Here is a 57,365-nt window from a genome sequence, read left to right on the forward strand (position 1 = left end):
GCCGCTGACGTTCTCGAACCCAACCGCGGAAATAAACGGTGCGGCGTAAGCGTAGTAAGCCGCCAGCGGAATGGAGATAAGCGTGGCGCAGATGATAAACACCATGAAATGGCGCTGTTTAAGCAATGCAAACGCGTCGGCACAAACCAGGTCACGCATCGAAAGCGGCTTACCGCGATCCGGCGCTGGCGTATTGGGCAGCGTAAAGCTGTAAATCCCCAATACCACGGAAGCGACTGCCGCCAGTGTGAAGATGCCGGTGCTGTCTGAAAGGCCGCTGGTGCCGACAATCAGTCCCGCCACGATCCAGCCGATGGTGCCGAACGCTCGGACTATAGGGAACCCTTTTTCGCTGTTTGCCAGACTGTGGAACGCTACGTTGTTGCTCAACGCAATGGTTGGCATGTAGCAAAGCATGTAGCCGAAGATTATCCACAACAGGCCGCTTTGCCCGCTTTCAAACGCGCCCGGCAACCACCACAGCAATGCCGCGCCAATCAGGTGCAGCACGCCGAGCACTTTCTGCGAGGCAAAGAAACGGTCCACCAGCATGCCGAGAACAAATGGCGACAAAATAGAGGCAATCGGCCCGGTGGAATACGCATCACCAATCAACGCGCTCAGGCCGTATTTACCCATCACCACGCCGAGGGTGACATACCAGGCCCCCCAGACGAAAAACTCAAGAAACATCATTAACGACAGGCGTGGGATCACCCATTTATGGGTAACCACTTGTGCCCCAACGGCCGAGTGAGAAGACATAAATCCTCCAGTGCAGGGTATTGTTTTAAGGGTAAGAGGTTATTTTTGTAATCGATTACATTAACACTTCACTAAAAATGTAATCGATTTCATGGAGGTTTCCATCATGCGTGTGAATTATTTGATACTATTGATTCAAATCTGGAATGTGGTTCACAAATCAACCGATCGTGCAAAGGATCAACATGTCGATAGATAAAGTGGCGCGAATAGCTGGTGTTTCTACCGCGACCGTTTCCCGGGTATTAAACAGCAACCCGGCCGTTAAACCGGACACCCGCGACAAAGTGCTGGCGGCGATCGAAGCATGTGAATATCAACCTAACCTGCTGGCCCGCCAGTTGCGCACATCGCGCAGCCGCATGCTGCTGGTGCTGGTGTCGAACATCACCAACCCCTTCTGCGCCCGCGTGGTGCGCGGCATTGAAGAAGAAGCGGAAAAGCATGGCTACCACATTCTGCTATGCAATTCAGAATCGCGCCTGACGCGTGAATCGGCCTACTTGCGCCTGCTAAGCGGTAAAGTGGTCGACGGCGTGATCACTATGGATGCCATCAGTTGTTTACCGGGTTTGACCACACTAATTGGTGATTCACCGTGGGTGCAATGCGGCGAAGGCGATCCGGGTTATAACGCATCATCGGTGACCATTGATAACTTCAAAGCGGCTTCCGCCGCGGTCGATCACCTTATGACATCGGGCTATAAGCGCATTGCGCTGATTAACGGGGATTTGCGCTATCTCTACTCGCAACAGCGTGAAGCCGGTTATCGCGCGGCCTGCGGGAAAAACTGGCAGGCGGTGGTGTATGCCGACAGCCTCGAATACCAGGCTGGCATACAAGCGATGGCCGAACTGTTTACCCTACCGGAACCGCCAGATGCTGTATTCACCATTTCTGACGCACTGGCTGGCGGCGCGCTGCATTACGCCCACGAACAAGGGCTGCGCGTGCCTGAAGATGTGGCAATTATGGGGTTTGATGGCGTGCCATTTGGCTCCGTCACCTTCCCGCCGCTCACCACTATCGAACAACCCATGCATCAGCTCGGCGTGCGCAGCGTACAGTTGCTGCTCGAGCGCATTGATAACCCGCAAGCGGAAATCGTGAATGAAATTCTCGACTGGAAGTTATTGGTTCGGGGATCGGTGTAGGTTTTTTGTAAAAAAATAAACGCTGAATCTGCATTCAGCGCTTTACTTATATTCCGTTATTGATAGTCAATAATACCAACCTGCTTCGCCATGAATAATTCATTTCTCTCGACGATCTCTTCGACTACTTTCCCCTCGGCATTAAAGCGGAAATAAGTCAGTGCGGTCCACGTCACATCTTTGCCATGGACATCAAATCCATGCCAGGTATTAGAACCACGCGCCACATGTTTCAGATGAACCACGACGACATCTTCAGTGATGACTTCTTTGCTGAATGTCGTGACAATGGACTCATAGCGATTAATTACATGTTCAAGCAGTGCATTTTTGAAGTTTTCAACGCCATGAATAGGTGCGTCACAATCAGGGCGATGAATAATAACGTCCTTGTCAAAATACTCTTTAACTCGATCTGCATCTTTTCCATCAACGCAATATTTAAAATATTCTTTCACTGTCTCAAGATTATTTAAACTCATCGTAATAACTCCGGGGCGATTAATTAAAATCGAGTATATGGATGTTTGTGGTATGCGTAAATAACATATATATTGCATGTGGTATGCAAAAAGTGGATATCTTATGAAACTCGATAGACTTGAACGGTGGGCAACAGTCAGGCACTTTCGCCTGGCAATCGCCCTTTTCCAATACGGCAGTGTTCTTCACGCTTCCCGATCGCTGAATGTCTCGCAACCTACAGCCAGTAAGCTACTTCTCGATCTTGAAGATGCGGTCGGGGCAAAACTATTCCTAAGAAATCGCCGTGGGGTTACCCCCACTGAACTGGGGCGCGCATTTGTTGACCGCAGCAAAATGGTGCTGGCACAGCTCGACCATGTCTCGCAGGCCATCAGTGCGTTGGGAACGGGTCATGCCGGAAGAGTCACTATTGGCAGTTTATTAACCGGTTCGAGTTATCTGGTTCCCGCAGCTATTGCTAAGCTGAGTACTTCACGGCCCGAAATACGCATAAAAATTATTGAGGGCGTCACCGGAGAGTTATTACCGCGACTGGTTTCTGGTGAACTGGATTTTTTAATTGGTCGATTATCGGATATTAGTTCCAGTGCTGTAGTTTCTCAGGAAGCCTTATTTAGTGAAAACGCGATAGTTGTCGCCCGTAAAGGCCATCCATTGGAACAAAATCTACACATAGCCCTTGAAGAATTAAAAAAGGAAGCATGGATATTACCGCCAATTGAAACCACTCTACGTAAACAATTTGATAATACATTTTACAATGAAAATATCGATCCGCCCCATGCCACTATAGAGACTGTTTCATTTTTCAATATATTATGGCTTTTAAAAAAGACTGACTTATTAGGTATTCTGCCGCATTCCATCGTTACGGATATTACTTATAGTAATGATCTTGTGCGCTTGCCGTCATTTGAACCGCTGGTTCTTGAGCAGATAGGTATTTCCAGGTTGATGGGAAGTGAACTCTCACCTGCTGCAACGGCGTTGGTGGAGTCCATTCGAAATGTAATGGCAAGTTCATCGGCAGAATAAGTAAAGGGCAACGTAGTCGTTGCCCCTATAAAAACTACTTTAACGCTTCCGGCAGCTTAATAACCCAAAGCTCATTTTGTGACTCGGGTTTTTCCAGCGGTTTTAAGGATATTTTTGTCGCGACTTCTTTTCCTTCGCGAGTTAAATGCCCTTTTCCATCCACTTCATAGTCATCTGCTTTCTTAGCGTCAGCGTCCGGGTTTTCCAGCACCGCTTGCAGGCCAAAATCATTATCGTTAATCACCGCAATGGTTTGATTATCAATTAACGTCATCCCTTCGGCTTTTTCCTGCTGCCAGCCGAGTTTACGCAGATCGACAATTTCTTTTTTCTCCGCCAGCTTAATACCACGCGCTTTCAGTTGCGCCGCATCGTCAAACTCGGGTGCTTTTTCTTTATCAAACGAACTCAGATCGCTGGCCTGGCTGAGATCAACCACATAAACCAGGTTGCGCATGACTTTGTTTTTGTCGCCGCCCTGCTCAATCAGCAGCAGGCGGTTGTTATCCAGTGCAACGATGTCACCAATTTTAGCGTCTTTGGCTTTCTTATAGACATTTACGTCAATCGGGTAACCGTACATTTCCGTTTTGCCGGTTTCTGGGTTAAAGCTCACCAGACGGGTAAACTGCGCGCTGTTTTTGCTTTTCCCGTCGATATCCAACGTACTTTGTACGGCGGCAATAATGCGCCCGTCCGGCATACGTGTAATCCCTTCAAAACCACGGTTGGCCTGACGCCATTTAATAATATTTGGCAAGCCACCCGCCACACCCTGCTCGCCTTGCTCTGCTTGCGGGCCATATTTTTTGAGGATTTTGCCATTAGCGTCGATATTGATGATGAACGGGCCATATTCGTCACACAACCAGTAACCGCCCTTGCCGTCCGGGGTGATCCCCTCGGTATCCAGACCACGTTTGTCACTCGATAACTGCTGCAAGGTATCACTCAAAGCGATCTCATTGGTTGCACCAATCAAGCCTTCCGGCAGCGGTAAACCGCTGATAGGGCCATTCTCATCATGTAACGCGTGTGCATCGGTAGCCTGGGCTTTGCCATCAGCAACGCGGATGGTCATCAGTAATGGGGTAAATTTCGGGTTGGCAAAAATCTTCGAGTCTTTTTTACCGGCTTTCGGGGAATCGGCATTCGGACCGCGATCCGTCACCGTAGCAAACACCAGCGCATCACCATCTTTACGAATAAATTGCAGCCCTGAACCCACGCCAACCGGTAAACCATCCGGGAAGTTGTTGGCGTAAGCCCCTTTATATTCAACATGGTCACTTTGCGGGAATGTGACAACGTAACGATCAACCTGCGGCTCTGCTGCCTGACTTGCCAGAGGAAATAAAGAGGTCAATAACAGCGCAAAAGGTTTTAATTTCATGATGTTCGCATCCTTGGGTTTGGTCACCTGTTTTGTTCAACAATGTATAAAGCAGCTATATGACACAAATATGACTTTACGCAGATGCTCTAAATTTCTGCCTTGTCGTGCGGATAACCCACAAGCACTGGCTGAAACGAGTCAGGTCTATTTCTAACGATAAGGGTATTTCATGTCCGTAAGGCGTTTTTCTATTTTAGTTTTCAGCACATTGCTGCTTATTTTCTTAGCCAGCACAGCCTCCAACATCTGGTCACTCACCCGTAGCAACCACTCTCTGGATAATGTAAATCGCGAAATCCGTGTGGTGTTATCGGTAATCGACCCGATCAACCACAGCCGCACCATGCGCGTTCGTGCAATGGAAGCGTTAGAAGAGCGTGAGCAAGGGTTAAACGATCAGGGGCAACAGGCACTCAACGGCGCACAATCGGTACTTGAGAAGGCAAACGCCGCATTTCAGGCTTATCTTGAGGAACCCAAACAGCCTGGTGAACAGGTGTTGACTGATTCCTATCAAAGCGCGTTTGTGAATTATCGTGAGCAAGGCTTACAGCCCCTGCTGGATGCTGTCCGCGCCAACGACATTCCGCGTGCTCGTGCGCTGGTGACATCCACCCTGCCACAGCTGGATAAGCAATTTGAAGTCGCACTGGATAAATTACTGGCATTCCGCCAACAGTATGCGCAGCAGCTCAACAAAGATGCTCAATCTGGTTTCAAACAGAGTCTGGTGAGTATCGCAATTTTTGCACTGATCTTCGCCGTTATCCTCGGTGCCGTGTTCTGGCTGCTGAAAAAACGGGTACTCAACGAACTGGATAAAGCCAAAGAGCATTGCACTGAAATCGCCAGCGGTATGTTGCATACGCCGATTGTGGCCAGTGCCAATGACGAGATTGGTGCAATGATGCGCGAGCTTGAGCAAATGCGTGTATCACTGGCAAGCATTATTGGCCAGGTGCGTGAGTCCAGCCAAACCGTGGCATACGCCTCTGAAGAAATTGCCGCCGGTAACACCGATCTTTCTGCACGTACCGAAGAACAAGCGTCATCGCTGGGTGAAACAGCGGCCAGCATGGAACAGTTAACCGTGACGGTGAAATCTACTTCCGACAATTCTCACCAGGCAAATAAGCTGGCAAATGGCATGTTGATAGCTGCCAATGACGGCAATGAGATTGTTAGCGAGGTGATTGATTCAATGCGTAATATTGAGTCCAGTTCCAGCAAGATTGACAACATTATCAGCATTATCGAAGACATAGCTTTCCAGACCAATATTCTGGCGCTGAACGCCGCGGTTGAAGCCGCACGCGCAGGCGAGCAAGGCCGTGGGTTTGCAGTTGTAGCAACAGAGGTACGTAACCTGGCGCAGCGTTCATCGGTGGCAGCAAAAGAGATCAAAGAGCTTATTGAGCTTTCTGGCGAGCAGGTCAATATCGGTAGCAATCTGGTGAACCGTGCGGGCGAAAGCATGCAGCGCATTTCCAACGCAATTAAAGAAGTGACCGGGCTGATGGAGGAGATTGCTGTATCTACAGGCGAGCAAAGCCGTGGTATCGAGCAGATTAACCAGGCTGTGGTGCAAATGGATGTGGTGACGCAGCAGAATGCCGCGTTGGTAGAACAGGCTTCAGCGGCGGCAATGTCGCTTAAAGAGCAGTCGCAAGCGTTAAATGAAATGGTAGCGGTATTTAAGCTCGCGTGATGTGTATTAGCTCAGACCTTACCTGAGATTGTCATACCATCGAGTTTAACCTTATGTGACAGTCCGCTCTGTGCCAGGAGCGGACATTAGTGACACATGGTGTACTAATTAACCAGGGTACTCCATAATGAAATTGAATTTTATAGAGTCAAAAATATATAAATAAAAAGAGGTGTCAGCATGGTTATCAGGAAATTACTTCCTAACGAATGGGATGGTGCTTACACATTGATATCTCAGCTGCGAGATATTTCAAAGGAACAATTTATCCAGAGCGTGACTATCCAAACTCTAAACGGTTATGAGATCGTGGGTGCTTTTATTGATGAAGAACCCAAGGGGTTGATGGGGTTCAGACCTGTTCATACACTAGCTAGAGGTCTTCATCTGCATATTGATGATTTGGTTGTTGATAAAAAGTCTAGAAGCTTGGGTATAGGCGAATCACTCTTGAATTTTGCAAAAGCAGAGTCGAAAAGTAGGGGCATGAATTTTATTTTTTTAGATGCCAGAAACGAGGCTATTCCGTTTTATGAGCGAAATCATTTTGTGTTCCATTCATCTCCATCAATGAAAATTCAACTCAAGTAATATTAGTACCTACAATAATGTACACACTGTACCTACCGTTCATATAACTCCAGGCGGCAGGTGTCTCCCGACCTTTCTTTGGTGGACACAAGGTTAGTGAGCGCAATGTCCGTTTCTCGCTCAGAGTGGAAGTTCAGACCCCACAATATAACGGTGGTTTGACGCCGAATTATTCAGAACGTTTATTCTGGAAATACTCTTAAACTGTGGCCAGTTTTTGTTGACCATATATGGACGACCCGGGTGATGCAAGTACTGGTTTGATGCGGTTTGCGACCAAATATCCGGCGTCATTATTGGGTTCATAACCCGCACCATGATGTCATCTGAGCCATGTTTCCTTATCACTACACCGGTATATGATTACCCTGGTCAATTTCAGGCTGTTACAGGGGCGGTAGCCGTTTTCTCATCAGTGCCTGCAAACTCAGTAAAGCGTGTTTCTTCAATTTAAGCTTTGGGTTAATTCATTGCAAAAGCCTTATTCGTATTGAAATCGACTGGAACCCAGCGGTAAAGCATGGTGTGGTCGACTCTGACACCGCGGTCGGTCAGTATTTCCTGCAAAGCAGGATAACTGATACCGTATTTACAGTACCAGCGTACCACCCACATAATAATGTCACGACTGAAATGCCGATCCTTGAATACGTTCATGATTTGCGTCACGGGTGAAAAAGACAGCAAGTTTTATCAGAGTTACGAGCTTTGCAATAGTACCTGTTATTCTTGCCGAGCATGGCTAGGGAAAATTGAGAAATGCCCCCATGAGGGGGACAGGCTGTATTTTTAAAAGGGAGTTCGGACATTCGAACTCCACTTTTTTAAGTACAAGGAATTTTATTTCGCTATATTCAGTTACTATCTTACGCAGAGTAATTCTTTATCGAGGAATATCCAGCCCACTAATTATTCCTCTGGAGAACACAATCTGCCATAACTGAGTTTGTCTGGCTCGAAATGCCCCAGCGCAAGCTGTCAGATAGTAATTAAACATGCGCTGAAAATTGGGTGTATAGGATCCTTCAATATCCTCCCATTGGTCATTAAATTTCTTATGCCATGCCATCAACGTTTTATCATAGTCAGCACCAAAGTTGTGCCAGTCCTCAACAATAAAATGACGCTCACTTGCTTCTGCAATCTGTTTTATGGATGGCAGGCAACCATTCGGGAAAATATATTTATCAATCCATGGGTCAACATTATGCCCACTCTTATTACTGCCAATAGTGTGAAGTAACACTAAACCATCAGGCTTCAGACAGTGATCGACCACATTGAACCAGGTTGCATAGTTTTTTGGTCCAACATGCTCAAACATCCCGACTGAGACTACCCTGTCGTACTTATCTGTTCCGTCAAGATCACGATAGTCCGAGAGAATAATATTCACGTCCAGATCGGTACATCGTGCTATTGCTGCAGACTGTTGTTCAACTGATATAGTGATTCCATCCACTTTAACTCCGTAATGCCTTGAAGCATATTCTGCCAGACCTCCCCAGCCGCAACCAATATCCAGCAGGTGCATGCCCGGCTCTAGGTGGAGTTTCTCGCAAATAAGTCGTAACTTATCCTGCTGTGCCTCCTCCAGTGTTTTGGCTCGCTTCCAGTAACCGCAGGAATATTGCATCCACGAATCCAGCATAATGGCATAAAGATCATTACCCAAATCATAATGGTGCTCTCCAACAATCCATGCTCGTCTACGGGACTGCATATTCCGCAAACGTGAAATGCAGATATGGAACATTTCTCTAAAGTTGAACGGCATCATCTCTGACACGCCTGCGCGTAAAATCTTGGTGAAAAAGATATCTAGCGCAGGGCAATCCCAAAGACCTTCTACATAGGTTTCCCCAAGACCTATCGACCCTTCGTTGATAACCCGGGTATAAAACTGCTCGTCATGCACTGAGAGATCCCACGGTTTATCACCATTAATGCGGATCCCTGCTGGTGACAGCAATTTCTCCACAACCTGACGGGCTCGCGAGACACGTAAATTAGGTCTTTCGATAGCAACATTTGACATCTTTATCTCCTCATTTTGAGAAACCAAACAGGTAGTTCATCCATGGCAATTCAATCACCAGGTACAGGACGAAATAAGTCGCGCCTAACAATGTCCGCAGGCGCCAATAGCTTTTTGCAGATAAATAACCACTCCTGTAATAGATAGGCGCCTGACCATTTGCATAAGGGGTAATAATGCCCATGTTCCACAGCGTGCTACACAGGATGTTGGCGAACGGCTATACGTTCAGTCATTCATTTCCACCACAACGGCTATCATGACGGGAACGGGATGATACAAAATGACGAGCCTATGGAAATCAGTAAATGGGTAAAGATAGTTCGTCACATTTTGTCCATTTATTATTCTGTTATGTTAGTGATGTATTCGAAGATTTATAATTATAATAATAGCGACATTAATGATGCCAAACTTAAATGTGATTCGCTTACTTTACATAACCTTTCCTCCCCAGACAATTAATAGAATACCTTACCAAAAATTTAATTTACCTAGATTGTTAGTTAGTGGTGTTACTGATATTGAATAGGAGTCTTTCAAATTCCTTGAGACATTTAACAAATTTTATATTTAAAGGGGTGATTTTTGGAATTAAGGCATATACGTTATTTTCTGGCCGTAGCCGATGCAAAAAGTTTTACGTATGCCGCTGATGCTCTGGGTATTAGTCAACCACCACTGAGCATGCAAATACGGGATCTTGAAAAAGAAGTCGGGGCAGTCCTTTTTCATCGCCTACCCCGAGGGGTGGAACTCAATGCTGCGGGGGAAGAGTTTTATAAAAATATACATGAGATACCTCATCTGATTGAACGAGCCACGCTCTCGTCGCGAATGGCTTCGCGCGGGGAACTGGGACGACTAAAAGTAGGATTTACCTCTTCATCCACCTTCAATCCGATTGTGACAATGGGTATTAAAAATTTTAAAGATCAATATAAAAATGCCATTCTAAAAATAGATGAGGCACATACTGATAGTTTAATTCAACGCGTCAACAACGGTAGTATCGATATTGCATTTGTCAGGGCAGAAAAATCAGTCATTGAAGAGACATTCGATACTCTTGATATTAATCTGACTATTCAGGAAAAGCTATCATTAGTGACTTCAGTTAATACCGTATTTCCACCTCAAGAAGAATTATGTGTGAAGCAATTGTCAGATCGAGAATTAATATTATGCCCACGTGAATACAGTGTACATATGTACGAGACAATTATGAATATATTTGATAAGGCCGGGTGCTCCCCACTTATGAAACAAACCACCCCACAAATATCCTCAATCATCAATCTTGTTTCAACGGGTCTGGGTTATTCCATTGTGCCTGATTCAATGAGAAGTATTTTCAGTCATATGAAAGGCATTCAATTTTATACTATCAAAGATGATGAGGCTTATGTGCCACTGTCCCTGGTGAGCCGCCGATATGAACGTTCGGTAATGGTAAAGAATTTCATTGAGAGTATAGTGAAGATGCACAAAGAAACGTAAGGTATAGAGATAAATAATCTGGCCCGCTTTTATAATTTATTGAGCGGGCTAGAAGTTATGTTGAAAATATTCACGACGCAAACGTTAGTTGTGAATATGTTTTATTTCAAGCTGGTTATGACCTGTAAAACTATTTATTTTGTAAAACCAAATAAATAACCAATCCATGGAATTTCAATAACCAGATATAGCAAGAAATAAATCACACCGAAAATTGTTCCCATTCGCCAGTAATCCTTTGCTGGTAGGTAGCCGCTTCCATAATAAATGGGGGCGGGACCATTTGCATAGGGCGTTATAATCCCCATAATTCCTTGCGTACCACACAGAAGGATGGCGAATGCATAAACGTTCATACCGTGCATACCGGCTACAATGGCAATCATAACCGGCACCAGTGCTGTGGCATGTGCCGTTCCGCTGGCAAAGAAGTAATGCAGAACAAAAAAGGCAATTAACAGAACGGTTATAGTCGCAAGCAAGGAAAAGCCTACCAGATCGCTTGAAATTCTCACACCCAGCCAGTGAACAAACCCGACACTGGAAAGCCCGGATGCTAAGGCTACAAGCGTAGCGAACCAAAAAAAAGTATTCCAGGCGGCCTTATTGCTGGTGACATCTGCCCAGCTAATCACCCCGGTAATTAACATCAGAGCTATCACAATGAGTGCAGAAATTGCTGGTTCGATAACGCTCCCGAAACCTATCCATAGTATCAACGCCAGCATCACAAAAATGATTAGTAGTTTTTCGTGAAGTGAAAGGGAGCCTTGTTTTTGCAATTCTCCTGCAGCCCACACGGGGACTTGGTTATTACTCTTAATCTCAGGAGGATATAAATAATATGCCATTACCGGCGTAAGAAGCCATAACACAATCCCTACGGGGAGCATAGCAATAAACCAGTCCATCCAACTGATGGTAAGTCCGGTCAGTTCAGTGACCAGCGCACTGGCCAGAAGGTTGGGAGCCAAGGCGGTCAGGAACAGAGTGCTGCTCACACAGGTAGCCGATATAGAGACCCACATCAGATAAGAACCTATCCGCCTGGAACTTTCATCATGCGGTTTTGAATCATAAAGGGGCGGAAGATTACGAATGACCGGATAAATGGTTCCTCCACTTCTTGCTGTGTTCGAAGGGGTAAAGGGCGCGAGGATCAGGTCTGCAAGGGCAATCGCATACCCAAGAGTTAGTGTTCGTTTACCTAGTTTTTTTACCAGCATCAGCGAGATACGACGTCCAAGCCCAGTTTTTTCATATCCCAGCGCGAACATAAATGCGCTGAATATCAGCCAGACAGTACTATTGGAAAAGCCTGAAACCGCCCAGTTAAAGGCCTCATTGGTTGCATTAAACTTCGGACTAGCAAGTTGATGTGCAGAAAACAAAAGCCACGGACTGAATGTACTGATCACCAGTACCGCTATAAGCCCGATTACCGCGCCTGGTAAGGGCTCAAGTATGAGACCGACGATTGATCCTACGAAAATGGCAAAAAAATACCAGGTATAAGACTCCATGCCTGCCGGAGCGGGAATAAGGGCAATGATCAGTGCCACTATTACCGGCAGGAGTAACATGATTTTATTTTTCATGACATACGCTCCTGAACACCCGCATATCTGATGATATGCGGGTCATAACGACGAGAGGCTTAAATCGAAGTTCGTTTATAAATTGGGTATCGTGGCTCCCAGAAGACTTTTTCGAGGTTGTTAATGAGCTCAATATCGTTAATATTTGGCGCAACGTTATCTCTCATCGCCGCGTGTGCAACGGCTAGTGCGATTCGTTTTGACAGTAATGAAATATCATTTAATGCAGGCAGTAATCCCTGATCGCGTCCCGTCTGCATTGGCGAACTTTCAGCAAGGGTTTCACTGGCGACAAGGAACATATTTTCAGTTACACGGGTTGCATTGCTGATGAGAACACCGAGCCCAATTCCAGGGAAGATATAAGAATTATTGCACTGTGCAATAGGTATCCGTTTCCCGTTGTACTGAACTGGATCAAACGGGCTTCCACTGGCAACAATGGCATTCCCCTCTGTCCAGTCGATAATGTCCTGTGGGATAGCTTCGACACACCCAGTAGGATTTGAAAGCGGGAAAACAATCGGTCGTTTACAGTTCGCATACATATTGCGAATAACTTTCTCCGTGAAAATACCACGGCAGCCTGAAACACCAATAAGAGCTGTTGGGCGTATTTGTGTCACTAGTTCATCCAGCGACATGTTCTTCGGCTCAAATTTAAGTAAAGTGCGGTGTTTTGCCAGCTTGAGTTGGAAATCTGTCAGACCTTCGTGCTCGTCAGTAAGCAAACCATCTTTGTCTACCATGAAAATTTTACTTCTGGCTTCTTTTTCGGTAATACCTTCCTGCATCATTTTCGCGACAATAAGTTCTGCAATACCGCATCCGGCAGTTCCCGCCCCGACAAACATAAATCGCTGGTCGCTGAGTGTCATTTCTCCCGCCTTACTGGCAGCGAGAAGGCTACCTAACGTGACAGCAGCGGTACCCTGAATATCGTCATTAAAACAACACAAGCGGTTACGGTATTTCTCAAGTAAAGGTGTGGCATGACGGAGGGCAAAATCTTCAAATTGAAGCAGAACATTAGGCCAGCGATTCAGTACAGCGGTTATAAATTTATCAATAAATGCATAGTAATCTTCATCAGAAATACGTGCATGATGAGAACCCATATAAAGAGGATCGCTTAAAAGCTCCGGATTATTAGTACCGACATCAAGTGTTATTGGCAAGGTTTGCTGTGGAGAAATACCCCCACAAGCGGTATATAGCGACAATTTACCAATAGGGATCCCCATCCCGCCAATGCCCTGATCGCCAAGGCCAAGTATGCGTTCACCATCAGTTACCACAATAACTTTTACATCATCATTACTGACATTCTGTAAAAGGGTATCTATATTTTCATGCTCAGACCAGGAAATAAACAGGCCGCGGGCACGACGATAGATTTCAGAGAAATGCTGACAGGCATAGCCCACTGTGGGAGTATAGATCAGAGGAAGTGAATCCTTAATGTGTGTTGTAATATACTTATAAAAAAGAACTTCATTTGTATCCTGTAAATTTCGCAAAAACACATGTTTGGCTTCATTTGAGATGAAGCGATTAAGTTGCATATGAACACGCTTCACCTGGTCGTCTAATGTTTCAATTTTTGGTGGAATCAGTCCGCTAAGATTAAAAGCATCTCGCTCTTCAGATGTAAATGCACTCCCTTTATTTAATAATGGATTTTTTATTAGAGAATCACCGGAATGATACGTGTAAACGTTTTTCATAATAGCCACCATGTATTTACTAAGATATGTGGGTTTATATCAGTTAAGACATAATATATTGAAGCTTAGGATTAAAATCCTACCGCTGGAATGATATTGTCAGAGTTGAGACATAGCATTGCTATTACTCTCTATAATCCAAATATAATCATTATTAATTCTGAGTTCTTGAAATGAGATTAAAAGTTTTAAGGTGAACAAACAATTCTTATTTATGACGATATGTATATGCAAAACCTATAGGTTACAGCCCCCCGCTTGGGAAACGGAAAACATCCTACGCTACGCCTATTTTGTGTACAGATTACTATTCACTGAGCTTAATGTGCAGTATTTACCCTGTCCCAGTTTGAGGTTTGTTCTCCAAACGTAATCCCCGCTCAGGTTGATATGTTCCCATCCCAGCGGTGACAGATGGGTAATCAGTTGCTCATTCAGCACGTAAAATTCGTAATATTTCGGTCAATGCCGGTATCTGCTAGTACATGTAGTGGATGACGAGGCACGTGAACTTGCACGCCAGATTAACTCGACCGGGTTATGGGAATGGAGAACGAGCTCCCCCTGAACGATGGTAACCATTGCCCGAAGACTTCCTCCTTGAATATGAATTTCAGGGAGATGAAGAACTGGACTGTTTCCAACTGGACTTTCTGGATCGCCTTTAAACTCTTAGTTAGTCGTATTAAGAATCGAGGCGGGATTTATTAATAAAGGAATAAATATGGCTAACTAGTTTATTGCGACTGAAGGTGTAAAGGTGGTGAAGGACAGCGCCAGTCTGTGGCCGCAGATTCTTACTGCTGGCGCTGCATGGATGTTATGGTCAATGTCTATTAAATGCATGCCTGTCAGGCTCAGGCACACATTTAAATTTGGCTACTCATTAAATACTTTTTTTTGGATATGATGTTTTTCTACTTACTCCAAACCAACAATGCAATTCTTACCTGAACTTTTAGCTTGATAAAGTCGAATGTCTGCTTTTTTCAATATCTCATCAGGAGATGAACCTTCATTAGATGATGAAACACCACAGCTAAAGGTTACATTCAAACCCTCTTCACGCCATTGTTTTTGTTCTACTCTTTTTCTCCATAGATCCAGTAATGTATAGAAATCATCATAATTACCTCCTCTATAAATTACGACGAGTTCCTCGCCTCCGAATCTATATATATTCGTCAGGAACTCGCTGCCTGCTTTACTAATGTACGTTAGTACAACATCCCCTGTATGATGCCCAAATGTATCATTTACCTTCTTAAAATTGTCAACGTCAATTATAGCGAAGTAGAACGCTCTTTCAGAGTGGAAAAGATGGTGGAAATCACAGTCAAATTTCTTTCTTGTATGTAAATTGGTAAGGCCATCCGTTTCAGCATCATGTATAGCGGCCTCAAGTTTTTTGCTATTGTCTTTTAAAGACTCGGAAACTTTCTTAATGCTATCGCCTTCGTTGTCAATGGATATACCGTTAATGTTTAAGTAGAGTGCTGTGATGGCCTGTTTAAAATATAATTTAATTATAAATAATATGATTAAATAAGATATTAAACATGCCAGTGACACTAACAAAAATAAATTCTTTTCATAAGTACTGTGTGCTTCAAAATCAGCATCGCTGACTACACTGAACGCAATCCATGCGGGGTTGTCATAAACGCGATAAAAAACATGCTTGTTTCTTTTTTCATCAAAAAAATAACCTTCTGACTCTGTTGCCATGTCTATCCAGGTCTGAGGTATTGCTCTTTTAAATAATTCTTTAGTATTGGAATACATGATTAAGTGGCCATCGTATGAAACAACTTTGAATCGAGCGTTGTAAGGGGCTTGGTTGTATTTTATCAATTCACTCAAGCTATGGAGGTCTAGATCGAAAGCAATATTACCTACGAATTCTGAATGGTCATTAAAAATATTCATGCTGGTAGTGACGGCCATTCCGTTATTATACTTCGGTGTTTTGGTTACGGATTTATATGGTGCAGAGAATCGCACCTCATCTTTCCTTGCTGAGAAGGGATACCAGGGTCTTTCATTTACCTTAAAATTTGCCCCTAGGTTCTCTGGGTAAATTTTGTAGTTACCTTCTTTATCTGACAAAATAACTGTTTCGAAAAAAGTTGTTGAGTTTACGATAGATGGAATTATCGAATTCAGTTCTGTATGTGTAGGTGATATATAACCTTCAATGTCTTTTGACGTCAGTTGACCTAAAAGCGAGTGAAGTAATAACTCCATTTCCTGGACGGGTCTTTCTATAGCATTTCTGGCACTATTTTCATTAAATCGAGACATGATCTCGATAAACTCCCCTTTATTTCTTACATCCATGGATAAAAATGAATATAGAAACATTATAACAAATGGAATAAAGGTGCTGGTCGTTAAAATGTAAATGCTTTTATGTGATATAGTGTTCTTCACGTGACTACAATGCTCCATGCAAGTTGTAAAATAGCTTTTATAAAAATAAGTATTCTAATTTAATTTTTTTATGGTAACTGTCGCATTAAATAAACGACTGGAAGTGGGGGGAACTTAAATGTCCCATGGAAAATATGTGGGCATCATGAAATTGTAAAAGGATTTTAATTTAATTGTGAATGAATTTAACAAACAGCAAGCCATTGATACGTTAATAGAAAAAGCAGCGATTTATCCTTGCCATAGATGTGGAAATGTAAAATTTGCGGTACTAGATGGAGTATCCTTACTTCCATTAATAGAGTGTATAGATAGTCATACCGTTGTTGATAAAATGAACACTCCGATTTTCCATGTGCTATGTGAAAATTGTGGTGTTCTTACTGCCCACTCCCTGGGTATGCTCGATTTAATGTCGAATAAATAAAATGTAGGATATGACTTTCCCGACCTCCTTCCTTGTTAGTGTTATAGCGCAAGTCACATTGGTGAGGCAGAGGAGGATTTCGTTAGCGGTTGCGTGACTATCGTTAGGTTCGATGGTGGGAATATGTGTGAACAACCGAAAGGATCTTCTTGGGATCCTTTCGGTTGCGTAGTAATCTCTTGCTCAGTAAAGGGGTTTGAAGTCCAGAACGGTAAATTGGTCTTACCCAACAATAGTAGACACCCTGCCAGGTGAGTAAACTCTCAACCAGAGGTAGCTCACATGACAAAATCAGCATCAACCATCAAAAAGATCCCCAAAACAACACTCGCCTGAATTCCGTCATGAAGCCCTTAACCTGGCTGAACGCATTGGTGTTGCCGTGATCTTACCTCGCGGCCTGGACTTTCAGGCCAGAGTTATGACGGTTAAACAGCACAAACGCAATGCCGGCCACAGGGATCAGTATCGCCACCCACGGAATACCTGCCGCGCCGAGGGCACTGTCGACGGTCAGACCACCGATAATCCCGCCCAGTGCATTCGCCAGGTTGAAGGCTGAGATATTAGCGGTACCGGCCAGTTCCGGTGCAGTACTGCCATGTTTCAGTACGTTCATCTGTAATGGCGGGACATTACCGAATGAGGCAATGCCGAACAGGAACGTCGCCACCATAAACAACCAGTAATGGCTGCTGACCAGGCCAACAACAATCAGTGACACGACCATCAGGACCGGCCATAAAAGCTGCGCCTGGCGCAGGTTGCGGTCTGCTGTCATACCGCCGATATGGTTACCCACCACGAGGCCCAGCCCGACCACAAACAGCAGTACGGTTAACGCCTGTACGCTGTAACCTGCCACCTGCTCTGCCAGTGGTGCAATGTAACCATACAGCGTCATAAAGCCCGTCCAGCACAGAACGGTGATCGCAAGGCTTGCCAGTAACGGGCCATGACGGAATACCGCCAGCTGCTGACGCACACTCTTACCCGGCTCAGGAGGCTGGCGCTGAATGGTCAGCATAATAGCAACCAGCGCCACCGCACCCAGGGCGGAGACAACATAAAACGTCACGTTCCAGCCGAAGATATTGCCAATCCAGGCACCGAACGGCACACCCAATACGTTGGCCAGCGTCAGCCCGGCAAACATTTGCCCCACAGCGCGACCCGCAAGATTCTCTGCCACCAGTCCCGTTGCGACCACCGCACCGATACCGTAAAACGGCCCCTGTACCAGGCCCGCCAGCACCCGGCTGACCAGCAGCACCGAATAACTGGTGGATAAGGCGCTGACGAGGTTGGCGGCAATAAACATCACCATCAGTCCGGCCAGGACATTACGTTTTTCAAAACGGGCAAGCCACAGCGTCAGCACCGGCCCACCGATAACAATCGCCATCGCGTAAGCGGTGATAACGTTTCCCGCCTGACCGTCGGTGATATTGAGGGAGTGCGCCATAGTGGTGAGTAACCCGGCGACAACAAACTCGGCGGTGCCGATAGCAAAAGCGGATAAGGTCAGTATCCAGACCTCTAAAGGGATACGTTGCGGTTTCATAAGTGACTCTGACAGATGAATGATGAGAGTCATTCTGGGCTAAAGAATCACTTTTGATAATGGCAGTAATATGGAATGGATTATTTTGTTTTTATGAATAAACCTGTTACCGGATCATTCATTATCCAGCCAGTTGATGAAAAACTCGCTGAAAGCCGTCACTTGCAAAGGCTGAAAACGGCGTTGCGGGTAGACAAACTGGAGGCCAACCTGTTTTTTGTCATGGCGACTGAAACCGATAAAGGTGTCGGCAAATAAGACGATGAGCCGCCCCTGTTCGACATCGCGCTTCACATCCCACCATGATTTGCTGGTGATACCCGCACCGGCCAGCACCCACTGGCGTAGCAGGGCACCATCATCACACACCATGGCCGGCGTGACCCGCACCATGGAGGGCACATCATGCTCTTCAAAACGCCACTCGTTCATCGGCGTGCCGCGCTGCTCCATCACCAGGCAACGATGCCCGTGCAGGTCATCCGGATGCACAGGTGCCCCATGTGTTTCAAGGTAGCTTTTTGACGCAACCAGTACACGGCGATTGGGGCGGATAAATTTCGTCACCAGATTGCTGTCCGGGAGGTTGCCGAAGCGCACGCTCATGTCCAGACGGTTGGCAATCAAATCCACCACACTTTCACTCAGATAGACAAAGCTTCTGACTTCAGGATGCAGACGGGAAAAATCGAGCAGTGCGGCCGAAAGATACTGCCGGCCAAAATCTGATGGCGCTGAAATACGCAGGCTGCCGCTGAGCATCCCGTCCTTCTGTGTCAGTTTCGACTCGGCCTGCGCCATTTCCTCCATCACGCGAAGTGCGGCGTGGTAAAAATCCTCACCGGCACGTGTCAGTGCAATTGCCCGGGTGGAACGATTAAACAGCCGGGTCTGATAGCGTTCCTCCAGTGCCTTTAACCGGGCCGTCATGGTGGCAGGAGAAAGATTCATCCGCCGTCCGGCTGCGGCCAGTCCACCCGCCTCCACGACTTCCACCAGTAACGTCATATCTTCAAACTTGCCCATTATTCCGTTTTCCTGAAAATAGAATCAGTTATTCCCGCCATTATCAAAGCGACGCGCAGGACGTAAAGTCAAGCCATAACTGACCGCCCTGGAGAACAGAACATGCAACAACACCCTCTTTTTGAAACCACACAGATTGGCCATCTTGAGCTAAAAAACCGTATTGTGATGGCGCCGATGACCCGTGCACGTACCGCGCAGCCGGGCAATATCCCCACTGCATTGATGGCGGAGTATTACCAGCAACGCGCCAGTGCAGGTCTCATCATCACCGAAGCGACGCAGATTTCTCCGCAGGGTCAGGGTTACTCCTGGACGCCGGGTATTCATTCCGCTGAACAAATCGCAGGCTGGCGTCTGGTGACCGATGCGGTTCATAAAGTGAATGGCAAAATCTTCTCTCAGTTGTGGCATGTGGGGCGTATGTCTCATGAAAGTTTTCACCCGGATGGCAAGCCTGTTGCCCCTTCAGCGTTGTCGCCGGAGGCACAGGTGTGGGTAGTCAACAGCGAAGGTGTGGGTGAAATGGTTGACTGCCCGGTCCCGCGTGAGCTGACCCATGGCGATATTCAGCAGGTGATTGCGGATTACCGCCAGGCGGCCATCAATGCTATGGAAGCCGGATTTGACGGTGTGGAAATCCACGGTGGCAACGGATACCTGATTGACCAGTTCCTGCGTCGCTCCTCAAATAAACGGACCGATGAATACGGCGGCAGCCTGGCAAACCGCGTGCGTTTCGCTCAGGAAGTGCTGGAAGCCATCAGTGACGCCATTGGTGCAGAGCGCACCGGTATTCGCCTGGCGCCCTTTATCACCCAGCGTGGCATGGACGACCCACAGGCCATCGAAGCGATTCTGGCGCTGGCGGCCTGGTGTGAAACAAAGGGCATCGCCTTTATTCATCTGGCTGAAGCTGACTGGGATGATGCACCGCAGGTGCCTTATGAGTTCCGTGAAACCCTGCGGGCAACCTTCAGCGGCGCCATTATTGTAGCGGGGAATTACACGCGTGAAAAAGCCGACAAACTGCTGGCGGCGGGTGTGGTGGACCTGGTGGCCTTCGGTCGCCCGTTTATTGCCAACCCCGACTTCCCGCGCCGTCTGAAACAAAACCTGCCGCTGGCAGAGATGGGCAATCCGGCGACACTGTTTGGCGGTACTGAAGTCGGTTATACCGATTATCCGTTCCTGACGACTGAGGTCTGAATCATGACACAACGCACACTCATTATTGGTGGCGCTACGGGGATTGGTTTCGCCGTGGCACAGCTTCTGGCAACCCGTGGGGAGCATATTATTCTTGCCGGTCGCCATCACGACAAACTTCAACATGCCTGTCAGCAACTTCAGACAACCGGTGCGTCAGCGGAAAGCCTGGTACTGGATATCGCCGATGAAGTGCAACTTGAGCGCCTGGCCCGGACGCTTGAACCGGTGGACAACATTGTGGTGACGGCGGGCTCCCAGGCGCCGGGTGGAGCATTCACCACCCTGGATTTGAAGACCGCAAAACAGGCGTTTGATACCAAATTCTGGGGCAGTCTGGCGGTTGCCCGTCATCTGAGCGGGAAAATTAAACCCGGTGGAACACTGACCCTGACCAGTGGTTTTCTTGCCCGCCGTACCGTTCCCGGTACCCTGGTGAAAACCACGATGAATGCGGCTCTGGAAGCTGCAGTGAAAATGCTGGCGAAAGAGTTATCTCCTCTGCGCGTTAACGCCATCAGTCCGGGACTGACAGATACTGAAGCCTATGCAGGTATGGCACCGGAAGCACGTGAACAGATGCTGGTGCGGGCGGCAGAAAATCTACCGGCCAAAAGGTATGGTCGTGCAGAAGACCTGGCAAAAGGGTATCTGTTTGTCATTGATAACCCCTTTGTCACCGGCTCGATAGTGGATATTGAGGGTGGGGCCCTGGTTAATTAACCCGGAGAAATGAAGATGACTCACCTGGATGTGGTTAAAGCCTATTTTAAATACTGTGTAGACGGAAAAGATGTCGAACGCGTGAATGAATTTTTTGATGAAAACGTGGTGATTCACCGTCCTGACTGCCCCGGGCCACTAGTCGGTCTTGAAGTTTTTAAAAAAGGGCTGCGCGAGAATGTGACCGACCGCTATGAAGCCATTGTGACGACATTTCAAAAAGAAGTTGTTGCTGACGACCAGGTTGTTGTCGCCCTGACTCATGTGGCGACAGGATCTAATACGTGGAACGGTTTTGACGTCAGAGGCAGGGATGTCACCTGGACCAGCCTGACCTATTTCAGGTTCAATACGTCCGGCAAAATTGTTGAGGAAATAGTGGAGCGTAATGAATTAAATATGGCGCGTCAGTTAGAACTCGTTGATTTTTAATCAGTAAGCTATAAGAGAAATACAGGGCTGTTTTATGTGAAATGGTAAAGCAGCTCTTTTTTTGCTACTGCAGATATGTACATTTTTCTTATTGAATACACAGATGCACAAGCATCCGTCCTGAATAACACAACGATTAATCTGGCCCAAGTGCTGCGGGGCCTGTGATCTGCTCCCATAACTCAAGATCCCTCGATATAAGGATGCATTCCGCACTTCCGGTTTTCGCTCATAGCTGACTATAAGATGTGATTGTGTCGAATCTCGCGTCAGCAACATCCGACACAATCACCGTTTTACCAAACCTTATCGGCAAGTTCCGTCACCAGGCGGACTTTGTCCCACTGCTGTTCAGGCGTCAGACTGTTACCCTCTTCTGTTGAGGCAAAGCCGCACTGTGGGCTGAGGCAGATTTGACTGATATCGACATATTGCGCCGCTTCGTTAATTCGCGCCTGAATCAACTCCGGGTTTTCCAGCTCACCATTTTTGGTGGTGATCAAACCTAAAACGACCTGCTGATGACCCGGACGCACAAAGCGCAGCGGTGCAAAATCACCGGAACGGTCGTTATCGTATTCAAGGAAGAATGCATCCACATTGACGCTGCCGAATAACACTTGGGCAACTGGCTCGTAGCCACCCTCTGAAATCCACGTGGAACGGAAGTTACCGCGACAAACATGCAGGCCGATAACCAAATCATCCGGCTTTCCTTCCAGCGCTTTATTCAGTACCTGAGCATAGATTTGCGCCAGTTGGTCTGGGTCATCCCCACGCTCGCGGATCTCTTTACGTTGGGCATCGGAACACAGATAAGCCCAAACGGTGTCATCAAGTTGCAGATAGCGGCAACCGGCAGCGTAAAAAGCCTGAATCGCATCGCGCCATGTCGTCGCCAGGTCGTCAAAATACTCTTTTAAATCAGGGTATACATTACTGTCGATAGCATTGCGGCCACCACGGAAATGCAACACGCTTGGGCTTGGAATGGTCATTTTTGGCACCGCGTTGCCGCTGATGCTTTTCAGATAGCGGAAATCTTCCAGCATTGGGTGCGAACCAAATCCGAGTTTACCCACCACACGCACACTGTGCGCTTTAGTCTGTACCCCATTAAACTGAATGCCCTGCTCAGATTCATAACGTTCCACACCTTGCAGGCCGTCGAAGAAATCAAAATGCCACCACGCCCGACGGAACTCGCCATCAGTCACCACATGCAGACCGCATGCACACTGCTGCTCGACCGAAGCACGAATCGCATCATCTTCAACTTTGCGCAACTGGCTGGCATCGATTTCACCTGCAGCAAACGCAAGGCGAGCATTTTTGATAGTGGCTGGACGTAAGAAGCTACCGACGATATCGGCACGGAACGGGGCGCGATGTTGTGTTGACTGTGGCATGTGTTTTCTCCGCTAACCCGGCTAATTAATTTAGTCAGGTGATAATTCATTATTTGAATATTTAGCCGTCTGGACGGCTGTTTGTGTGATTGAGAATGGCAGATGCTGAACATGAGGACAAACGAAGATCTTTCATGGTTATTGAAAATAATTCATGTTGTTAAGGTAATGTGAATTGCAAGTTGATCTACGTCACAGTTTGCCGTTAAATATGACGTCCTGTTTTTGAGCCTCCCAATTATGATTGTTCGCCCGCAGCAACACTGGTTTATCCGCTTATTCGTCTGGCACGGTTCGGTTCTACAAAAAATCTACTCCCGCCTGTTATTGAATGTTGCGCTCTCGATAAGCGTTATCTTCTTCCTGCCATGGTATGAGACGCTTGGTTTAAAACTCACCATCGCACCCTTTAGTATTCTTGGTGTGGCGATAGCGATTTTTCTCGGGTTCAGAAACAGCGTCTGTTACGCACGCTTTAACGAGGCTCGCACGCTGTGGGGGCAACTGGCGATTACTCAGCGTTCGTTTTTGCGCGAGACTAAAAGTCTGCTGGGGGAAAACCAGAGTCAGATTACGTCGTTTGTGAATTTGCAGATTGCCTTTTGCCACGCGCTCAGGCTCACATTGCGTAAGCGCCCGGTAGAGGAGACGCTGAAAAAATTCTTAACTGCCGATGAATTACAGTGGGTGATGAAAAGCCACGCGCCCTGTAACCGCATACTATTGCTGATGGGTGACTGGCTCGCCGATAAGCGCAAACAGGGCCTGATTTCCGATGTGGTGTGGAGCAGCCTGAACCATCATCTGAACGATCTTTCAGCGGTTGCCGGAGGTTGCGAGCGTATTGCCAGCACTCCGTTGCCGTTCGCTTATACGTTGATTTTGCATCGCACGGTCTATCTGTTTTGCATCATGCTGCCGTTCGCTTTGGTCACCGACCTACACTATATGACACCGTTCTTGTCGGTATTTGTTTCATATACCTTTATTTCGCTTGATACGCTGGCTGAAGAGCTGGAAGAGCCGTTTGGCACAGAAGACAACGACCTGCCGCTGGATGCAATTTGCAACACTATTGAGCGGGATTTACAGGATATGGATGAGAGTGAGGAACTGCCTGAGAAGTTGCGCCCGAATCGCTATTATCGGTTGAGCTAGGCGCACTATTTATTTATTCATGTATACCCTAAATAATTCAAGTTACGGAAAGGCGACCAGACCGTAAGTCCCCAGTCACATAGATAACTATGTGGCTGGGGCGCACGGGTGCAGTCAACGCATCAGTAGCTCGAAGTATGACGAGTATTAGAAGATTGGGCCGACAAAATCACGTTTACCTAATGGCACCCCTGCCTGACGCAAGATGTCGTAAGCGGTAGTAAAGTGGAAATAGAAGTTCGGCGTAGCGAATTTGTACACGTAGTTGCGAGCGGTGAAACGCAATTCATGTTCACGAGCCATCACAACAATTGGGCGCTCGTCGTCACCAGCAAGTTGCTCATCGCTAATGCCTTTCATGAACTCAACCGTTGCTTTGATACGGGTCTGAAGCTGTTCAATAGTGGTTTCGTTATCTTCCATCACCGGAGCATCAACACCCGCCAGGCGAGCAACGGCACGTTTGGCCATATCGGTGGTAATTTGCACCTGGCGCACCAACGGATACATATCTTCCGCCAGTGACGCAGTCAGCAGGCTCTCTTCCGTTTTGCCGTTCTCTTTCGCCCAGTTAGCCGCTTTCTCAAGAATTGCAGACAGGTTGCTTAAACCCAGGATGAACTGTGCATTGGTTTCACTGTAAATCGACATTGTGACTTCCTTTAGATATGACAAATTTGAGGCAAAGATTACACCCACTTAACGCCCTGCGGATAGCAAATTCACGACTCACGCAAAGCTAAATCCTTCATCAGCCCAACCGGTGATTCCACCAATCATAATTTTCACCGGGCGGCCCAGACGCGCCAGTTTTAAAGCTGCGCGATCCGCACCGTTGCAATGCGGGCCGGCGCAATAAACCACGAATAAGGTATCTGCAGGCCATTCGGCCATGCGTTCAGCCGACATATCGCGATGGCGCAAATGCAAAGCACCAGGAATATGGCGACGGGCGAATGCTTCCGGTGAGCCGACAACATGCAGCAGAACAAAATCCATATCTTCGTCTTTCATTGCGCTATGCACATCATCGCAGTCTGTTTCGAGACACAAACGCTGGAGAAAATGAGCAGCGGCGATTTCTGGGGCAGCGGCTGGATAATCAGTAACGTAACTCATAAATACTCCTCATGATGGTGAGATCTCACTATAGAGCGCAGCGTGTGGCTTGACGTATGGCAGAAATGACAGATAACGTGAAGATCATGACAATCGTTCGGGATATCCCTTTGCAAAACCCTCTAGTTGTTGCGCTGGCATATGACGGCCTGTGTACCTTTGAATTTGGTGTCGTTGTTGAAGTGTTTGGCCTGCCGCGTCCAGAAATGGGTGATAACTGGTATCAGTTTGCGGTCGCAGGAATCGAACCAGGCGAGCTTAGAGCGACTGGAGGTATCCGGCTGGCGGTCGATGGTGGTCTTTCTTTGTTGGAAGATGCCGGAACGATTATTGTGCCCGGCTGGCGAGGTGCCGACGAACCGGTTCCGCCACAGTTGTGTGAAGCGTTACGCACGGCGCATTCACGCGGTGCGCGGATTATGTCGATATGCTCCGGCGTATTCGTGCTGGCAGCCAGCGGCCTGCTCGATGGGTTACAAGCCTCAACCCACTGGCGTTATACCGAAAAACTTCAGCAGTGCTACCCTGCCATTCAGGTGATGCCAGATGTGTTGTATATCGATAACGGATCGGTACTGACCTCTGCCGGAAGTGCCGCCGGTATCGATTTGAGTTTGCATCTGGTGCGGCGGGATTACGGCCAGGCTGCCGCAAACAGCGTGGCGCGCCGACTGGTCGTCCCCCCTCATCGCGTTGGCGGGCAGGCTCAGTTTATCGAACAACCTATTCCGGTTGCCTATGAGAGCAAGCGTCTAAGCCCGCTGTTCGATTATTTGCAAATTCATCTGGCGGATGAACACTCGGTAGAGTCTCTGGCGGTGTTTACCGGCATGAGCCCGAGAACATTTTTACGCCGTTTTTCCGCAACAACCGGCACCACGCCCACACGCTGGCTGCTGAATATGCGCCTGGCGCGCTGTCGGGATTTACTGGAGAGCAGCACTCTCTCCATTGATGAAATAGCCGAGCGTGTCGGGTTTGGCAGTGCGGCGACTCTGCGCCACCATTTCCGCGCTAAGTTCGCCACCACACCCGCCGCCTACCGCAAGTCATTTACTTCAAGTAACGAAAAATTGATTATCACTCGTGAAACAACGTGATAGAGATAACGGCATTATTTGAAAGTTAGCAGATGAATGTATCTGGAGAAGATATGCGTAAATTGAATGTGTTTGTTTTTTCTGTGGCCCTGATGGCCGGATCTCTACCATTGGCGATGACGGCTCAAGCAGCTGATGCGCCTGCTGTCGCACCGGCGCCAGCCGCTCCGCAGCCAGCTTCCTCGTTTGAAATTCAAGAATTTCATGCCGATTACAAGCCATTTAAAATTGGCGACATCGTGCCTGATTTATACCGCACGAAGCCTTACCAGATTGATGCCTGGCAAATCAGGCACCTCCCAGCACCAGAAGCGGGCAGCCACTGGACATACATGGGCGGGAATTATGTGTTAATTACCGACGCGGAAGGGAAGATTTTACGCGCCATGAAAGGCGAGATTTTTTACGGTCATTAATAGCACAAACCCCGGTCATCGCACCGGGGTTTGGTTTTCAAACAGGCGTTAATTAAGCGCGCAGCATGGCTTTAATCTTCGAGTAAGCGTGCTCAAAAATCATATCCGTCGTACACATAAAGACAATCACATCGCCTGACTCGCACTCGTCGAGTGCTTCGTTTAATTCCGCATCGAAATCTTTAGATAACTGCGGCATCAACATCTGCATATCGCCCGGGTAATCCTCATCTTCATCGGGTGGCATATCGTCAATTTTCGAGCCACGCACCACGTAAATCAGCAGATTTTTATCGTTGGACGTAATTGGGGCGCGCAAATATTTACCCGTTGGATGCTTAGCCATATCGTTACCTTTTGTTGATAGCTGTAAATTCCGCGCTATCCTCGCAAAAGATGAGACGAAAAGACAGCCTGAGCGTAATGACAAGCCTCAGTTAACCACTAAACTCAGGAGAATTAAAAATCTGGACTGAGGTGGCTATGCAACAAAAAGTTTCTGCTCAATGTCATTGTGGTGCTGTCGCTTTTACCGTCGAACTTAGCGATGGTTTTAACACTATCCGCCGCTGTAACTGTTCATTTTGCCGAATGCGCGGCGCAGTTGCTGTCTCTGCTCCGTTGTCGGGGATTAAGATTACTAAAGGGCAGGATAAACTCACCGAATATCGTTTTAACACCGGAGCAGCGGTGCATTTCTTCTGTTCCGTGTGCGGGATTTATACTTTCCACCAGCGCCGCTCAAACCCTGAGCAATATGGCGTGAATGTCGCCTGCATTGAAGGCGTTTCTCCTTTTGACTTCCCGAAAGTCACGGTAATGGAGGGCGCCCATCACCCGAAAGATGGTGGCGGTGGCGTGGCCGGGTATCTGACTTTTACCCCTGAATGATTTTTGCTATTCGCGGGCGGGTAATGTTGTGCTTACCCGCCCGGCGACTGTCACTTCTCCCCTAGCCGCCAAATCTTCTCGGCATAGCGCCCGACAAGGGCCAGCGAGATGGCGAGCAGTAAGAAGAAAATCACTTTATTGGTGTCGTCCCAGAACATTTCGAAATAGCGGGTGTAGAGGTTAATACCGAGGAACGTTAGGCCAAATCCGCGCAGCATTCCATCGTCAGTTTTCAGGCTAATCCAGATACATGCGCCTGCCGCCAGGGCGAACAGCAATGACCAGTGCAGCAGTTCAATCTGGCGCACACTTTGCCAGATATCAAAATCGTAATTGCCAAAGATCGACAAAATCCACAAAGCGATAAACAGATACAGCAGCCCCATCGCTTTGCTGACTGCAAACACGTTACGTTGCAGCAAAGGTTTTTTAAGCAGGTAACATGCCGCGAGTAATACCCCGCCGAATAATACAAAGCGAATTGGGTAGTTCATACCGAGCCAATAAGCGCCCCAGCCGGAAGAATAGCCTGTCGATGTCCCGAAATAGCTGCCTAATGTCAGCAGGAAAAATAGCCAGATAAGACCCGAACGGCTCAGGTAGCCAATGACGCCGTAAATCGCGCAGCCGAGCAAAAATAGCGGTGCTACATTTCCGCTGCCGTTATCAAACGCCATGCCGAGCTGCCATAAAAATAGTGCGGTGAATAATACGCCTAGGAACAGAATGGCCTCATTGCTGTAGCGTTTATCCGGCGTCTTTCTCTGGCGGTAGAATCCCCAGCAATAAAAGGCAATGGCGATAAGCAGCAAAATGACCGCGCGCGTGAGGTAACCAAAATTAAACAGCAACGCCATCAAATATTCATCAGCAACCAGGCTGCCCATCGCGATAATAAAGCAGGCCAGCGCTATCCAGAATGCATAGCGGCTCATTCGTTGCCAGTCAAAAAGCTGAACCGAGAGGTTTTGTTGCAAACGCTGCTGTTCTGAGGCATCAATCACCCCTTCCTGACGCCAGCCCTCTAGTGTGCGCTTGACGATCTTTTCCTGTTTGCGTGTCACTTTCATAGCGGTTTTCCTTACCTGAGTTTAGTCACTACGTTACAGTAATTAATCAGATTCTAAACCATGCACAATTTCTTAATTCATCACTACGCTTAATGCAATTAAGTCACAGGAGAAAGCTATGCAGGACTGGAACCCCGCGCTTTACTTGCAGTTTGCAGCTGAACGTACGCGCCCGGCAGCAGAACTCGCCGCGCGCATTCAACAACCCGAAGCAAAACATATTGCCGATTTAGGCTGCGGCCCAGGCAACAGTACCGCTTTATTGCACCAGGCCTTCCCGGATGCAACTGTGACAGGCATCGATAGCTCTCCGGCGATGTTGGAAAAAGCTCGCGCCGCCCTGCCCAACTGCCAGTTTGAACAGGCTGATGTGACATCCTGGACGCCGGCGGTAAAGCAAGATGTTATCTATGCTAATGCGTCATTGCAGTGGGTAATCAACCATCCAGAACTGTTTCCCCACCTGGCGACACAGCTTGCCGAAAATGGAGTGTTAGCGGTGCAAATGCCGGATAATTGGCAGGAGCCAACGCATACATTAATGCGCCAGGTCGCTGCTGAACTGGGGAACCCTGACTCCGGGCGAGAAGCGTTGCTACCTGCACAACAGTATTACGATTTGCTGGCGCAATCGGGCTGTGCGGTGGATATCTGGCGTACAACCTATTTCCACGTCATGCCGTCAGCACAGGCGATTATTGAATGGCTGAGCTCTACCGGTTTACGGCCTTATCTCGCAAACCTAGACAGCATTCAGCAACAGGCATTTCTGGAGCGTTACCACACGCTTTTGCAGCAGGCGTATCCGCCGCGACACGATGGCAACGTGTTGATGCTGTTCCCACGCCTGTTTATTGTGGCAAGAAAAACTATAGCGTAACGCCCATCTGGCGTAGCGTTTCGACATCCTGCAAAGGTGCTGCGCCAAACGATCGACGATATTCACGGTTAAATTGCGATGGCGATTCATAGCCTACTTGCCAGGCGACATTTGCCACATCCTGGCCGCCACTGAGTAATAATCGCCTGGCTTCGAGCAGACGGATCTGCTTTTGATATTGCAACGGGCTCATCACGGTCAGGGCTTTAAAGCGATGATGCAGGCTTGAAGTACTCATGCCGACACGCTTTGCCAGTTCATCAATTTTTAGCGGTTCAGCAAAATGGCGCTTAATCCATGCCAGAGCTTCCCCCACGCCTTTGCCCTGATTCCAGGAGAGCGTCTGTTTCCAGAACGTCGCACCTGATGGCGATGTCACCAGGCGATAAAGAATTTCCTGCTTAATCAGTTTGGACATCACCGGTAAATCATCAGGGGTATCCAGCACTTTCACCAGACGTAAAAAGGCATCCTGCAAGGCTTCATCAGCACTGGATATCCAGGCCCCAGGATTGACACTCTCACCTTGTTTTTCAGGCAGCGTAATTTGCAATGAGACGATTAAATCGGCAATTTCTCGACTATTGAGGTCAATGCGCACGCCATAATAAGGCTCGGACACAGTGGCCTGAGTCACCTGACCGGAGACCGGCATGTCTACCGCCGCCATTGAGTAGTTCCCCGGGCCATACTCCGTGACATTGTCACCTATGAGCATTTTTTTACGCCCTTGAAGCAGCATGCACATCGACGGTTCCAGCATGCCTCGGTTAAACAGCGTTGGTTCAGATACGCGGATAAATCGAAGCCAGGGCACTGCGGTTTGCAGTTCCATCTCAGACGTTTCCGCACATTGGTAATGCCGCGCCACGCTTTTACAAAGCTCAGCTAAAATGCGGCCCTCAAGCCGCAGAATGTTTTCTCGTTCCGGCATATCACTGCCCCATTATGGCTTTTGGCTCAAGATACCCTTCCAACCCGAAAGTACCAAATTCACGTCCAATCCCTGACTGTTTAAAACCGCCAAATGGCACTTGTGGCTCATTATAAACACCGTTAACAAATACTCGTCCGGCGATAAGTTGGCTTGCAACCGTCTGTGTACGTTGCGCATCTTTGCCACTTACATATGCCTGTAATCCGTAAACGGTATCGTTGGCAATTGCGATAGCTTCTGCGTCATCTTTATAGGTAATCACCGACAGCACCGGGCCAAAAATTTCTTGTTGGGCGATAGTCATATCGTTACGAACATTCACAAAAACAGTTGGCTTCACAAAGTAACCGCGTTCAAAACCTGCCGGATGGCCTTCACCCCCGCAGAGTAATTCAGCACCTTCTTCAACCCCTTTGCGGATGTATGCCTGCACGCGTTCATATTGCTGTGCCGTCACCGCGGTACCAACGTTCTTACCAGGTTCCAACTGAGATATGTCCTGGCGTAACTGTGCCTTAACTTCCTCGAGGCGGTTTTCATGGACTAACAAACGTGTACCGGCAATACATGCCTGGCCGCTGTTCCAGGACATCACCTGCAACGCCAGTGGAATGGCTTGTTGAAGATCGACATCATCAAGCAGTACATTGGCAGACTTCCCGCCCAGTTCGAGCGTCACGCGCTTAAGCGTATCCACCGCACCACGGGCAATGGTTTTTCCCACGGCGGTAGAACCCGTAAATGAGATTTTTGCGATATCAGGATGACGTGTAATTTCAGCACCGACCACGTCACCACGACCAGTGACAATATTTATCACCCCGTTCGGCAGGCCTGCGGCATGTAGACACTCAGTAATTAATGCCGTCTGGCGGGCACTCAGTTCGCTAGGTTTAATCACCGCCGTTGAGCCAGAAGCAATTACCGTCGCAAGCTTAGAGGCAATAAAACCATAGTTACCATTCCACGGTGTAATCAGCCCCACCACCCCCAAAGGCTCCATGATCACACGAGCGTTGCCAACACGGGTTTCAAAGGGGAATTTTGCCAGCACATCGCGCATTTGCATAAAGCTGTCGATGGCATGATTCACAGTACCCTGAGCAAACGCAGGCATACAGCCGTATTCTTCCACCATGGTATCAATCAGTTCAACTTCGCGGGATTTTACGGCGTCATGCAGTTGTTGCAGCCAGGCCATACGCTGTTCGCGGGAAGCACTGCGCATTATTGGGAACGCCGCTTTTGCAGCAGCAATTGCCTGCCGAGTGTCTTCAACATCTGCCAGTTGCACTTGCGCGACGGTTTCTTCGGTAGTTGGGTTAACAAGCTCGAACAGCTCATTGCCATGTGGGGTAACAAACTGGCCATTGATATAGATGTGATTAATAGTTTTCATGATGCGCTCCAGGTATGTTTGACCGGTTCAGTGTCGCCTGAGACGGTGCATTTCCAGTAGCGCAATGCTGTTAGATGATTGAACAATCCTGCAAACATCCCCTTTATCGTTAGAGCCGTAGTGGCGGCAACTGGTCAAACACCGAGTGCAGGCAACTCCCCCACATATTGCGGATTTCGCTGAAGTATTCATGCTGTGCGGTAATGGCGTACTGCTGTGAGTCGTCAAAGCAATCGCCGTGATAAATCATCACATCCAGCGGCAAGCCCACGGATAAATTCGAGTTCAACGTGGAGTCCATCGAAATCAACGCACACTGCACCGCCTGCTCAAGCCCGGTGTCGTAACTGACGATACGATCGATGATCGGTTTGCCATATTTGCTTTCGCCAATCTGGAAATACGGCGTGTCGCTGGTGGCTTCAATGAAATTCCCTTCGGCGTAAATATGAAACAGGCGCATACCTTCACCGCGAATCTGCCCACCTAGAATAAACGTGGCGGTGAAATCTGCTCCATCACGCGCAATCACCTCTTTTAAGGTTTGCCCCACCAGCACGGCCGCATCATATAGCGAACTGACGGTATAGAGATTTTGCGTGGTGGCGTCTTGTGCACGATGCTGCAATAAATTGATGACGCTTTGGGTGGTCGCCAGGTTTCCTGCACTTTGCATGATTAACGTTCGGTCATCGCTGCGTTGGAACACATGCAGTTTTTTAAACGTGGAGATATGGTCAACACCCGCATTAGTGCGCGAATCACTGACAAAAATCATGCCGCTGGATAAGCGCATGGCGACGCAGTAGGTCATAGAGAACTCTCGATTTTGTTGAGTCTGTTTAATGCCCTCATTTTGGTCCTCAGGAAGAGGATGAGGATGAAGATGAAGGCGAACATTTTAAAATCACTGTGCACTTTGCATACGCTGCACCGCGGCAATCGTCTCCATGCCTTCATCACCTCCGCCAAGACGCACACCACGCACCGGGCAGGCATCCAGATAATCAAAACCGACAGCCAGCTTCAAATGGTGGCAGGTATTGCGCGTATTGTTGGTGATATCAAAACTGTGCCAGCGCCCTTCGATGAGCGTTTCAACCCATGCGTGTGTCGCAACATGAGCGCTGTCTGGGGTATAGAGATAGCCGCTAACATAACGCGCCGGAAGTCCGAGGCTACGACAGCAGGCCACAAATACATGTGCGTGATCCTGACAAACGCCAATCCCTGCGTCGAAGACTTGGGCTGCGGTATCTTTCACATTCGTGCCTCCCGGCGTGTACGGCATCCGTTCCAGCACATCCCCCATCATTACCGTCAGGCTATCGAGTGGCGAACCGCCCTGCCAGTACTCCCTGGCAAACGCCAGAATGGCACTATCTGGTTGCGTTAATGGCGTATGACGCAGCCATACCAGTGGTGAAAGAGCCTCGCGTGTTCCATCATCCATCACTTCATCTTCTGCAATTTCCACAACACCAGTGGCTTTAATGCTGATTGACTGATGCGGGCGGTCAAGCGTGAGTACATGAAGAATATTGCCGAAGGCATCTGTGGTTTGCACTGCTTCTTCCGGCAGCGCCAATTGCCATGAAATGATGCGCTGATGTTCAGACTCCTGCGGCGTGAGGCGCAAATATTGAGTACTGTGCTTCACTTGCTGCTCGTAGCTGTAGAGTGTGCTGTGCTCAATCGTCAGTCTCATTGTGCCTCCAGATAGGTATATTGGATACTTTCGGAAATCGCATTCACCTGGCTTAAAAAACCTGTCAGCCAGTGTTGCAGCCCCGTGTCGAAAACATCCTCCAGCGTGCTAAAACGCAGTTCAGCATGCAGAACATGCGCCAGGCGACGTGGAGCATTAGCGCTATGCCCGCCAATCAGTTCCAGTTGATTCACCACTTCCTCAATGCAGGAACGTAATGAACGCGGGCTTTCACTACGCAAAATCAGCAGGTCAGCCACCATTTCGCGCACCAGTTGCTGCTTATAGATACTGTGGTATGCCTCTCGTGCACTCACGGCACGCAGCAGGGTGTCCATGCGGTAGTGTTCGCGCACCGCGTCAGGGTCGTTATCCAACAATTGATTTTTGACGCCGAGCAAGCGTGCAGTACTGTCAGCCCGCTCCAGCAAGGTACCCAGACGAATAAATGACATCGCATCATTGCGCAGCAACGTGCCAAACATCGCGCCGCGAAACAGATGCGAACGTTCTTTCACCCAGTCGAAAAAGTCATCGGCATTACTGCTGTTGACTCCTTCTTTACGCAGCCGCTTCATTTCTATCCATGCGGTATTGATGCTTTCCCACACCTCAGAAGAGAGGCTGCCACGCACCGCATGAGCGTTTTCCCAGGCCGACTGCAGGCAACTATAGATGCTGCTCGGGTTACGGGTATCAAGTGCAAAGTAGTCGAAAATACCGGGCATAGTGAGTTGCTGGTAATACTCCCAGTAAGCCGCCCCGCTGCCGGTTAAATTCAGCGGCACCTGCAAATCCTGATGCCCGGTTTCACGAAATGGCATCATCGAAAGGCGGTTAGTCACGTCTAATACCCGTGCGATATTCTCAGCGCGTTCCAGATAACGCGCCATCCAATAGAGTTCGCTGGCTGTGCGGCTTAACATGATGTGTCATCCTCCAGAACCCAAGTGTCTTTGGTGCCACCGCCTTGTGATGAGTTAACTACCAGCGAGCCTTTTTTCAGCGCTACACGTGTTAGCCCACCAGCGATAAGGCGCGTTTCTGCGCCGTAGAGAGCAAAAGGTCGTAAGTCGATATGCCGTGGTGCCAGACCCTCGTCAACAAACGTCGGGCAGGTTGAAAGCGCCAGGGTGTCCTGAGCGATGTAGTTTTGGGGGCGCGCTTTTAATACCGAGCGGAAGGCTTCAATTTCAGCTTTGCTGGCCGCTGGGCCAATCAACATGCCATAGCCGCCTGCGCCATGGACCTCTTTAACCACCATTTGATCAAGGCGTGAAAGCACATAGCCCAGTTGGTCAGGATGGCGGCATTGCCATGTTGGCACATTATTGAGAATAGGCTCTTCGGAGAGATAGAAGCGAATCATCGCGGGCACGTAGGGATAAATGGATTTGTCATCAGCAACGCCGGTTCCGATGGCGTTCGCCAGCACCACACCACCTGTGCGGTACACCGAGAGCAGGCCGGGTACGCCGAGCATAGAGTCCGGGCGGAAGGCCAATGGATCGAGGAAGGCGTCATCTACACGACGATAAATCACATCGACTTTGCATGGCCCAAGCGTGGTGCGCATAAACACCGCGCCTTCTTTGACGAATAAATCAGCGCTTTCAACCAGTTCAACGCCCATCTGCTGCGCAAGGAAGCTGTGTTCAAAATAGGCGCTGTTAAAGCGGCCTGGCGTAAGAACCACTACCGTTGGGTCGTTAACTGGCGAGCTTTCACGCAGAGTTTGCAGCAAATGTGAGGGGTAGCGCTCGACCGGACGAATGCGCTGCTGGGCAAATAATTCCGGATATAACCGCATCATCATTTTGCGGTTTTCCAGCATGTACGAGACACCCGACGGAGTGCGTAAGTTATCTTCGAGCACGTAATATTGCCCATCGCCACCGCGTACCATATCCACGCCAATGATGTGCGCGTAGATATCGCGGTGCAGATTTATTCCCTGCATACAGGGCTGGTATTGGTCATTCGCCAACACTTGCTCCGCCGGAATTACACCTGCTTTGAGGATATTTTGATCGTGATAGATGTCGTGCAAAAAGAGATTTAGCGCCTGCACGCGTTGGCGGATACCGGCATCGAGCATCGCCCATTCCGTGGCGGGAATGATGCGCGGCACGCTATCAAAAGGAATTAAACGCTCGGCACCATCTTCATCGCCATAGACATTAAAAGTAATCCCCACACGGTGAAAAAGTAACGCGGCTTCTTGTTTCTTGCGCATCACCGCTGAGCTGTCTGCCTGCTGCAACCAATTCCAGTAATTCCCATAATGGCCACGATGATGGCCATCGAGAGTAAACATTTCATCAAAAAATGACGCGGCACCGGGGTCCATATTGATCATAATTCCTCACTTCTACCCGTCGTCCTTCGAGCTGCCTCTTTGTTGGCTACGCTCACTCACCCGAATCACTTACTTATGTAAGCTCATCGGATTCGTTCTCTTGCCGCCGCGATGCAACACGAATGACTTAGGGTATATCGATAAAGTTATCTAAATATAAGCAGGAAATATGCCAGGCCATTTTGGTGCATTTTAGGGGGGATTTGTCTGTTTTTGAGGCAAAAACAGTCGCTCAGAAAAAGAACGCACCATGGCGGTGCGTTCTGTGGTTTATCGTTACGCCTGGCACTGTGTCCAGCGAGCACGCAGCGTGTCGTACACCCAGTTATAAATTACGGTGTACGGCAGGAAGAACAGGAAGAAACCGATCTCGACCATAAACGCCTGCAATAGAGAAATATCCAGCATCCAGGCCGCCAGCGGCAGGCCAATCAGGATAAATCCCCCTTCAAAGCCCAGCGCGTGAGCAACGCGCAGTGGCAAGCGGCGTTTTTGCCCCATCGGGAAGATTTTATCGAACCCGGCGTTATAAATGATGTTCCACACCATGGCGACGGTCGAAAGCATTACTGCCAGCGCACCCATCTGAAACAGTGGCTTATCCATAATCCACGCGGCCAATGGCGCACAAATCGCAATCGCGATGACTTCAAAACCCACCGCATGCAGGATGCGTTCGGCAAATGTTCTCTTTTGAGACTGCATAACTAACTCCAGACGAAATAAAAGCAATATGGCTCTGCGTATTATTATCGCTATTACTGATAGAATTAAGTTAGAAACCATCGAGAAAAGCGATAGATCATGAATTACTCCCCTGAATCCCTCGAAGCGTTTTTACATGCGGTTGAAACCGGGTCGTTTTCTGCGGCGGCGCGTAAGCTAAAGAAAAGCCAGTCGACGATAAGCAGTGCGATTGCAAATCTCGAGGCCGACCTGGGCGTGACCTTATTTGATCGCCAGAGCCGTCAACCCGTATTGACTGACCAGGGAAAACACGTTTTGCCCTATATACAGTCAATACTTGCGGCAAGCGAAAGGCTCAATGAAGTCTCTGTACGCCTTGCAGGCAACGTTGAGCCGCGTCTGAGTTTTGTGCTCTCTGATGTCTGGCAAACTTCACACCACGAATCGATTCTCCAGCGTTTTTCACAGTGCTTTCCCGATATCGAATTCGAGTGTCTGATTGCTGAGGATGAAGATGTCATCGACCTGATACAAATTGGCCGTGCGCATGTGGGTGTGTTGCGGGTACAGCCACGTTACCCGGTGGATGTAACGGTCGCTCGTTTGCAGGTCGGTGCGGAGATGGCGATTTTTATTCACCGCCAGCACGAGTTGGCCCGTCTGCCTGCGGTTGAAATGGACATGCTACAGACTGAACGCCAGCTCTGTTTGAGCACCTTTACCGATCCGACTCGCAATAAAAGCGGTGGCCCAATGTGGTCATCACCATCGTTATTGATGCTATTGGAAATGGCAGAGCAAGGGTTTGGCTGGGGAATTTTGCCGCGCTGGCTGGTAGAGCAATTTGGTCATGGGATCTTGCAGGAGTTACCCATTGCTGGGTGGCCCCAGCGCATTGACGTGGATGTTTTGTGGTCAAATAAAACGCCGCCAGGCCCTGCAGGAAGATGGATGATTGATCAGTTACGGGCACAGAATTAAAAAGAGAGGGCATTGGATGCCCTCTCTCTATGGCTTACTTGTTGCGCTTCGGCATTGTCTTCAGCAATTCATCCGGGCTGATGGACGCCACAACATCGCTGCCTGGTAATGGCATCTTGAGGATGTGATTCTTCATCTTACCGATAACGTGCATCTCACACGGTTTACAGTCAAATTTCAGCGTCAGCACTTCATCCTGATGCACCAACTGCATTGGCGTGGCTTTCCAGCTTTTTACTGAACCTTTCGCCTGTTTCGGGCATAAGTTAAACGCAAAACGCAGACAGTGTTTAGTGATCATTACCGGCACTTCACCCTTTTCTTCGTGGGCTTCATAAGCGGCATCAATCAGTTTCACGCCATAACGCTGATAAAACTCACGCGCTTTATGGTTGTAAACATTGGCGAGAAACGTCAGATGCTCATCTGGATAGACCGGTGGCGGAACGCTAACAGGTTTACGGGTGCCGCGCTGATACTGTTGCAGGCGCGCATCGGTCAGCTCGTCGATAGCTTCACGGCGCAGTTGATTCAACTGGCTGTTTGGCACGAACAATGGAGCGGGAAGATTCAACTCTACTTTTCGCGCCTGGTACATGGTTTGACCCAGTTTTGTCAGGCCATCGCGCAGGTTCGAGTACGCTTTTTCCGGGTTGTTCGCCACTTCGAACTGCCCTTCCAGCGTTTTAGTTACACTGACTCCATCTTCACTGGTGAGGGTTAAAATCAGCTGTTCTTCCCAACCACCTAGCTCCAAATCCACCGCAATACGGCGTTCGCTGGAGGTCTTCGTCAACGCCTGCTGCCAGTTATGGTCAAGGTTACGGTTGAGTGGATGGTTCGGGCGGACATTTTTCAGTGTTTCCGGCATCTCATTTGGCCAGACGCGATACTGATTTTTACCGGTTTTCTCCACCGTATTAGCGCGGAAGCCAACGATATCGCGCTTGATCAACACGTTCAGACCATCACCATTGGTCAGTGTGTCGGTCACGCTAACATCCAGGAAGTCTTTACCCACCTTCATGACCTCACCTACCGGTAAGCCGATATATTTTGGTGAATCAAAAGCGCCGATATCAATTTTGCGCTCATTGACGAAGTAGTCTGTGCTGCCGCGGTGGAAGGTTTTATCCGGTGACGGAATAAAGAAATGCGAGGTCTTGCCGGCGGAGGCACGAACCAAATCGGTGCGCTGCTCCATTAATTCATCCAGCAACTGGCGATAATAAGCGGTGATGTTTTTCACATAGCTCATATCTTTGTAGCGCCCTTCAATTTTGAAGGAACGCACGCCAGCATCTACCAATGCAGCAAGATTGGCGCTTTGATCGTTATCTTTCATCGACAACAGATGTTTTTCATAGGCCACTACGCGGCCCTGATCGTCTTTCAGGGTGTACGGCAAACGGCAAGCCTGGGAGCAATCACCACGGTTTGCGCTGCGCCCGGTCTGAGCGTGGGAGATATTACATTGCCCTGAATAGGCCACGCATAGCGCACCGTGAATAAAGAACTCAATCGTGGCATCAACATTTTCATGAATTGCACGAATTTGATTGAGGTTCAGCTCACGGGCCAGAACGATTTGTGAGAATCCCGCATCAGACAGGAATTTTGCTTTTTCTACACTGCGAATATCGCACTGGGTACTGGCGTGGATTTCAATCGGCGGCAGATCCATTTCCAGCACGCCCATGTCTTGCACAATCAGCGCATCAACACCCACCTGATACAGGTCGTGGATCATACGACGTGCAGGTTCCAGTTCGTTGTCATGCAGGATGGTGTTGAGCGTAACAAAAATCTTCGCCCCATAACGGTGAGCAAACGGCACCAGTTCAGCAAGATCTTGCAGGCTGTTGCCGGCATTATGGCGAGCGCCAAAGCCAGGCCCGCCGATGTAGACCGCATCCGCACCATGCAAAATGGCTTCGCGGGCGATGGATGTGTCACGGGCTGGGCTGAGTAATTCAAGATGATTGGCGTGCAGGCGCATAGTGGGTCTGTTTCTATGTTATGGGCGAAAGGTGGGTATTGTAGTCAGATTGGCCGCGTAAGCATATACCCGTCATACTTCAAGTCGTATGAAACGGCGCGACAACATAGGCTGGTAATAATGCTGGCGGCTGCTAAAGACGGTGTATTACAAAATGTTTTAACTTATACTTCCAGAAGGAATAATTACAAAGAGTAATCATATTAGACCTATTAAAGTGGGCGCTAGTTAAATGACTCAATTAAGATGATTAGAAATGACCATAAACACAGAACATTCAAGGCTTTATAAGTCAGAAGGCGTTAAGTTGTTATACAACAACTCATTACCAGGCATTCTGATTACATTTATTGCGTCTACCACTCTTGCCTTCACTTTTATCGACAATAATAATTTCTACGCCAAAATCACCTGGTGGCTGATCATGGCCCTGGTGCTGGCTATTCGCGTCATTGATACCCATATGTGGATAAAAAGTGACGCCGAATGTAAAGACCGGAAGGACTGGGTGGTGCGCTTTTCAATAGGCTGCTTAATAACGGCTATGTTGTGGAGCGTCTATGCGGTCACTTTTTACCCGCAATTTACCATTGAAGAACTTAGCTCTACGAATGTGATACTTGCCGCGATGGCTGGGGGAGCCACAAGTATCCTCTCAGCAAGCTTTCTGCTATCCGCGCTCTATAACATTATTATTTTAATGCCGATGTCCATATTGCTGCTGCTGCAGCCAGAACAATATAAAATTAACCTCGGTGGGCTGGGCGTCTGTTTTACTTTAATCATGATTATCGCTTCTGCACGTTCAGCCAATTATATTAAAGAAGCTATCTTGTTGCGTTACCGAAACAAAAAACTTGTTTCCAGCATGGAAGAGACCATCCGAGAAAGAACGCAGGAAGTGTATGTTATATCCAATATAGACTCCCTCACGGGTCTGTATAACCGCACTGCATTTTTGTCGGCAGTAGAAGGCATTGAGCGCGAATTTGAGCAGAACCATATTGCGGGCTTCTCCATTTTCTTTATCGACCTCGATGGTTTTAAAAATATTAATGACACGCTAGGCCACAATGTCGGCGACAAAGTACTCATTGCATTAAGTACCCGACTTAAAAGCTTTATCGGTGACGGTAACTTTATGTGCCGTTGGGGTGGTGATGAATTTATTCTGTTGGTTAAGGAAAGTTCTCATGACATTACCAGTGAGCTTGCTGAAAATATCATCGCCAGCCTCTCCCTACCGATCCGTCTTGATGACCAAACTATTGCCCTGAATGCAACAATCGGTATTTCAGTTTGTCCTGAGCATGACTCTTCCATCACGCGACTGATTCAGCTTGCGGATATCGCCATGTATTCGCAAAAAGGCAAATATCCTGAACGTTTTGCTTTCTATAATCTCGAACTAGAACACAACCTGCGCCGCAAGATGACTCTCAACGAAGCACTAAAAGGTGCACTTGAGCGTGATGAGTTCCGTCTTGTGTATCAACCGATTGTCGACGCAGCCGGCCAAATAGTCAGTTTTGAAGCCTTAATGCGCTGGCGTTATCAGGAGCAGGAGATCTCTCCAGTTGAATTTATCCCATTAATGGAACAAAGCGGCCGCATTGTTCAGGTGGGAAGTTGGGTACTGGAAGAGGCCTGTAAAACACTGGCGCAAATGCATAAAACAAATGCTCAAATCTGCATGTGCGTGAATATCTCGCTGATTCAGTTTTACGACAAAGGGTTCGTCAATAACGTCAACCGGGTTATCGAACGCTATGCAATACCAGGGCATTTACTGCATCTGGAAGTCACTGAATCGCTCTTCCAGTCTGAACAGATGATGATTAATGAGAAGGTCTGTCAGTTACAACAATGTGGCGTGAAATTCTCAGTAGATGATTTTGGGACGGGCTATTCAAGTTTGTCCGTCATCCAGAATATGAATATTGATTACATTAAAATTGACCGCTCGTTTATTCAGCATATTGAACACAAAGGCCTATCTATTGTTCAGGCGATGATGAATATGTCCAGAAGCCTCAACTTCAGTGTTATCGCCGAAGGCGTGGAGACGGAAAAACAGCGCCAGTTACTTGAGCAATGTGGTATCCCTTATATGCAGGGTTACTATTTCTCACGACCACTGGAACGCCCAAATGCGTTGGCTTATATCAACGTGGCCGTAGAACAAGAATCCTCAATCGAATACGCGTAAGAGTTTTAATTGCTCTCCCCCCGGAGAGCAATCCCCCCTATTTTTGCCCTTGCTAAACATTTCACATAACAATGAACTTGCAGAGTTTTCAACATCATCACGCCTGTTGTTAATGATTTGTGATGTTATAGTTCGACAACGCTAAAAACTATGAAGGAAAAAAATGCGCACAATATCCATCCCATTGCCCACGATCCTGGCAGGGTTTGTTGCTGTTTTAGTTGGCTACGCCAGCTCGGCGGCAATTATCTGGCAGGCGGCGGAAGCTGCTGGTGCTAACACGCTGCAAATCGCGGGTTGGCTGACGATGCTTGGGATTGGCATGGGGGTGAGTACTCTCGTGCTAACGATTTGGTACCGCACGCCCATTCTCACCGCCTGGTCCACTCCGGGTGCAGCTCTGCTCGCGACCAGTTTACCAGGCCATTCGCTCAATGAAGCTATCGGCGTGTTTATTTTCGCCTCATTTTTAATTCTGCTGTGCGGTGTGACCGGCCTCTTCGCCCGTTTGATGCGTCTTATTCCCTCAACACTTTCCGCAGCGATGTTGGCAGGCATTCTGCTGCGCTTTGGCCTCGATGCATTTACTTCTTTGCAGGGGAATTTCTTACTCTGTGCCAGTATGTTGCTCGGCTGGCTACTGGCAAAAACCTGGGCTCCACGTTATGCCGTTGTGGTGGCAATGGTAGTTGGCCTGCTGGTTTGCATCATCAGCGGAAGCCTGCAAAGCGGTAGCGTGCCGGTCGCAATGGTTATGCCAGAATTTACCACACCACATTTTTCACTATCGAGCCTGTTAGGCATCGGTATCCCTTTCTTCCTGGTGACCATGGCGTCACAAAACGCACCAGGCGTTGCCACACTCAAAGCCTCTGGCTATGAGATTCCGGTATCGCCACTGATTGTGGTCACCGCAGCGATTGCTCTGATACTGGCACCTTTTGGCGTGTTTTCTATTTGTATTGCTGCGATCACTGCCGCAATTTGCCAGGGTTCTGAAGCGCATCCCGATCCGTCAAAACGCTGGCTTGCCGCCGCTGCGGCTGGCGTGTTTTATTTGCTTGCCGGTATTTTTGGCGGCTCCATCACCACGTTACTCACCGCACTGCCTGTCGCCTATATTCATACGCTGGCAGGCCTGGCGTTGTTGAGTACCATTGCAGGAAGCTTGTATCAGGCGTTAAACCACGAGCGTGAGCGCGATGCGGCAATCGTCACGTTTCTGGTCACTGCATCTGGCGTCAGTTTGCTGGGGATTGGTTCTGCTTTTTGGGGGCTGGTGGCTGGCGGGATATGTTACGCGTTGTTCTCATTTACCCGTCGCGCGTAGCTGTGACGGTGTCACGCCTATCGTCGCTTTAAAACGATTACTGAAATGGCTTGCCGAGCTAAACCCGCAGGCCATCGCTATATCTGTGAGCGATAACGGGCTGTTTTTCACTAATGCTTCGGCGCGTAACATGCGTCTTTGCATGACAAATTGATGTGGTGCGAGCTGGATTGATTGCTTAAACATGCGCGCAAAGTGAAACTCGCTGAGCCCTGCTTCTTGAGCCAGTTCAGTCAGCGTTAATGGTTCACTAAGGTGCTGTTCAATATATGCCTGGATATTTCGCAGCACCGCAGGTGCCAGGCCTCCACGCACATTAGGCAAACGCCACTGCACGTTGCTGTACGTCTGAACCAGGTGGGTCAACAGCAGTGTTGATGCCGTACTCAACATCAAATGGTTCGCCTGCTGTTGCCAATCGCTGCTGAGTAGAAAGTGGCGATACAACTGTGTAATACGCGGGTCCTCGCTGAAGATTTTCTCATCGAGCTGAAGAGCAACCGGGCTGCGATCCCAGATTTGCTCCGCAATATGACGCAGATGTTCATCCGTACAATACAGATGCACAAATGAAAAATGGTTGCGAATATCCCAGGTAGTTTCCCCGTCTTTTGGCATTAGACAGAACCGGTCTGGCCCGCCGCCATTTTTCCAACCTGAATTGGTTTTTTGGTAGGTTTCATAACCTTCATTCACATACATGCTTAACGTATGGTGATCGCTGCATTGCGTCACACGGTCGAGACTGTTTGACCAGGCCGACAGTTGAATCCCGGAACCCAGCTGCACGTTATCTTCCAGCACGGCGTTGTGCTGGCGAAGATTTTCAAATGCGTGATACGGCTGGGTCATAACTTATTACCATCAAGGTTCGGGACTGACAGTGTATGTAGTGCCAGCACTCGTTACCAGCCATTAACAATCCACCCTGCAAAAAAAACCGCAAGAATATGCAAGCCACGCAAGCCGGTGAAAGCAACGAGCGACATATTCCCGGATACTCCCCTTAACCGTTTGGGGAGATAACAAAATGAATGCATTGCTTTATATTTCGGTGGTGGTGATTTGGGGTACAACCTGGCTTGCAATTTACATGCAGCAAGGTGTGGTGTCGGTACCCGTTTCTATTTTCTGGCGTTTTGCCGTAGCGGCCGTCGTGATGCTGGTGGTATTACTGGCGCTTGGACGCTTGCGTCGTATCAGCTTACGTGACCATCTGTTCTGCATGCTGCAAGGTGGCTGTGTTTTTGGTTTTAACTTTTTCTGTTTCTATCATGCTGCGGCATATATCAGCTCGGGACTGGAGTCGGTAATATTCTCCATGGCCGTGTTGTTTAATGCGGTTAACAGCATGATTTTCTTCCGTCAGCGTCCACACAAAAATTTGCTACCCGCCGCAGTTCTCGGCATTGCCGGGGTTGTTGCGCTGTTCTGGCATGATTTGGTCGCGACACAACTTGCCCCTTCTCTACTGTTGGGAATCGGTTTGAGTGCACTGGGCACTTACGGGTTTTCACTCGGCAATATGATAAGTACTCGCCACCAGCGTCGTGGGCTGGAGACGCTTTCTACCAACACTTACGCCATGTTTTACGGCACCGTCATTATGGGTGTGCTGGCACTGGTGCGCGGTGATTCGTTTATGCCGGAATTTACGCTGCGCTATCTGGGCTCGCTGTTCTATCTGGCAATTTTCGGTTCGGTTATCGCCTTTGGTGCCTATTTCACGCTGGTTGGGCGTATCGGTGCAAGCCAGGCCGCTTATAGCACGCTGTTATTCCCTCTGGTGGCATTGAGTCTATCTACGGTTTATGAAGGGTATGTCTGGCATAGCAACGCCATTATCGGGCTTATCATGATCTTGCTGGGCAATCTGGTGATGTTTTCAAAACCGGGGATGTTTAGTGCACTGCCATGGCGCAAGCGGGCAGCATAAGAGGTAAAAAAGGGAGCTTAGCTCCCTTTTTCCGTGTGATAGCGCGTTATTTAACTTCAAACATGGACGCATCTGTCGCCATGCCATCAATCACTGATTTCAGCGAGTCTACGGTAATAGGTGCACTTTCATTGCTTACCGTTTTACCTTCGCCTTTACGTACTACTTTCATTACGACTTTGTTGGTTGAGGAGTCAATTAGCTCCCCTTCAAAATAGAGGTTTGTTTCCATCGTACGGTGGCCTGTTGCTGCTTCAGTACCCGCAACAATCATTGCCACTGGAATCACTTCATAAAACTGCAAACCTTGTTTGCTGCTGTCTACGCCCGTAATTGCACCATGGAAAATCAAAGTACGCGGACCCGGCTTGCTGACCAGTTGGATGCGCTTCTCGGCACTCGCTTTCAACTGTTGATTGGAGTATGCAAGGATTTTATCCAGTGTCTGAGCACCCAGTTGGGTGGTTGGTTTCGGCACTGGGTAGTAAGTCAACGGATTGAAGATAAGTTTGTCGTAGTTGCTGCTTTTAAAGCTTGGATCAACCCAGCGTAAAATGGTTTTTCCAGATGCAGATTGTGTTTCCTGAAGACCGGAATAATTTTTTAAGAAACCAGAATACTTCTCAGGAGCGGTAACAGACGAGGAGCAGCCGGCCAAGGCTAACAGGCCTGTTAGGCAGGCGGCTTTAACACAAAAAGAAGTGCGCATATTTTATCCCTGTAAATTGCATGTAAGCCTTTCAGTTATAGCAAAAAATTGGGATTGCGCATGAAGTTATAAATGCTATTTTTCCAAACTCAGATAACAATCGCGAAATTTCTTTTTAACATGCTCATTATTTAGCTCGAATTACCTATTTTTTCGTATATAAGATAGCCTTACATGCAGTAAATAAATATGGAGTAACCATGATTCCACATCTGCGTATTGCTCGTCCGGTGACCGATCTTGCTCAAAGCAAAGAGATGTACTGTCTGGGATTGGGTTTGCAAGAACTCGGGAATTTTAGCGAGCACGACGGTTTTAGCGGCGTGATGCTGGGTCGTGATGATTTAAGCTGGCATTTTGAATTTACTGTTTGTCACCGCCACCCGGTAGAACCCGCCGCAACGGTTGATGACCTATTAGTGCTGTACTATCCGGATAACGCTCAATGGCAAAAAACCTGCCAGCAAATGCTGAATGCAGGTTTTGTCACCATTAACAGTTTTAATCCGTACTGGGATATCGCCGGGCGCACCTTTGTTGATAACGATGGTTATCGCATCGTGCTGCAAAACCGCGCCTGGCCTGCGGCTTAGACTTTGCGTGCCAGCATAGTGGCGAATCGCAGTTTAATGCGGTTACCTTCCGCGTCGGTTTTATGTAATTCACCGACATCTTCGTTGTATTTCAGCAATTCCCAACCCGCGTAATAATGACTCAACTCAGCTTCAGTAAAAGCAAATGGGAAGCCGACGGTGCAAGGGAAATCTTCGGTGTCCATCGCAGCAACAATCAGGTTGTAACCACCAACTTTGGTGCAACGCTGCATGTTGGCGATAAGCCCTGGAATGGTGTTACGCTCCAGGAACATCATTACTACGGTTGAAAGAATGAAGTCGTACTCGCCGTCAAAATGTAATGTGTTGAGATCGACCACGTCTGCAGTGATATTTTTCAGCCCTTCCGCTTCAATAATTTTATTCAGGTTGCTGATGCTCATCGGGTTTTTATCCCACGCTGTTACATCAAACCCTTTTTGATTCAGATACAGACTGTTACGACCGCTACCGCAACCGAGATCTAATGTTTTCCCAGGCGGGACAACCGTTACCGCATTCACCACGTCAGAATGGGTGCGAGTTAAGCCATATTTCTCGGTGTAATAATTTTCAGAAACCATGTTAATTCGTCCTTTTTGCAGGCCGTTCGACACGCAGCAGCAATTTACCCTGATAAAGCAGGATAACCGTGCGCACCAGCAGCAGGCCAATAATGAAATTAGTGAAGATAAATAGCGGCACCGCGAGTGCGGTAAAAAGCCCGTCGTTACTCCCCATGCCCAGATGAAGGGCCGTGGCAGCAAGTGCTGATATACCGAACGAGAAGCTCCAGAACGAGGCATTAAATGGCTGCATCAAATACCACGGCATCAGGCGCAACATAAACAGTAATTGCAGCAACCCATAGCCAAACAGCATTTTGGCAAAGAAGTCAGGTTGCCCACCGTTAACACTCAAATAAGCGTTGCAAGCAACCAGCGCAGGTGCGAGTTGAATGCCAAGTGAAGTTCGCGTCGTTTCCGGGAGTTCACCAGCGCTGCGTAAACGATGCAAAATCGCCGGTTCCAGGCTTAACCAGGAAAATACGCCCGCACCAAAAAACAAAATACCGAGGTCATGGAAACCAAGCGCACCGCAAGCCATCGCGCTGATAAAATTATTGGCAACTGTTGGCAAATAGAGTCCCGGCGTAGTGTCGGTATGCGGGTGGCTGCCACGCCATAACCCGGCACTTTGCCATGCGGCGTATACCAATTGCACTATTGCCCCAAAAGCAAACATGCCCACGGCTAACGGGCGAAGATAAGGCGCGATGGCAATCGAAACTAATATGGTTGTCGCCGGAAACAGGCTCACAAAACTGCCCTTCAACGGGTGGCGGACCTCATCTAAAACGGTTTGCGGATATTTCACCAGGCGCACGATAAAAGCCAGCGCCAGAGCGAGCCAGATAGCAATCGCCAGGCCCTCAAACGCCTCACCAATTACCGATGATACTGGCCAAATCGTGGCAGCGTAGCGCCAGGCAAAACCCATTCCGATGGTCCCAAGAACCATACCAAAATACCCAGCCGGGAGATTAAGCATGGTTCGCGTTACTGATTTATTCATTTCGTTTAAAACTTAAAATGTATTTTAGATGCATTTTATGTGATTGCACCGAAGAACGCCATCTGAGGATTTACCTGCTAAGTTTTAAACAGAAAGAAAACTAAGGCGAAGATGATGAACAAGTATCAGTTAACGGGCGACTCGCAACTACATGATTATCTGGTCGATGGCAAAAAACAGCAGGTCAAACTCTGGCAAGTTGTGGCCCTGTGCGATTTCAGCGACATCAAAGCCGGGCAACTGGGTGGCTGGATTGAAAACGAAGATAATCTTAGCCAGCTCGGGAATTGCTGGATTTATGGCGGCGAGTGCATGGTATACGGCGGCTCAAGTGTTAACGATGATGCTCAAGTTCATGGCAGTTCCACCCTTTGCCACCAGGCCCATATCAGCGGGAAAAGCATCGTTAAAGAATCATTGATTAGCGGTGAATGCCGTATTTACGATGCCGCGCGCATTGTTAACGGCAGCAAGGTGATTGCGGTTCGTGGACTGACCGCCGACAACGATAAAGTGCTGCAAATTTATGGCAACGCTACGGTAAACGCATCGCGCGTGGTTCATCAGGCACAGATCTTTGGTAACGCGGTGGTGAACAACGCTTTTATTGAACACCGCGCTGAAGTGTTCGGGCAGGCAATTCTCGAAGGCAATGACGAGAACAATATCTGGATCTGCGACTGCGCCCGTGTGTTCGACAACGCGCGTATTATCGCAGGGCGTGGTGATGACCAGATCCCAACCATTCGCTATTCCTCGCAGGTCTACGGCAATGCGCTTATTGAGGGCGACTGCGTGCTAAAACACCAGGTGCATATCTTCGATGATGCAACACTCATTGGCGGCCCTATCCAATTAGATAACCAGGTGCAGATTTACGGCCAGGCGCGAATCACCGGCAATGTTCTGATAGAGAACAATGTGCAAATTTACGATAAAGCAGCGGTTGATGGCCTGGACGGTGAGCTCATTCATATACGAGGCATTAAGGATATTAACGGTGAGCAGCGAGTTACTCGCTCACCGTTTTATGGCGTGTTTTAAGAACCGTCGCGTTAACCAATAATCCGCGCGTAGATGTTCTGGTCATGGAACTCGCCATTTAAAAACTCAGCTTGTTTCAGGCGCCCTTCAAGCAGGAAGCCATTACGCAACGCCACCTTATTACTGGCGACATTACTGACAATGCATTTGATCACAAAACGGCGGGCCAGGCCTTCACGGGCGTACTTGTGAATGACCGCGTCTAAAGCTCGCGAAATAATCCCCGACCCCAGGACATCTTTATCCAGCCAATAACCGATATAGGCGGTTTTATTGGTCGGCTCTATCTGGTTAAACGAGAACACCCCTACCATTTTTTCATCCTGGAAAATCAGGAACATTTTCGCGTAGCCACGATGATGCAGGATATAGTTGCCCTGCGCCATTTTGCGCGAGTCCTCAACCGACAACACGAACCTCGGCCAGTCCATCGCTGTTTGTAGCCAGGCTTTGTTCTTTTGTACCAAAGCAAAAATCTCATCCACATACCGCTCATTGATTGAATGAAGTGTTATGTGGTCATCAATATTAATCACGTCGTCTTGCCAGTTATCAGAATCGCGCACGCACCCTCTCCTTCTTTTTATCTGTGGAAAATAATGGTGCAGAAAAATAGATTGCACCACAGACGATCCCCACCAATGCACAAATCAGTTTAACGCACGTCTCGCGCCGCTGCTGGGCTGCTTCTCATGCTGGTATAGATATTGCTTAACATCTTTGTAACCCAAAGGAGACTTAGATGAAAGCGATCATAATTGGCGGCGGCATTGGTGGACTCTCGGCGGCAATTGCCCTGAAAAGATGTGGCATTACAACGGAAGTCTATGAAGCGGTCAAAGAAATCAAACCGGTTGGTGCGGCAATTTCGATTTGGCCAAATGGCGTGAAGTGCCTCAACTGGCTCGGCATGAAAGAGCAGCTCCAGCAATTGGGTGGGTCGATGGAATATATGGCCTACAAAGAATTTGTCCACGGCCAAACCCTGACACGTTTTAGTCTTGATCCTTTAATTCAAAGTGTTGGCGAGCGCGCCTATCCGGTGGCTCGCGCGGAACTGCAAGACATGCTGATTGATAATTACGGGCGTGCGGATATTCAGTTTGGCAAGCGCGTAGCGCGTATCGAAGAGTTTGACGGTGGCGTGCGGGCATATTTTGAAGATGGTCATGTTGCAGTAGGTGATGTGTTAATCGCCGCCGATGGCACCCATTCGGTGATCCGCCCCTATGTGCTCGGCCACCAGACAGAGCGCCGTTATGCCGGTTACGTTAACTGGAATGGTCTGGTCGATATTGATGAATCTATTGCACCTGCCAACCAGTGGACGACATTTGTCGGCGAAGGTAAGCGTGTGTCGCTGATGCCAGTTGCGGGCAATCGTTTTTACTTCTTCTTTGATGTGCCATTAGAAAAAGGACTGCCGGAAGATCGCAGCACGGTAAAAGCCGATTTAACCCGTTATTTTTCTGGTTGGGCAGACCCGGTGCAAAAGTTGATTTCCACAATTAACCCCGACACCACTAATCGCATAGAAATTCATGATATTGAGCCATTTATGCAATTGGTTCGCGGGCGAGTTGCGCTGCTTGGTGACTCAGGCCACAGCACCACACCAGACATCGGCCAGGGCGGATGCGCTGCCATGGAAGACGCCGTTGTACTGGCCGTCGCGCTGCAAACCAACTCTCTCGGTGTAGAAGATGCATTGCTACGCTATCAGGAGAAACGCGCGTATCGCGTAAAAGACCTGGTGCTCAAGGCGCGCAAACGCTGCGATGTGACCCACGGTAAAGATATGAACATCACTCATAGCTGGTATGAAGAACTAAAAAGCGAAACCGGTGAGCGCGTATTGTCGGGCATGCGCGAAACGATTCTCGGTGGGCCGCTGGAGTAGCGTTGCACAATCTTTCATTCAAATCCTGAAGGATGTTCCAGAAATGACGTCAGAAATTGACGTCATTTTTTTATATGCCAGCATGACTTCATAAATTGACTTCACGGAAGGGTTCATGGGCTAGGGCAAGTATTGGAGTAACACCATGACGGATTCACATTCAATTCCAAATACAATGGTGATTTGCGGCCCACCGGCGTTAATCACTTGGGTTTCTGAAATCAGCCTGTTTCGCGGCAAATTTCTCGGGCTTTCAGGCTACTGCGATTTTGTGGCAGATAGCGCTAAGGGCTTGATGTAGGAAGGTGAGATTTCGCTGAAAGCGTATCTAGCGGATTGCAAAGAAAGCGGCATTGAGCCGTATGAGCGCGAAGAGAAGATCAAAACCTTTACTCTGCGCTACCCCGAGTCATTTGGCGAACGCCTGGCGATTGCCGCCGCCGAACAGCGCATGTCGGTAAATAGCTATATTGTTGAAATGCTCAGCAAGCTGATGAAACTAAAGTGAATCTGTCGGATGACTCTGCACTTATCCGACCTACAAAAGATAAAGCCCCGTATTTGTAACGGGGCTTAAGCTATTACTTCATCACGCGGTCATCAACGTACTTGCGTTTATCCGGTGCTGGTGGGAAGTAATGATACAGCCAGGTTTCACTGATGGCATCACCCTGGCAGCGCAAGAACATTCGCATATCTACCGGGTCGGTAGAGTCATCTGTTGGATACCAGTCAAACAGAATACGATAGCCGTCGAATGGCTCGACATACAAAATCTCAATCTGTCTGGCTTCGCCGTTAGACAGCGTGATAACCGGCTCGATACCTTTCGGTGCCGCAGCTTTCAAATCACCACCGATAAAATCAATGGCGAAACGGCGTGACCATTTTTCAGGGAAATGCTCGCCAGGTGCCCAACCTTCCGGGAAACTGCCCATACCGGTGCGGGTCGCGTAAACTCGCGCCAGCGGCGACTGAATCGGCGGCAAACCGCTCCAGTACAGACGGTATTTGAATTCCAGCTCATCACCGGCTTTCACCGGTTTCTCCGGCTGCCAGAAGCAGACGATGTTATCAAGCGTTTCCCCCGTAGTCGGGATCTCCATCAGCCCAATCGCGCCTTTACCCCACTTATTGAGCGGCTCAACCCACAGACTTGGGCGCTTGTTATACCAGCCCATGATGTCCTGGTAATTGGCAAACTCGTGGTCGAGTTGCAGCAAACCGAAGCCTTTCGGGTTGTTATCGAGATAAGCGTTGAACTGCAACTTCTGTGGGTTATTGAGCGGACGCGTTACCCATTCGCCGTTTCCACGCCACATAGCCAGGCGATCGGAGTCATGAATTTGCGGGTGAATGGTGTCGCACATACGGCGTTCGTTAGTGCCGCAGGCAAACATACTGGTCATCGGCGCGATGCCCAATTGCTTAATATCTTCACGAGCATACAGGTGATTATCGACATCCATCACCACGCGCTCAGCTTCACAACTGATTGTAAATTTGTACGCCCCGGTGACACTTGCGCTATCTAACAAGGCGTAGACCACAAACTTCGTGTCACCCGCTTTCGCGGTTTCAAACCAGAAAGAGGTAAAGTCCGGGAACTCTTCCAGCTGATCGGTATAGGTGTTTACCGCGAGGCCTCGCGCTGAAAGCCCATATTGGTATGTATTATCGACCGCACGGAAATAGCTCGCACCAAGGAAAGAAACAACGTCACGGCGCGCCAGTTCTGGTGCTTTAAATGCTTTAAAACCGGCAAAGCCAAGATCAATCTGGCCTTCGAGTTGTTTGGTATCAACACCTGCATCGTTGTAGTTAAACAGCTCAGGGCGGAAGTGAATTTCACGTGCCTGATGGCTTGCTGAATCTACGGAGAACATGCGTACACGGCGGCGGAAGCCCATACCAACGTGGAAGAACTGCACATCAAGTTGGCGGTTTTCGATGTTGTTCCACAGCGAGTGTTCAGCATCATACTGAATCGCGTTGTAAGCCTGTGGAGTTAAGTTTGCCAGTGTGTCCGGCAACGGACGCGGTTTGCCAACCCACGGTTTCTTCGACAAATCATGGGCCATTGACTGGAGCACAGAAAAATCGAATGCGGTGGTGCGACCATCGGCAATTTCAGACTCTGCCGCGTAAGCTGCACGCGAGAAGAGCGTGGCAATTGAAGTTGTGCCGCTGACAGCGGCGAGAGCCATTGAGGCTTTGATAAAACGTCTGCGGTTCATGCCTGAAAAATTGTCCTTCATTGTCGATGTGTTTCGCCCCCACAAGAGGCAGAACAGCGGCAAAATCTAGACCGCACACTCTAGACAAAAATCACTGAAAAACCAATCGGAGACACAGACCTTTACGCAAAATTTGCGGGGTGGGGTTTGTAGGGTGGATAAGCGAATGCGCCATCCACCATTTACACAGGCAGTGTCGGATGTCGCTACGCTAATCCGACCTGGAGAACACTTATTTGACGGCTACATCGATACCTGGGAAATACTTCTTGGCAAGTGCGGTAATCGTGCCATCAGCGCGTACTTTATCGATAGCGGCATCAAGCTGTTTTTTGGTCGCTTCATCGCCTTTACGCAACCCGTAACCGATACCACTACCCAAAATCGTATCGTCGCTTACCGGCTTGCCGATAAAGCCAAATCCTTTACCCTGTGGCTTGCTTAAGAAGCCTGCCTGACCTGCTGCTGACATCACCAAAGACGCATCAATACGGCCATTGAGCAAATCGCCCCACGCCATATTTTGGTCTTTATAAGAAACCACTGTTACGCCTTCTTTTTCCCAGTGTTCTTTCGCATAAGTTTCCTGAATGGAGCCTTGCAGAACGCCGATAGTTTTACCTTTCAGTCCAGCAGGCGTTGCTTCCATACCGCTGTCGGCTTTGCCCACCAACTGTGATGGAATGCGGTAAATTGGCTGGGTAAAGTCGATACTTTTACGGCGCTGCTCGGTGATATTCATTGCGGAGTTAATTGCATCGAATTTCTTCGCCATCAGCCCTGGAATCAGCGCATCAAAAGACGTTTCAACCCATGAACATTTCAGGCTCGCCGCTTTACAGATCGCGTTGCCTAAGTCGATATCAAACCCTTCCAGCTCGCCCGCCGAGTTACGGCTTTCAAACGGTGGATACTCCGCTTCCACGCCGTAGCGCAGTTCGGTTGCTGCGAATGCCGAGAATGACGCACACATCCCAACCAACAAACTTAACGCATAAACTTTTTTCATTATGACCTCGTATCAGCGTGGCTTAACCTGGCAAAGTGCTTGAGCACCCGCACGTAACGTAGCTTCATCTTTTGCAAATGACAAACGAATCAACTTATTGTCTGTTCCGTCGGTATAAAACGCGGAGAGCGGAATGGTCGCCACGCCATATTGAGTAATTAAACGTTTCACTAATTCGCTGTCTGATTCATCAGTGAAATGATCGAATTTCGCCAGCAGGAAGAAAGACCCGGCGCTCGGCAGCAATTTAAACGGAGACTCAGCCAGCAGTGTCTGCATTAAATCGCGTTTGCGTTGGTAGAACGCCGCCAGCGACAGGTAGGTATCTGGGTTCGCCATATATTCAGCAAAGGCATATTGCATAGGAGTATCGGCGGAGAACATCAAAAACTGATGCACTTTGCAGATTTCAGTCATTAATTCTGCCGGAGCCAGGCAATAGCCCACACGCCAACCGGTCACGTGGAAGGTTTTGCCGAATGACGAAACGATAACGCTGCGTTCAGCCAGTGCCGGATGTGTTGCCATGCCGTGATGGCGCTCACCGTCAAACACGATGTGTTCGTAGACTTCATCGGACAAAATAATGATGTCGGTATTACGCGTCAGCTCCACCAGCATTTCCAGATCATGTGCGCTAAACACCTGCCCACTTGGGTTGTGTGGTGTATTTACGATGATCATACGGGTACGAGGCGTAATAGCCGCGCGTACTTCATCCCAGTTGACGGTGAAATCTGGCAACGCCAGTTTCAGCGCTACGGGTGTTGCACCTTGTAGGCGAACAATGGGCGCGTAGCTATCAAAAGAAGGTTCGAAGTAAATGACTTCATCACCAGGATGCACTAACCCGCTGATGGCGGAATAAAGCCCTTCGCTGGCGCTGGCAGTCACTAAGATTTCATCGTCGACGTCATACGTTGAACCGTAAATCGTAGCGACCTTTTCTGCGATCAAGGTTTTTAACGGCCTGAAACCGGTCATGGATGCGTATTGGTTATGGTTATCCTGCATCGCTTTGGTAACACCGGCTATCAGCTTTGGGTCAGGCGAAAAGTTTGGAGCACCCTGAGAAAGGTTAATGGCGTTGTGTTGCGCCGAGAGTTGGCCAATAACAGTAAAAATGGTGGTTCCAACATCCGGTAATTTTGAACGAAATTGCACCGGGGTTTGCATAGTCATGGCCTCTCCTGTTAAAACGCGATTTGCATAACTATTCAATATGCAACAGGTTGCTACCACAACCGAATTGTTGTCATAATAGCCATGCAAAAAACTCATAGCTCAGCGGAGAGCAATCGAATGCGGCGCAATTTCCCCCTGAATACTGTTGATGCTTTCCTGGTGACAGCCAAACATCTGAATCTGACTCGCGCGGCAAAAGAACTCTGTCTGACACAAGGTGCCGTCAGCCGCAAAATCTCCACGCTTGAGGAATGGCTCGGCTATGCGCTCTTCGATCGTCATGCTCGCGGGCTGCACCTCACACCGCAAGGCTCTGCGCTGTTGCCGGAATTGCAGCAATCTTTTGAGCACTTGCTGAATGTCGCCAGTAATGCCTGCCATAAATCCAGTGTGATCCGCCTGAAAGCCCCGACCTGCGCTATGCGCTGGCTGGTGCCAAAACTTGTCCAACTGGAAATTGCATCGCCAGAGATTCAGGTTGCGTTAACCACCACCGTTGAACACGACGTGAATTTCAAAAACGAACCTTTTGATGCAGCGATTATTTTTGGCAAGCCTTCCACAACGGGTGCATTGCTGTTTGAGGAGCGGCTTACGCCCGTGATCAGCCAGCATTTATTGCCTGAAAACGCTTTAACACCTGAGGATTTGAGTCGTTATACATTTCTTCATCCGACGCGCGATCGCACCGACTGGTCGTTGTGGTTTGGGCAAAACGTCCCTAACCCGCCTGCTATGAATAAAAATCAACACTTCGATACTATGGACCTGGCTATCAGCGCCGCGATTCAGGGGTTTGGCATTGCGATAGCCGATGCCACACTGGTGGCAGAGGATTTGCATCGTGGAAGGCTGGTGCAGCCGTTTGCGGGGAGCGTGAAGACCGGAGCGTGTTATTGTCTGGCGCTGCGGCCAGGGGAGGAAAGCCATGCGGGGATTGAGGCCTTCAGGCAAGGGTTGCTGGCAGTAAGTGAGTAGGGATTTCTATGCGAGTTAGCGTACGGTTCCGTTCACTAAACGTTCGCTGATCCATGTAGGAACGGTAAACTTTCGGGTGAACGGAAAATCTCGATCCTCCAAAAGCCATAAGCTTACTTGCCCCCCATTTCTGTTACCCCTGTAACATAAACCCAACATCCCCATTGCGCAGAATCCATTCGCCCTCATGATGTCGCCAGACTCCCTTCTGATGAGCAGAACGATGATTGCCGTTGCTTTAGTTGATGACCATGTTGTGGTGCGCTCCGGTTTTGCGCAGTTACTTAGCCTTGAGAGCGATATTGAGATTGTCGGGCAGTACAGCTCTGCCGCCGAAGCCTGGCCTGCGCTGGTAAAAAATCAGCCCGATGTAGCCGTGCTCGACGTGGCAATGCCGGACGAAAACGGCCTAAGCCTACTCAAACGCCTGCGCCAACAACGCCCCGGTTTCCGCGCCATCATTCTGAGCATTTATGACACCACCGCATTTGTGCAAAGTGCGCTGGATGCCGGTGCCAGCGGTTATCTCACCAAACGCTGCGGCCCGGAGGAATTAGTACAGGCGGTTCGTTCCGTTGGTATGGGCGGCCATTATTTATGTGCGGATGCATTACGAGCGTTACGGCACGCAGGGCAACCGGCCAAAGTTCTGGAAGTTCTCACTCCACGCGAGCATGAAGTTTTCGATTTGCTGATCAAAGGCGAAAGCGTGAAACACATTGCCGAACAGCT

At 48.6% G+C, this 57,365-nt stretch carries 53 protein-coding genes and 2 pseudogenes (2 of these 55 cut by a window edge); 24 read left to right on the plus strand and 31 right to left on the minus strand.

Features of this window, described 5'->3' with window-relative positions; translation table 11 throughout:
* Nucleotides 1-765, minus strand: the 5' portion of a protein-coding gene (locus EDF88_RS02920) for an MFS transporter (RefSeq protein ID WP_134182783.1). It extends 483 nt beyond the left edge of the window; 765 of the gene's 1,248 nt are visible here — the first part of the coding sequence; the start codon lies at nucleotides 763-765; its stop codon lies off the left edge, out of view.
* 185 nt (nucleotides 766-950) lie between these two features.
* Between EDF88_RS02920 and EDF88_RS02925 the strand changes: the two genes are divergently transcribed.
* Nucleotides 951-1,922: a LacI family DNA-binding transcriptional regulator gene (locus EDF88_RS02925; RefSeq protein ID WP_134182785.1), complete on the plus strand. Its 972-nt coding sequence runs from the start codon at nucleotides 951-953 to the stop codon at nucleotides 1,920-1,922.
* 56 nt (nucleotides 1,923-1,978) lie between these two features.
* Here the strand turns inward: EDF88_RS02925 and EDF88_RS02930 are convergent, their stop codons facing one another.
* The gene (locus EDF88_RS02930) at nucleotides 1,979-2,404 is read right to left on the minus strand and encodes an ester cyclase (RefSeq protein WP_134182787.1); all 426 of its coding nucleotides are present in this window, start codon (nucleotides 2,402-2,404) and stop codon (nucleotides 1,979-1,981) included.
* Nucleotides 2,405-2,507: 103 nt separating this feature from the next.
* On the opposite strand from EDF88_RS02930, the gene EDF88_RS02935 reads away from it, so the two are divergent.
* Complete coding sequence (locus EDF88_RS02935) at nucleotides 2,508-3,443, plus strand: LysR substrate-binding domain-containing protein (RefSeq protein ID WP_166671941.1); 936 nt, start codon at nucleotides 2,508-2,510, stop codon at nucleotides 3,441-3,443.
* 34 nt (nucleotides 3,444-3,477) lie between these two features.
* Here the strand turns inward: EDF88_RS02935 and EDF88_RS02940 are convergent, their stop codons facing one another.
* Nucleotides 3,478-4,836: an esterase-like activity of phytase family protein gene (locus EDF88_RS02940; RefSeq protein WP_134182791.1), complete on the minus strand. Its 1,359-nt coding sequence runs from the start codon at nucleotides 4,834-4,836 to the stop codon at nucleotides 3,478-3,480.
* A 172-nt stretch (nucleotides 4,837-5,008) separates the two neighbouring features.
* Between EDF88_RS02940 and EDF88_RS02945 the strand changes: the two genes are divergently transcribed.
* Both EDF88_RS02945 and EDF88_RS02950 read left to right on the plus strand, forming a co-directional pair.
* Entirely contained in the window at nucleotides 5,009-6,547 is a 1,539-nt protein-coding gene (locus tag EDF88_RS02945; protein ID WP_134182793.1) for a methyl-accepting chemotaxis protein, read from the plus strand.
* Nucleotides 6,548-6,727: 180 nt separating this feature from the next.
* Nucleotides 6,728-7,138 (plus strand): GNAT family N-acetyltransferase, encoded by a 411-nt coding sequence (locus EDF88_RS02950; protein WP_134182795.1) that lies wholly within the window; start codon nucleotides 6,728-6,730, stop codon nucleotides 7,136-7,138.
* A 504-nt stretch (nucleotides 7,139-7,642) separates the two neighbouring features.
* On the opposite strand, the pseudogene EDF88_RS24870 reads toward EDF88_RS02950, so the two are convergent.
* Together EDF88_RS24870 and cfa are read right to left on the minus strand one after the other, a co-directional pair.
* Nucleotides 7,643-7,795 (minus strand): annotated as a pseudogene (locus EDF88_RS24870) (IS6 family transposase); the annotation flags it as partial.
* A 226-nt stretch (nucleotides 7,796-8,021) separates the two neighbouring features.
* Nucleotides 8,022-9,176, minus strand: a complete 1,155-nt coding sequence (gene cfa / locus EDF88_RS02960; protein ID WP_134182797.1) for a cyclopropane fatty acyl phospholipid synthase — start codon at nucleotides 9,174-9,176, stop codon at nucleotides 8,022-8,024.
* Nucleotides 9,177-9,764: 588 nt separating this feature from the next.
* On the opposite strand from cfa, the gene EDF88_RS02970 reads away from it, so the two are divergent.
* On the plus strand, nucleotides 9,765-10,676 hold the full coding sequence (locus tag EDF88_RS02970; RefSeq protein ID WP_134182800.1) for a LysR family transcriptional regulator: 912 nt from the start codon (nucleotides 9,765-9,767) through the stop codon (nucleotides 10,674-10,676).
* 134 nt (nucleotides 10,677-10,810) lie between these two features.
* Here the strand turns inward: EDF88_RS02970 and EDF88_RS02975 are convergent, their stop codons facing one another.
* The 3 genes from EDF88_RS02975 to EDF88_RS02990 form a co-directional block, all read right to left on the minus strand.
* Complete coding sequence (locus tag EDF88_RS02975; RefSeq protein WP_134182803.1) at nucleotides 10,811-12,274, minus strand: anion permease; 1,464 nt, start codon at nucleotides 12,272-12,274, stop codon at nucleotides 10,811-10,813.
* 59 nt (nucleotides 12,275-12,333) lie between these two features.
* Nucleotides 12,334-14,001, minus strand: coding sequence for an NAD-dependent malic enzyme (locus EDF88_RS02980; protein ID WP_134182805.1), 1,668 nt, complete (start codon nucleotides 13,999-14,001; stop codon nucleotides 12,334-12,336).
* 921 nt (nucleotides 14,002-14,922) lie between these two features.
* Nucleotides 14,923-16,305 carry a sensor domain-containing diguanylate cyclase gene (locus EDF88_RS02990; protein ID WP_166671942.1) on the minus strand — a complete coding sequence of 461 codons (1,383 nt, stop codon included), beginning with the start codon at nucleotides 16,303-16,305 and terminating at the stop codon, nucleotides 14,923-14,925.
* Nucleotides 16,306-16,609: 304 nt separating this feature from the next.
* Between EDF88_RS02990 and EDF88_RS02995 the strand changes: the two genes are divergently transcribed.
* On the plus strand, nucleotides 16,610-16,861 hold the full coding sequence (locus tag EDF88_RS02995; protein ID WP_134182810.1) for a hypothetical protein: 252 nt from the start codon (nucleotides 16,610-16,612) through the stop codon (nucleotides 16,859-16,861).
* 388 nt (nucleotides 16,862-17,249) lie between these two features.
* Here EDF88_RS02995 and EDF88_RS03000 read toward each other — a convergent pair whose 3' ends face one another.
* Nucleotides 17,250-18,425 carry an MFS transporter gene (locus EDF88_RS03000; protein WP_134182812.1) on the minus strand — a complete coding sequence of 392 codons (1,176 nt, stop codon included), beginning with the start codon at nucleotides 18,423-18,425 and terminating at the stop codon, nucleotides 17,250-17,252.
* Nucleotides 18,426-18,539: 114 nt separating this feature from the next.
* Entirely contained in the window at nucleotides 18,540-19,451 is a 912-nt protein-coding gene (locus EDF88_RS03005) for a LysR family transcriptional regulator (RefSeq protein WP_134182814.1), read from the minus strand.
* Nucleotides 19,452-19,553: 102 nt separating this feature from the next.
* On the opposite strand from EDF88_RS03005, the gene EDF88_RS03010 reads away from it, so the two are divergent.
* Genes EDF88_RS03010 through EDF88_RS03020 form a run of 3 tightly spaced genes read left to right on the plus strand, consistent with a single transcriptional unit; the run spans nucleotide 19,554 to nucleotide 21,815 of the window.
* On the plus strand, nucleotides 19,554-20,660 hold the full coding sequence (locus EDF88_RS03010; protein WP_134182816.1) for an alkene reductase: 1,107 nt from the start codon (nucleotides 19,554-19,556) through the stop codon (nucleotides 20,658-20,660).
* 3 nt (nucleotides 20,661-20,663) lie between these two features.
* The gene (locus EDF88_RS03015; protein WP_134182818.1) at nucleotides 20,664-21,383 is read left to right on the plus strand and encodes an SDR family oxidoreductase; all 720 of its coding nucleotides are present in this window, start codon (nucleotides 20,664-20,666) and stop codon (nucleotides 21,381-21,383) included.
* Between the two features lie 15 nt (nucleotides 21,384-21,398).
* A complete protein-coding gene (locus EDF88_RS03020) occupies nucleotides 21,399-21,815 on the plus strand; it encodes an ester cyclase (protein ID WP_208326120.1) in 417 nt (138 codons plus the stop codon).
* Between the two features lie 296 nt (nucleotides 21,816-22,111).
* Here EDF88_RS03020 and EDF88_RS03025 read toward each other — a convergent pair whose 3' ends face one another.
* Nucleotides 22,112-23,224, minus strand: a complete 1,113-nt coding sequence (locus EDF88_RS03025; protein WP_134182822.1) for a cobalamin-independent methionine synthase II family protein — start codon at nucleotides 23,222-23,224, stop codon at nucleotides 22,112-22,114.
* A 240-nt stretch (nucleotides 23,225-23,464) separates the two neighbouring features.
* On the opposite strand from EDF88_RS03025, the gene EDF88_RS03030 reads away from it, so the two are divergent.
* Nucleotides 23,465-24,382 (plus strand): bestrophin family ion channel, encoded by a 918-nt coding sequence (locus tag EDF88_RS03030; protein WP_134183248.1) that lies wholly within the window; start codon nucleotides 23,465-23,467, stop codon nucleotides 24,380-24,382.
* Between the two features lie 147 nt (nucleotides 24,383-24,529).
* Here EDF88_RS03030 and EDF88_RS03035 read toward each other — a convergent pair whose 3' ends face one another.
* Both EDF88_RS03035 and EDF88_RS03040 read right to left on the minus strand, forming a co-directional pair.
* Nucleotides 24,530-25,033, minus strand: a complete 504-nt coding sequence (locus tag EDF88_RS03035; RefSeq protein WP_134182823.1) for a DUF1993 domain-containing protein — start codon at nucleotides 25,031-25,033, stop codon at nucleotides 24,530-24,532.
* A 78-nt stretch (nucleotides 25,034-25,111) separates the two neighbouring features.
* Entirely contained in the window at nucleotides 25,112-25,501 is a 390-nt protein-coding gene (locus EDF88_RS03040) for a rhodanese-like domain-containing protein (RefSeq protein ID WP_034495169.1), read from the minus strand.
* A gap of 65 nt (nucleotides 25,502-25,566) precedes the next feature.
* Here EDF88_RS03040 and ftrA point away from each other — a divergent pair, with 65 nt between their 5' ends.
* Nucleotides 25,567-26,601 carry a transcriptional regulator FtrA gene (gene ftrA, locus EDF88_RS03045; protein ID WP_208326122.1) on the plus strand — a complete coding sequence of 345 codons (1,035 nt, stop codon included), beginning with the start codon at nucleotides 25,567-25,569 and terminating at the stop codon, nucleotides 26,599-26,601.
* Between the two features lie 53 nt (nucleotides 26,602-26,654).
* The gene (locus EDF88_RS03050) at nucleotides 26,655-27,017 is read left to right on the plus strand and encodes an RcnB family protein (RefSeq protein WP_134182825.1); all 363 of its coding nucleotides are present in this window, start codon (nucleotides 26,655-26,657) and stop codon (nucleotides 27,015-27,017) included.
* 52 nt (nucleotides 27,018-27,069) lie between these two features.
* On the opposite strand, the gene EDF88_RS03055 is transcribed toward EDF88_RS03050, so the two are convergent.
* Complete coding sequence (locus tag EDF88_RS03055) at nucleotides 27,070-27,363, minus strand: hypothetical protein (protein ID WP_064518695.1); 294 nt, start codon at nucleotides 27,361-27,363, stop codon at nucleotides 27,070-27,072.
* Nucleotides 27,364-27,500: 137 nt separating this feature from the next.
* On the opposite strand from EDF88_RS03055, the gene EDF88_RS03060 reads away from it, so the two are divergent.
* Entirely contained in the window at nucleotides 27,501-27,908 is a 408-nt protein-coding gene (locus EDF88_RS03060) for a GFA family protein (protein ID WP_064518694.1), read from the plus strand.
* A 50-nt stretch (nucleotides 27,909-27,958) separates the two neighbouring features.
* On the opposite strand, the gene EDF88_RS03065 is transcribed toward EDF88_RS03060, so the two are convergent.
* Nucleotides 27,959-28,978, minus strand: coding sequence for a DUF2157 domain-containing protein (locus EDF88_RS03065; protein WP_134182827.1), 1,020 nt, complete (start codon nucleotides 28,976-28,978; stop codon nucleotides 27,959-27,961).
* Between the two features lie 118 nt (nucleotides 28,979-29,096).
* Here EDF88_RS03065 and tam point away from each other — a divergent pair, with 118 nt between their 5' ends.
* Nucleotides 29,097-29,858: a trans-aconitate 2-methyltransferase gene (gene tam / locus EDF88_RS03070; protein WP_134182828.1), complete on the plus strand. Its 762-nt coding sequence runs from the start codon at nucleotides 29,097-29,099 to the stop codon at nucleotides 29,856-29,858.
* Here tam and EDF88_RS03075 read toward each other — a convergent pair.
* From EDF88_RS03075 to EDF88_RS03105, 7 genes are all read right to left on the minus strand, one after another.
* Nucleotides 29,848-30,792: an AraC family transcriptional regulator gene (locus tag EDF88_RS03075; RefSeq protein ID WP_134182830.1), complete on the minus strand. Its 945-nt coding sequence runs from the start codon at nucleotides 30,790-30,792 to the stop codon at nucleotides 29,848-29,850. The two genes, tam and EDF88_RS03075, sit on opposite strands and share 11 nt — an antisense overlap.
* A 1-nt stretch (nucleotide 30,793) precedes the next feature.
* Nucleotides 30,794-32,194, minus strand: coding sequence for an aldehyde dehydrogenase family protein (locus tag EDF88_RS03080; RefSeq protein ID WP_134182832.1), 1,401 nt, complete (start codon nucleotides 32,192-32,194; stop codon nucleotides 30,794-30,796).
* 109 nt (nucleotides 32,195-32,303) lie between these two features.
* The gene (locus EDF88_RS03085) at nucleotides 32,304-33,008 is read right to left on the minus strand and encodes a peptidase (protein ID WP_134182834.1); all 705 of its coding nucleotides are present in this window, start codon (nucleotides 33,006-33,008) and stop codon (nucleotides 32,304-32,306) included.
* Nucleotides 33,009-33,101: 93 nt separating this feature from the next.
* Nucleotides 33,102-33,902, minus strand: a complete 801-nt coding sequence (locus tag EDF88_RS03090; RefSeq protein WP_134182836.1) for a transglutaminase family protein — start codon at nucleotides 33,900-33,902, stop codon at nucleotides 33,102-33,104.
* On the minus strand, nucleotides 33,899-34,828 hold the full coding sequence (locus tag EDF88_RS03095) for an alpha-E domain-containing protein (protein WP_064518687.1): 930 nt from the start codon (nucleotides 34,826-34,828) through the stop codon (nucleotides 33,899-33,901). The genes EDF88_RS03090 and EDF88_RS03095 overlap by 4 nt, the downstream gene beginning before the upstream one ends.
* Nucleotides 34,822-36,261 (minus strand): circularly permuted type 2 ATP-grasp protein, encoded by a 1,440-nt coding sequence (locus EDF88_RS03100; protein ID WP_134182838.1) that lies wholly within the window; start codon nucleotides 36,259-36,261, stop codon nucleotides 34,822-34,824. Before EDF88_RS03100 ends, EDF88_RS03095 begins: the two co-directional genes overlap by 7 nt.
* Before the next feature lie 276 nt (nucleotides 36,262-36,537).
* Nucleotides 36,538-36,966: a multidrug/biocide efflux PACE transporter gene (locus EDF88_RS03105; protein ID WP_064518685.1), complete on the minus strand. Its 429-nt coding sequence runs from the start codon at nucleotides 36,964-36,966 to the stop codon at nucleotides 36,538-36,540.
* Nucleotides 36,967-37,065: 99 nt separating this feature from the next.
* Here EDF88_RS03105 and EDF88_RS03110 point away from each other — a divergent pair, with 99 nt between their 5' ends.
* On the plus strand, nucleotides 37,066-37,929 hold the full coding sequence (locus EDF88_RS03110) for a LysR family transcriptional regulator (protein WP_134182840.1): 864 nt from the start codon (nucleotides 37,066-37,068) through the stop codon (nucleotides 37,927-37,929).
* A gap of 34 nt (nucleotides 37,930-37,963) precedes the next feature.
* Here the strand turns inward: EDF88_RS03110 and EDF88_RS03115 are convergent, their stop codons facing one another.
* On the minus strand, nucleotides 37,964-39,928 hold the full coding sequence (locus tag EDF88_RS03115) for a U32 family peptidase (protein WP_134182842.1): 1,965 nt from the start codon (nucleotides 39,926-39,928) through the stop codon (nucleotides 37,964-37,966).
* 256 nt (nucleotides 39,929-40,184) lie between these two features.
* Between EDF88_RS03115 and EDF88_RS03120 the strand changes: the two genes are divergently transcribed.
* Nucleotides 40,185-42,137 (plus strand): GGDEF domain-containing phosphodiesterase, encoded by a 1,953-nt coding sequence (locus EDF88_RS03120; RefSeq protein ID WP_134182844.1) that lies wholly within the window; start codon nucleotides 40,185-40,187, stop codon nucleotides 42,135-42,137.
* A gap of 163 nt (nucleotides 42,138-42,300) precedes the next feature.
* On the plus strand, nucleotides 42,301-43,467 hold the full coding sequence (locus EDF88_RS03125) for a benzoate/H(+) symporter BenE family transporter (RefSeq protein WP_134182846.1): 1,167 nt from the start codon (nucleotides 42,301-42,303) through the stop codon (nucleotides 43,465-43,467).
* Here the strand turns inward: EDF88_RS03125 and EDF88_RS03130 are convergent.
* Nucleotides 43,447-44,319 (minus strand): helix-turn-helix domain-containing protein, encoded by an 873-nt coding sequence (locus EDF88_RS03130; protein ID WP_134182848.1) that lies wholly within the window; start codon nucleotides 44,317-44,319, stop codon nucleotides 43,447-43,449. The two genes, EDF88_RS03125 and EDF88_RS03130, sit on opposite strands and share 21 nt — an antisense overlap.
* Nucleotides 44,320-44,497: 178 nt before the next feature.
* On the opposite strand from EDF88_RS03130, the gene EDF88_RS03135 reads away from it, so the two are divergent.
* Nucleotides 44,498-45,403 (plus strand): DMT family transporter, encoded by a 906-nt coding sequence (locus tag EDF88_RS03135; protein ID WP_134182849.1) that lies wholly within the window; start codon nucleotides 44,498-44,500, stop codon nucleotides 45,401-45,403.
* A gap of 46 nt (nucleotides 45,404-45,449) precedes the next feature.
* Here the strand turns inward: EDF88_RS03135 and EDF88_RS03140 are convergent, their stop codons facing one another.
* The gene (locus tag EDF88_RS03140) at nucleotides 45,450-46,112 is read right to left on the minus strand and encodes a DUF3313 domain-containing protein (protein WP_134182851.1); all 663 of its coding nucleotides are present in this window, start codon (nucleotides 46,110-46,112) and stop codon (nucleotides 45,450-45,452) included.
* A gap of 200 nt (nucleotides 46,113-46,312) precedes the next feature.
* On the opposite strand from EDF88_RS03140, the gene EDF88_RS03145 reads away from it, so the two are divergent.
* Nucleotides 46,313-46,705, plus strand: a complete 393-nt coding sequence (locus EDF88_RS03145) for a VOC family protein (RefSeq protein WP_134182853.1) — start codon at nucleotides 46,313-46,315, stop codon at nucleotides 46,703-46,705.
* Here the strand turns inward: EDF88_RS03145 and tehB are convergent.
* Entirely contained in the window at nucleotides 46,702-47,295 is a 594-nt protein-coding gene (gene tehB, locus EDF88_RS03150) for a tellurite resistance methyltransferase TehB (protein WP_134183250.1), read from the minus strand. The two genes, EDF88_RS03145 and tehB, sit on opposite strands and share 4 nt — an antisense overlap.
* Nucleotides 47,291-48,280 carry a dicarboxylate transporter/tellurite-resistance protein TehA gene (tehA, locus tag EDF88_RS03155; RefSeq protein ID WP_134182855.1) on the minus strand — a complete coding sequence of 330 codons (990 nt, stop codon included), beginning with the start codon at nucleotides 48,278-48,280 and terminating at the stop codon, nucleotides 47,291-47,293. The genes tehB and tehA overlap by 5 nt, the downstream gene beginning before the upstream one ends.
* A gap of 114 nt (nucleotides 48,281-48,394) precedes the next feature.
* On the opposite strand from tehA, the gene ydcK reads away from it, so the two are divergent.
* Nucleotides 48,395-49,324 carry a YdcK family protein gene (gene ydcK, locus EDF88_RS03160; protein WP_134183252.1) on the plus strand — a complete coding sequence of 310 codons (930 nt, stop codon included), beginning with the start codon at nucleotides 48,395-48,397 and terminating at the stop codon, nucleotides 49,322-49,324.
* Nucleotides 49,325-49,335: 11 nt separating this feature from the next.
* Here the strand turns inward: ydcK and rimL are convergent, their stop codons facing one another.
* A complete protein-coding gene (gene rimL, locus EDF88_RS03165) occupies nucleotides 49,336-49,890 on the minus strand; it encodes a 50S ribosomal protein L7/L12-serine acetyltransferase (protein ID WP_134182857.1) in 555 nt (184 codons plus the stop codon).
* A gap of 176 nt (nucleotides 49,891-50,066) precedes the next feature.
* On the opposite strand from rimL, the gene hpxO reads away from it, so the two are divergent.
* On the plus strand, nucleotides 50,067-51,224 hold the full coding sequence (gene hpxO / locus EDF88_RS03170) for an FAD-dependent urate hydroxylase HpxO (protein ID WP_134182859.1): 1,158 nt from the start codon (nucleotides 50,067-50,069) through the stop codon (nucleotides 51,222-51,224).
* A 145-nt stretch (nucleotides 51,225-51,369) separates the two neighbouring features.
* Nucleotides 51,370-51,732: pseudogene (locus EDF88_RS03175) on the plus strand (type II toxin-antitoxin system HicB family antitoxin).
* Between the two features lie 73 nt (nucleotides 51,733-51,805).
* On the opposite strand, the gene EDF88_RS03180 reads toward EDF88_RS03175, so the two are convergent.
* The 3 genes from EDF88_RS03180 to EDF88_RS03190 form a co-directional block, all read right to left on the minus strand.
* A complete protein-coding gene (locus EDF88_RS03180; protein ID WP_134182861.1) occupies nucleotides 51,806-53,461 on the minus strand; it encodes a glucan biosynthesis protein in 1,656 nt (551 codons plus the stop codon).
* Nucleotides 53,462-53,693: 232 nt separating this feature from the next.
* Nucleotides 53,694-54,470: a transporter substrate-binding domain-containing protein gene (locus EDF88_RS03185; protein WP_064518670.1), complete on the minus strand. Its 777-nt coding sequence runs from the start codon at nucleotides 54,468-54,470 to the stop codon at nucleotides 53,694-53,696.
* A gap of 12 nt (nucleotides 54,471-54,482) precedes the next feature.
* Entirely contained in the window at nucleotides 54,483-55,652 is a 1,170-nt protein-coding gene (locus EDF88_RS03190) for a pyridoxal phosphate-dependent aminotransferase (RefSeq protein WP_134182863.1), read from the minus strand.
* 120 nt (nucleotides 55,653-55,772) lie between these two features.
* Here EDF88_RS03190 and EDF88_RS03195 point away from each other — a divergent pair, with 120 nt between their 5' ends.
* Together EDF88_RS03195 and EDF88_RS03200 are read left to right on the plus strand one after the other, a co-directional pair.
* Nucleotides 55,773-56,633, plus strand: coding sequence for a LysR substrate-binding domain-containing protein (locus EDF88_RS03195; protein WP_166671943.1), 861 nt, complete (start codon nucleotides 55,773-55,775; stop codon nucleotides 56,631-56,633).
* 223 nt (nucleotides 56,634-56,856) lie between these two features.
* Nucleotides 56,857-57,365: the 5' portion of a response regulator transcription factor gene (locus EDF88_RS03200; protein WP_134183254.1), read on the plus strand. Its footprint extends 121 nt past the window's final position; only the first 509 of its 630 coding nucleotides appear in the window; the start codon lies at nucleotides 56,857-56,859; the stop codon falls past the right edge of the window.

The sequence above is a fragment of the Buttiauxella sp. BIGb0552 genome (assembly GCF_004366275.1).
Lineage (GTDB): Bacteria > Pseudomonadota > Gammaproteobacteria > Enterobacterales > Enterobacteriaceae > Buttiauxella > Buttiauxella gaviniae.

What these genes read in the sequence shown, in the direction of transcription:
- EDF88_RS02925 (WP_134182785.1), top strand. Translation starts at nt 951, where the DNA reads ATGTCGATAGATAAAGTGGCGCGAATAGCTGGTGTTTCTACCGCGACC.
- EDF88_RS02930 (WP_134182787.1), bottom strand. Translation starts at nt 2,404, where the DNA reads ATGAGTTTAAATAATCTTGAGACAGTGAAAGAATATTTTAAATATTGC.
- EDF88_RS02935 (WP_166671941.1), top strand. Translation starts at nt 2,508, where the DNA reads ATGAAACTCGATAGACTTGAACGGTGGGCAACAGTCAGGCACTTTCGC.
- EDF88_RS02940 (WP_134182791.1), bottom strand. Translation starts at nt 4,836, where the DNA reads ATGAAATTAAAACCTTTTGCGCTGTTATTGACCTCTTTATTTCCTCTG.
- EDF88_RS02945 (WP_134182793.1), top strand. Translation starts at nt 5,009, where the DNA reads ATGTCCGTAAGGCGTTTTTCTATTTTAGTTTTCAGCACATTGCTGCTT.
- EDF88_RS02950 (WP_134182795.1), top strand. Translation starts at nt 6,728, where the DNA reads ATGGTTATCAGGAAATTACTTCCTAACGAATGGGATGGTGCTTACACA.
- cfa (WP_134182797.1), bottom strand. Translation starts at nt 9,176, where the DNA reads ATGTCAAATGTTGCTATCGAAAGACCTAATTTACGTGTCTCGCGAGCC.
- EDF88_RS02975 (WP_134182803.1), bottom strand. Translation starts at nt 12,274, where the DNA reads ATGAAAAATAAAATCATGTTACTCCTGCCGGTAATAGTGGCACTGATC.
- EDF88_RS02980 (WP_134182805.1), bottom strand. Translation starts at nt 14,001, where the DNA reads ATGAAAAACGTTTACACGTATCATTCCGGTGATTCTCTAATAAAAAAT.
- EDF88_RS02990 (WP_166671942.1), bottom strand. Translation starts at nt 16,305, where the DNA reads ATGTCTCGATTTAATGAAAATAGTGCCAGAAATGCTATAGAAAGACCC.
- EDF88_RS03000 (WP_134182812.1), bottom strand. Translation starts at nt 18,425, where the DNA reads ATGAAACCGCAACGTATCCCTTTAGAGGTCTGGATACTGACCTTATCC.
- EDF88_RS03005 (WP_134182814.1), bottom strand. Translation starts at nt 19,451, where the DNA reads ATGGGCAAGTTTGAAGATATGACGTTACTGGTGGAAGTCGTGGAGGCG.
- EDF88_RS03010 (WP_134182816.1), top strand. Translation starts at nt 19,554, where the DNA reads ATGCAACAACACCCTCTTTTTGAAACCACACAGATTGGCCATCTTGAG.
- EDF88_RS03015 (WP_134182818.1), top strand. Translation starts at nt 20,664, where the DNA reads ATGACACAACGCACACTCATTATTGGTGGCGCTACGGGGATTGGTTTC.
- EDF88_RS03020 (WP_208326120.1), top strand. Translation starts at nt 21,399, where the DNA reads ATGACTCACCTGGATGTGGTTAAAGCCTATTTTAAATACTGTGTAGAC.
- EDF88_RS03025 (WP_134182822.1), bottom strand. Translation starts at nt 23,224, where the DNA reads ATGCCACAGTCAACACAACATCGCGCCCCGTTCCGTGCCGATATCGTC.
- EDF88_RS03030 (WP_134183248.1), top strand. Translation starts at nt 23,465, where the DNA reads ATGATTGTTCGCCCGCAGCAACACTGGTTTATCCGCTTATTCGTCTGG.
- EDF88_RS03035 (WP_134182823.1), bottom strand. Translation starts at nt 25,033, where the DNA reads ATGTCGATTTACAGTGAAACCAATGCACAGTTCATCCTGGGTTTAAGC.
- EDF88_RS03040 (WP_034495169.1), bottom strand. Translation starts at nt 25,501, where the DNA reads ATGAGTTACGTTACTGATTATCCAGCCGCTGCCCCAGAAATCGCCGCT.
- ftrA (WP_208326122.1), top strand. Translation starts at nt 25,567, where the DNA reads ATGACAGATAACGTGAAGATCATGACAATCGTTCGGGATATCCCTTTG.
- EDF88_RS03050 (WP_134182825.1), top strand. Translation starts at nt 26,655, where the DNA reads ATGCGTAAATTGAATGTGTTTGTTTTTTCTGTGGCCCTGATGGCCGGA.
- EDF88_RS03055 (WP_064518695.1), bottom strand. Translation starts at nt 27,363, where the DNA reads ATGGCTAAGCATCCAACGGGTAAATATTTGCGCGCCCCAATTACGTCC.
- EDF88_RS03060 (WP_064518694.1), top strand. Translation starts at nt 27,501, where the DNA reads ATGCAACAAAAAGTTTCTGCTCAATGTCATTGTGGTGCTGTCGCTTTT.
- EDF88_RS03065 (WP_134182827.1), bottom strand. Translation starts at nt 28,978, where the DNA reads ATGAAAGTGACACGCAAACAGGAAAAGATCGTCAAGCGCACACTAGAG.
- tam (WP_134182828.1), top strand. Translation starts at nt 29,097, where the DNA reads ATGCAGGACTGGAACCCCGCGCTTTACTTGCAGTTTGCAGCTGAACGT.
- EDF88_RS03075 (WP_134182830.1), bottom strand. Translation starts at nt 30,792, where the DNA reads ATGCCGGAACGAGAAAACATTCTGCGGCTTGAGGGCCGCATTTTAGCT.
- EDF88_RS03080 (WP_134182832.1), bottom strand. Translation starts at nt 32,194, where the DNA reads ATGAAAACTATTAATCACATCTATATCAATGGCCAGTTTGTTACCCCA.
- EDF88_RS03085 (WP_134182834.1), bottom strand. Translation starts at nt 33,008, where the DNA reads ATGACCTACTGCGTCGCCATGCGCTTATCCAGCGGCATGATTTTTGTC.
- EDF88_RS03090 (WP_134182836.1), bottom strand. Translation starts at nt 33,902, where the DNA reads ATGAGACTGACGATTGAGCACAGCACACTCTACAGCTACGAGCAGCAA.
- EDF88_RS03095 (WP_064518687.1), bottom strand. Translation starts at nt 34,828, where the DNA reads ATGTTAAGCCGCACAGCCAGCGAACTCTATTGGATGGCGCGTTATCTG.
- EDF88_RS03100 (WP_134182838.1), bottom strand. Translation starts at nt 36,261, where the DNA reads ATGATCAATATGGACCCCGGTGCCGCGTCATTTTTTGATGAAATGTTT.
- EDF88_RS03105 (WP_064518685.1), bottom strand. Translation starts at nt 36,966, where the DNA reads ATGCAGTCTCAAAAGAGAACATTTGCCGAACGCATCCTGCATGCGGTG.
- EDF88_RS03110 (WP_134182840.1), top strand. Translation starts at nt 37,066, where the DNA reads ATGAATTACTCCCCTGAATCCCTCGAAGCGTTTTTACATGCGGTTGAA.
- EDF88_RS03115 (WP_134182842.1), bottom strand. Translation starts at nt 39,928, where the DNA reads ATGCGCCTGCACGCCAATCATCTTGAATTACTCAGCCCAGCCCGTGAC.
- EDF88_RS03120 (WP_134182844.1), top strand. Translation starts at nt 40,185, where the DNA reads ATGACCATAAACACAGAACATTCAAGGCTTTATAAGTCAGAAGGCGTT.
- EDF88_RS03125 (WP_134182846.1), top strand. Translation starts at nt 42,301, where the DNA reads ATGCGCACAATATCCATCCCATTGCCCACGATCCTGGCAGGGTTTGTT.
- EDF88_RS03130 (WP_134182848.1), bottom strand. Translation starts at nt 44,319, where the DNA reads ATGACCCAGCCGTATCACGCATTTGAAAATCTTCGCCAGCACAACGCC.
- EDF88_RS03135 (WP_134182849.1), top strand. Translation starts at nt 44,498, where the DNA reads ATGAATGCATTGCTTTATATTTCGGTGGTGGTGATTTGGGGTACAACC.
- EDF88_RS03140 (WP_134182851.1), bottom strand. Translation starts at nt 46,112, where the DNA reads ATGCGCACTTCTTTTTGTGTTAAAGCCGCCTGCCTAACAGGCCTGTTA.
- EDF88_RS03145 (WP_134182853.1), top strand. Translation starts at nt 46,313, where the DNA reads ATGATTCCACATCTGCGTATTGCTCGTCCGGTGACCGATCTTGCTCAA.
- tehA (WP_134182855.1), bottom strand. Translation starts at nt 48,280, where the DNA reads ATGAATAAATCAGTAACGCGAACCATGCTTAATCTCCCGGCTGGGTAT.
- ydcK (WP_134183252.1), top strand. Translation starts at nt 48,395, where the DNA reads ATGAACAAGTATCAGTTAACGGGCGACTCGCAACTACATGATTATCTG.
- hpxO (WP_134182859.1), top strand. Translation starts at nt 50,067, where the DNA reads ATGAAAGCGATCATAATTGGCGGCGGCATTGGTGGACTCTCGGCGGCA.
- EDF88_RS03180 (WP_134182861.1), bottom strand. Translation starts at nt 53,461, where the DNA reads ATGAACCGCAGACGTTTTATCAAAGCCTCAATGGCTCTCGCCGCTGTC.
- EDF88_RS03185 (WP_064518670.1), bottom strand. Translation starts at nt 54,470, where the DNA reads ATGAAAAAAGTTTATGCGTTAAGTTTGTTGGTTGGGATGTGTGCGTCA.
- EDF88_RS03190 (WP_134182863.1), bottom strand. Translation starts at nt 55,652, where the DNA reads ATGACTATGCAAACCCCGGTGCAATTTCGTTCAAAATTACCGGATGTT.
- EDF88_RS03195 (WP_166671943.1), top strand. Translation starts at nt 55,773, where the DNA reads ATGCGGCGCAATTTCCCCCTGAATACTGTTGATGCTTTCCTGGTGACA.